62 protein-coding genes, 1 tRNA gene and 2 pseudogenes (1 of these 65 only partly in view) are annotated in these 54,375 nt (G+C 56.6%); 25 read left to right on the top strand and 40 right to left on the bottom strand.

From position 1 onward, the window contains the following. A protein-coding gene (locus AC13DE_RS08425; RefSeq protein WP_446295901.1) for an ion channel crosses the window boundary here: on the top strand, nt 1-124 show its final stretch. 296 nt of this gene lie to the left of the window's left edge; 124 of the gene's 420 nt are visible here — the last part of the coding sequence; the start codon falls outside the window, past its left edge; it ends in the stop codon at nt 122-124. A 21-nt stretch (nt 125-145) separates the two neighbouring features. Here AC13DE_RS08425 and AC13DE_RS08420 read toward each other — a convergent pair whose 3' ends face one another. The 3 genes from AC13DE_RS08420 to AC13DE_RS08410 form a co-directional block, all read right to left on the bottom strand. Then, nucleotides 146-355, bottom strand: coding sequence for a hypothetical protein (locus AC13DE_RS08420; protein ID WP_446306065.1), 210 nt, complete (start codon nt 353-355; stop codon nt 146-148). A 129-nt stretch (nt 356-484) separates the two neighbouring features. Next, complete coding sequence (rlmN, locus tag AC13DE_RS08415; RefSeq protein ID WP_483047557.1) at nt 485-1,666, bottom strand: dual-specificity RNA methyltransferase RlmN; 1,182 nt, start codon at nt 1,664-1,666, stop codon at nt 485-487. Nucleotides 1,667-1,844: 178 nt separating this feature from the next. Then, entirely contained in the window at nt 1,845-2,375 is a 531-nt protein-coding gene (locus AC13DE_RS08410; RefSeq protein ID WP_483047556.1) for an invasion associated locus B family protein, read from the bottom strand. A gap of 177 nt (nt 2,376-2,552) precedes the next feature. Here AC13DE_RS08410 and AC13DE_RS08405 point away from each other — a divergent pair, with 177 nt between their 5' ends. After that, nucleotides 2,553-3,533, top strand: coding sequence for an asparaginase (locus AC13DE_RS08405; protein WP_483047555.1), 981 nt, complete (start codon nt 2,553-2,555; stop codon nt 3,531-3,533). Nucleotides 3,534-3,604: 71 nt separating this feature from the next. Here AC13DE_RS08405 and serB read toward each other — a convergent pair whose 3' ends face one another. Beyond that, nucleotides 3,605-4,480, bottom strand: coding sequence for a phosphoserine phosphatase SerB (gene serB / locus AC13DE_RS08400; RefSeq protein ID WP_446314406.1), 876 nt, complete (start codon nt 4,478-4,480; stop codon nt 3,605-3,607). 157 nt (nt 4,481-4,637) lie between these two features. On the opposite strand from serB, the gene AC13DE_RS08395 reads away from it, so the two are divergent. Continuing rightward, a complete protein-coding gene (locus AC13DE_RS08395; RefSeq protein ID WP_446314407.1) occupies nt 4,638-5,777 on the top strand; it encodes a phosphoserine transaminase in 1,140 nt (379 codons plus the stop codon). Nucleotides 5,778-5,859: 82 nt separating this feature from the next. Next, a complete protein-coding gene (gene serA / locus AC13DE_RS08390) occupies nt 5,860-7,455 on the top strand; it encodes a phosphoglycerate dehydrogenase (RefSeq protein WP_483047554.1) in 1,596 nt (531 codons plus the stop codon). A 109-nt stretch (nt 7,456-7,564) separates the two neighbouring features. Here serA and AC13DE_RS08385 read toward each other — a convergent pair whose 3' ends face one another. Further along, a complete protein-coding gene (locus AC13DE_RS08385) occupies nt 7,565-8,251 on the bottom strand; it encodes a rhomboid family intramembrane serine protease (RefSeq protein ID WP_483047553.1) in 687 nt (228 codons plus the stop codon). 75 nt (nt 8,252-8,326) lie between these two features. On the opposite strand from AC13DE_RS08385, the gene trpS reads away from it, so the two are divergent. The 5 genes from trpS (at nt 8,327) to AC13DE_RS08360 (ending at nt 12,428) form a co-directional block, all read left to right on the top strand. Beyond that, nucleotides 8,327-9,349, top strand: coding sequence for a tryptophan--tRNA ligase (gene trpS / locus AC13DE_RS08380; RefSeq protein WP_446295892.1), 1,023 nt, complete (start codon nt 8,327-8,329; stop codon nt 9,347-9,349). A 127-nt stretch (nt 9,350-9,476) separates the two neighbouring features. Then, nucleotides 9,477-9,947, top strand: a complete 471-nt coding sequence (locus AC13DE_RS08375; protein ID WP_483047552.1) for a VOC family protein — start codon at nt 9,477-9,479, stop codon at nt 9,945-9,947. A gap of 64 nt (nt 9,948-10,011) precedes the next feature. Then, a complete protein-coding gene (locus AC13DE_RS08370) occupies nt 10,012-11,118 on the top strand; it encodes a class II histone deacetylase (RefSeq protein ID WP_483047551.1) in 1,107 nt (368 codons plus the stop codon). A 12-nt stretch (nt 11,119-11,130) separates the two neighbouring features. Continuing rightward, entirely contained in the window at nt 11,131-11,703 is a 573-nt protein-coding gene (locus tag AC13DE_RS08365; protein ID WP_446314412.1) for a nitroreductase family protein, read from the top strand. After that, nucleotides 11,694-12,428, top strand: a complete 735-nt coding sequence (locus AC13DE_RS08360; RefSeq protein ID WP_483047550.1) for an EI24 domain-containing protein — start codon at nt 11,694-11,696, stop codon at nt 12,426-12,428. Before AC13DE_RS08365 ends, AC13DE_RS08360 begins: the two co-directional genes overlap by 10 nt. On the opposite strand, the gene AC13DE_RS08355 is transcribed toward AC13DE_RS08360, so the two are convergent. Together AC13DE_RS08355 and mce are read right to left on the bottom strand one after the other, a co-directional pair. Continuing rightward, nucleotides 12,361-12,654, bottom strand: a complete 294-nt coding sequence (locus AC13DE_RS08355; RefSeq protein WP_446295887.1) for a DUF1467 family protein — start codon at nt 12,652-12,654, stop codon at nt 12,361-12,363. The two genes, AC13DE_RS08360 and AC13DE_RS08355, sit on opposite strands and share 68 nt — an antisense overlap. Nucleotides 12,655-12,656: 2 nt before the next feature. Then, nucleotides 12,657-13,061: a methylmalonyl-CoA epimerase gene (mce, locus tag AC13DE_RS08350; RefSeq protein WP_276150991.1), complete on the bottom strand. Its 405-nt coding sequence runs from the start codon at nt 13,059-13,061 to the stop codon at nt 12,657-12,659. 134 nt (nt 13,062-13,195) lie between these two features. Here mce and AC13DE_RS08345 point away from each other — a divergent pair, with 134 nt between their 5' ends. After that, nucleotides 13,196-13,915: a response regulator gene (locus tag AC13DE_RS08345; protein WP_483047549.1), complete on the top strand. Its 720-nt coding sequence runs from the start codon at nt 13,196-13,198 to the stop codon at nt 13,913-13,915. Nucleotides 13,916-13,920: 5 nt separating this feature from the next. Here the strand turns inward: AC13DE_RS08345 and AC13DE_RS08340 are convergent, their stop codons facing one another. Further along, nucleotides 13,921-14,646 (bottom strand): GNAT family N-acetyltransferase, encoded by a 726-nt coding sequence (locus AC13DE_RS08340; RefSeq protein ID WP_483047548.1) that lies wholly within the window; start codon nt 14,644-14,646, stop codon nt 13,921-13,923. A 144-nt stretch (nt 14,647-14,790) separates the two neighbouring features. Between AC13DE_RS08340 and AC13DE_RS08335 the strand changes: the two genes are divergently transcribed. Then, nucleotides 14,791-14,967 carry a hypothetical protein gene (locus AC13DE_RS08335; RefSeq protein WP_483047547.1) on the top strand — a complete coding sequence of 59 codons (177 nt, stop codon included), beginning with the start codon at nt 14,791-14,793 and terminating at the stop codon, nt 14,965-14,967. Nucleotides 14,968-15,066: 99 nt separating this feature from the next. Then, nucleotides 15,067-15,543 carry a hemerythrin domain-containing protein gene (locus AC13DE_RS08330; protein WP_446295883.1) on the top strand — a complete coding sequence of 159 codons (477 nt, stop codon included), beginning with the start codon at nt 15,067-15,069 and terminating at the stop codon, nt 15,541-15,543. 73 nt (nt 15,544-15,616) lie between these two features. On the opposite strand, the gene aspS is transcribed toward AC13DE_RS08330, so the two are convergent. From aspS to AC13DE_RS08310, 4 genes are all read right to left on the bottom strand, one after another. Further along, on the bottom strand, nt 15,617-17,467 hold the full coding sequence (aspS, locus tag AC13DE_RS08325; RefSeq protein ID WP_483047546.1) for an aspartate--tRNA ligase: 1,851 nt from the start codon (nt 17,465-17,467) through the stop codon (nt 15,617-15,619). Nucleotides 17,468-17,636: 169 nt separating this feature from the next. Next, entirely contained in the window at nt 17,637-18,815 is a 1,179-nt protein-coding gene (locus AC13DE_RS08320; protein ID WP_483047545.1) for a type III PLP-dependent enzyme, read from the bottom strand. A gap of 240 nt (nt 18,816-19,055) precedes the next feature. Further along, a complete protein-coding gene (locus AC13DE_RS08315; RefSeq protein WP_446314419.1) occupies nt 19,056-20,159 on the bottom strand; it encodes an endonuclease/exonuclease/phosphatase family protein in 1,104 nt (367 codons plus the stop codon). A gap of 109 nt (nt 20,160-20,268) precedes the next feature. Next, nucleotides 20,269-21,045 carry a DUF1013 domain-containing protein gene (locus tag AC13DE_RS08310; protein WP_446295879.1) on the bottom strand — a complete coding sequence of 259 codons (777 nt, stop codon included), beginning with the start codon at nt 21,043-21,045 and terminating at the stop codon, nt 20,269-20,271. 128 nt (nt 21,046-21,173) lie between these two features. Here AC13DE_RS08310 and AC13DE_RS08305 point away from each other — a divergent pair, with 128 nt between their 5' ends. Next, nucleotides 21,174-21,818, top strand: a complete 645-nt coding sequence (locus AC13DE_RS08305; RefSeq protein ID WP_483047544.1) for a ribonuclease T2 family protein — start codon at nt 21,174-21,176, stop codon at nt 21,816-21,818. Nucleotides 21,819-21,924: 106 nt separating this feature from the next. On the opposite strand, the gene AC13DE_RS08300 is transcribed toward AC13DE_RS08305, so the two are convergent. From AC13DE_RS08300 to AC13DE_RS08280, 5 genes are all read right to left on the bottom strand, one after another. Then, the gene (locus AC13DE_RS08300) at nt 21,925-22,902 is read right to left on the bottom strand and encodes a quinone oxidoreductase family protein (protein WP_446295878.1); all 978 of its coding nucleotides are present in this window, start codon (nt 22,900-22,902) and stop codon (nt 21,925-21,927) included. Then, complete coding sequence (locus AC13DE_RS08295) at nt 22,902-23,888, bottom strand: NAD(P)H-quinone oxidoreductase (protein ID WP_483047543.1); 987 nt, start codon at nt 23,886-23,888, stop codon at nt 22,902-22,904. The genes AC13DE_RS08300 and AC13DE_RS08295 overlap by 1 nt, the downstream gene beginning before the upstream one ends. Nucleotides 23,889-23,992: 104 nt before the next feature. Next, nucleotides 23,993-24,589 carry an energy-coupling factor transporter transmembrane component T family protein gene (locus AC13DE_RS08290; RefSeq protein ID WP_446295876.1) on the bottom strand — a complete coding sequence of 199 codons (597 nt, stop codon included), beginning with the start codon at nt 24,587-24,589 and terminating at the stop codon, nt 23,993-23,995. Beyond that, nucleotides 24,564-25,289: an energy-coupling factor ABC transporter ATP-binding protein gene (locus AC13DE_RS08285; protein ID WP_446313799.1), complete on the bottom strand. Its 726-nt coding sequence runs from the start codon at nt 25,287-25,289 to the stop codon at nt 24,564-24,566. Before AC13DE_RS08285 ends, AC13DE_RS08290 begins: the two co-directional genes overlap by 26 nt. Nucleotides 25,290-25,375: 86 nt before the next feature. Further along, nucleotides 25,376-26,074, bottom strand: coding sequence for a COQ9 family protein (locus tag AC13DE_RS08280; protein WP_483047542.1), 699 nt, complete (start codon nt 26,072-26,074; stop codon nt 25,376-25,378). 114 nt (nt 26,075-26,188) lie between these two features. On the opposite strand from AC13DE_RS08280, the gene rpsU reads away from it, so the two are divergent. Further along, the gene (gene rpsU, locus AC13DE_RS08275; protein WP_005851231.1) at nt 26,189-26,395 is read left to right on the top strand and encodes a 30S ribosomal protein S21; all 207 of its coding nucleotides are present in this window, start codon (nt 26,189-26,191) and stop codon (nt 26,393-26,395) included. A 189-nt stretch (nt 26,396-26,584) separates the two neighbouring features. After that, nucleotides 26,585-27,235 carry a PAQR family membrane homeostasis protein TrhA gene (trhA, locus tag AC13DE_RS08270; protein ID WP_483047541.1) on the top strand — a complete coding sequence of 217 codons (651 nt, stop codon included), beginning with the start codon at nt 26,585-26,587 and terminating at the stop codon, nt 27,233-27,235. Here trhA and AC13DE_RS08265 read toward each other — a convergent pair. Next, nucleotides 27,232-27,693, bottom strand: coding sequence for an Lrp/AsnC family transcriptional regulator (locus AC13DE_RS08265; protein WP_446313796.1), 462 nt, complete (start codon nt 27,691-27,693; stop codon nt 27,232-27,234). The two genes, trhA and AC13DE_RS08265, sit on opposite strands and share 4 nt — an antisense overlap. A gap of 141 nt (nt 27,694-27,834) precedes the next feature. Between AC13DE_RS08265 and ald the strand changes: the two genes are divergently transcribed. After that, entirely contained in the window at nt 27,835-28,953 is a 1,119-nt protein-coding gene (gene ald, locus AC13DE_RS08260; protein WP_483047540.1) for an alanine dehydrogenase, read from the top strand. 68 nt (nt 28,954-29,021) lie between these two features. Here ald and mscL read toward each other — a convergent pair whose 3' ends face one another. The 10 genes from mscL to pyk form a co-directional block, all read right to left on the bottom strand. Beyond that, nucleotides 29,022-29,453 (bottom strand): large conductance mechanosensitive channel protein MscL, encoded by a 432-nt coding sequence (gene mscL, locus AC13DE_RS08255; RefSeq protein ID WP_446295867.1) that lies wholly within the window; start codon nt 29,451-29,453, stop codon nt 29,022-29,024. 128 nt (nt 29,454-29,581) lie between these two features. After that, entirely contained in the window at nt 29,582-30,031 is a 450-nt protein-coding gene (locus tag AC13DE_RS08250; RefSeq protein ID WP_446295866.1) for a YtoQ family protein, read from the bottom strand. 18 nt (nt 30,032-30,049) lie between these two features. Beyond that, a complete protein-coding gene (pheT, locus tag AC13DE_RS08245) occupies nt 30,050-32,449 on the bottom strand; it encodes a phenylalanine--tRNA ligase subunit beta (protein WP_483047539.1) in 2,400 nt (799 codons plus the stop codon). Nucleotides 32,450-32,532: 83 nt separating this feature from the next. After that, nucleotides 32,533-33,342, bottom strand: coding sequence for a CE1 family esterase (locus AC13DE_RS08240; protein ID WP_483047538.1), 810 nt, complete (start codon nt 33,340-33,342; stop codon nt 32,533-32,535). Nucleotides 33,343-33,393: 51 nt separating this feature from the next. Beyond that, on the bottom strand, nt 33,394-33,675 hold the full coding sequence (locus AC13DE_RS08235) for a YrhK family protein (protein ID WP_483047537.1): 282 nt from the start codon (nt 33,673-33,675) through the stop codon (nt 33,394-33,396). 73 nt (nt 33,676-33,748) lie between these two features. Continuing rightward, a complete protein-coding gene (pheS, locus tag AC13DE_RS08230) occupies nt 33,749-34,822 on the bottom strand; it encodes a phenylalanine--tRNA ligase subunit alpha (protein WP_446297989.1) in 1,074 nt (357 codons plus the stop codon). A 257-nt stretch (nt 34,823-35,079) separates the two neighbouring features. After that, nucleotides 35,080-35,445, bottom strand: coding sequence for a 50S ribosomal protein L20 (gene rplT, locus AC13DE_RS08225; RefSeq protein WP_093731492.1), 366 nt, complete (start codon nt 35,443-35,445; stop codon nt 35,080-35,082). A 15-nt stretch (nt 35,446-35,460) separates the two neighbouring features. Beyond that, a complete protein-coding gene (gene rpmI, locus AC13DE_RS08220; protein ID WP_005851209.1) occupies nt 35,461-35,661 on the bottom strand; it encodes a 50S ribosomal protein L35 in 201 nt (66 codons plus the stop codon). Between the two features lie 128 nt (nt 35,662-35,789). Beyond that, nucleotides 35,790-36,017, bottom strand: coding sequence for a hypothetical protein (locus tag AC13DE_RS08215; protein WP_483047536.1), 228 nt, complete (start codon nt 36,015-36,017; stop codon nt 35,790-35,792). A gap of 43 nt (nt 36,018-36,060) precedes the next feature. Next, entirely contained in the window at nt 36,061-37,506 is a 1,446-nt protein-coding gene (gene pyk, locus AC13DE_RS08210; RefSeq protein WP_483047535.1) for a pyruvate kinase, read from the bottom strand. Nucleotides 37,507-37,848: 342 nt separating this feature from the next. On the opposite strand from pyk, the gene AC13DE_RS08205 reads away from it, so the two are divergent. Further along, nucleotides 37,849-38,163 (top strand): DUF1244 domain-containing protein, encoded by a 315-nt coding sequence (locus tag AC13DE_RS08205; protein WP_446297985.1) that lies wholly within the window; start codon nt 37,849-37,851, stop codon nt 38,161-38,163. Between the two features lie 31 nt (nt 38,164-38,194). On the opposite strand, the gene AC13DE_RS08200 is transcribed toward AC13DE_RS08205, so the two are convergent. From AC13DE_RS08200 to dgcN, 3 genes are read right to left on the bottom strand one after another with little or no spacing between them, the layout of a single operon-like run. Next, entirely contained in the window at nt 38,195-39,055 is an 861-nt protein-coding gene (locus AC13DE_RS08200; protein WP_446297984.1) for a D-amino-acid transaminase, read from the bottom strand. Nucleotides 39,056-39,058: 3 nt separating this feature from the next. After that, nucleotides 39,059-40,024, bottom strand: coding sequence for an N-acetyl-D-Glu racemase DgcA (dgcA, locus tag AC13DE_RS08195; protein ID WP_483047534.1), 966 nt, complete (start codon nt 40,022-40,024; stop codon nt 39,059-39,061). Between the two features lie 45 nt (nt 40,025-40,069). Then, the gene (gene dgcN, locus AC13DE_RS08190) at nt 40,070-41,071 is read right to left on the bottom strand and encodes an N-acetyltransferase DgcN (protein ID WP_483047533.1); all 1,002 of its coding nucleotides are present in this window, start codon (nt 41,069-41,071) and stop codon (nt 40,070-40,072) included. Between the two features lie 249 nt (nt 41,072-41,320). Here dgcN and AC13DE_RS08185 point away from each other — a divergent pair, with 249 nt between their 5' ends. Continuing rightward, the gene (locus AC13DE_RS08185) at nt 41,321-42,280 is read left to right on the top strand and encodes an L-malyl-CoA/beta-methylmalyl-CoA lyase (protein ID WP_483047532.1); all 960 of its coding nucleotides are present in this window, start codon (nt 41,321-41,323) and stop codon (nt 42,278-42,280) included. A 268-nt stretch (nt 42,281-42,548) separates the two neighbouring features. Then, entirely contained in the window at nt 42,549-43,511 is a 963-nt protein-coding gene (locus tag AC13DE_RS08180; protein WP_483047531.1) for an acetyl-CoA carboxylase carboxyltransferase subunit alpha, read from the top strand. Nucleotides 43,512-43,542: 31 nt separating this feature from the next. Here AC13DE_RS08180 and AC13DE_RS08175 read toward each other — a convergent pair whose 3' ends face one another. Together AC13DE_RS08175 and AC13DE_RS08170 are read right to left on the bottom strand one after the other, a co-directional pair. Beyond that, complete coding sequence (locus AC13DE_RS08175; protein ID WP_413851613.1) at nt 43,543-44,193, bottom strand: GntR family transcriptional regulator; 651 nt, start codon at nt 44,191-44,193, stop codon at nt 43,543-43,545. Nucleotides 44,194-44,265: 72 nt separating this feature from the next. After that, nucleotides 44,266-44,955 carry a M48 family metallopeptidase gene (locus AC13DE_RS08170; RefSeq protein ID WP_413851611.1) on the bottom strand — a complete coding sequence of 230 codons (690 nt, stop codon included), beginning with the start codon at nt 44,953-44,955 and terminating at the stop codon, nt 44,266-44,268. A gap of 112 nt (nt 44,956-45,067) precedes the next feature. On the opposite strand from AC13DE_RS08170, the gene AC13DE_RS08165 reads away from it, so the two are divergent. Continuing rightward, a complete protein-coding gene (locus tag AC13DE_RS08165) occupies nt 45,068-45,394 on the top strand; it encodes a TIGR02300 family protein (protein WP_446296842.1) in 327 nt (108 codons plus the stop codon). Nucleotides 45,395-45,511: 117 nt separating this feature from the next. Continuing rightward, a tRNA-Ala gene (locus tag AC13DE_RS08160) sits at nt 45,512-45,587 on the top strand. 511 nt (nt 45,588-46,098) lie between these two features. Here AC13DE_RS08160 and AC13DE_RS08155 read toward each other — a convergent pair. The 6 genes and pseudogenes from AC13DE_RS08155 to AC13DE_RS08130 all read right to left on the bottom strand — a co-directional run. Further along, a pseudogene (locus AC13DE_RS08155) lies at nt 46,099-47,121 on the bottom strand (recombinase family protein); the annotation flags it as partial. Beyond that, entirely contained in the window at nt 47,118-47,480 is a 363-nt protein-coding gene (locus tag AC13DE_RS08150) for a hypothetical protein (protein WP_483047530.1), read from the bottom strand. The pseudogene AC13DE_RS08155 and the gene AC13DE_RS08150, both read right to left, overlap by 4 nt. A 189-nt stretch (nt 47,481-47,669) precedes the next feature. After that, entirely contained in the window at nt 47,670-48,194 is a 525-nt protein-coding gene (locus tag AC13DE_RS08145) for a hypothetical protein (RefSeq protein ID WP_483047529.1), read from the bottom strand. Nucleotides 48,195-48,345: 151 nt separating this feature from the next. Continuing rightward, nucleotides 48,346-48,732 (bottom strand): hypothetical protein, encoded by a 387-nt coding sequence (locus AC13DE_RS08140; RefSeq protein ID WP_483047528.1) that lies wholly within the window; start codon nt 48,730-48,732, stop codon nt 48,346-48,348. Next, nucleotides 48,725-50,404, bottom strand: coding sequence for a type IV secretory system conjugative DNA transfer family protein (locus tag AC13DE_RS08135; protein ID WP_483047527.1), 1,680 nt, complete (start codon nt 50,402-50,404; stop codon nt 48,725-48,727). Before AC13DE_RS08135 ends, AC13DE_RS08140 begins: the two co-directional genes overlap by 8 nt. A gap of 82 nt (nt 50,405-50,486) precedes the next feature. Continuing rightward, the gene (locus AC13DE_RS08130; RefSeq protein WP_483047526.1) at nt 50,487-50,615 is read right to left on the bottom strand and encodes a hypothetical protein; all 129 of its coding nucleotides are present in this window, start codon (nt 50,613-50,615) and stop codon (nt 50,487-50,489) included. Nucleotides 50,616-50,780: 165 nt separating this feature from the next. Between AC13DE_RS08130 and AC13DE_RS08125 the strand changes: the two genes are divergently transcribed. The 4 genes from AC13DE_RS08125 to AC13DE_RS08110 all read left to right on the top strand — a co-directional run bounded on the left by AC13DE_RS08125 (nt 50,781) and on the right by AC13DE_RS08110 (nt 54,163). Beyond that, nucleotides 50,781-51,632 (top strand): hypothetical protein, encoded by an 852-nt coding sequence (locus tag AC13DE_RS08125; RefSeq protein ID WP_483047525.1) that lies wholly within the window; start codon nt 50,781-50,783, stop codon nt 51,630-51,632. A gap of 108 nt (nt 51,633-51,740) precedes the next feature. Further along, a complete protein-coding gene (locus tag AC13DE_RS08120; RefSeq protein WP_483047524.1) occupies nt 51,741-52,127 on the top strand; it encodes a YkvA family protein in 387 nt (128 codons plus the stop codon). A 63-nt stretch (nt 52,128-52,190) separates the two neighbouring features. Continuing rightward, entirely contained in the window at nt 52,191-52,529 is a 339-nt protein-coding gene (locus AC13DE_RS08115) for a low molecular weight protein tyrosine phosphatase family protein (RefSeq protein ID WP_483047523.1), read from the top strand. Between the two features lie 764 nt (nt 52,530-53,293). Then, nucleotides 53,294-54,163 carry a DNA cytosine methyltransferase gene (locus tag AC13DE_RS08110; protein ID WP_483047522.1) on the top strand — a complete coding sequence of 290 codons (870 nt, stop codon included), beginning with the start codon at nt 53,294-53,296 and terminating at the stop codon, nt 54,161-54,163. A gap of 30 nt (nt 54,164-54,193) precedes the next feature. On the opposite strand, the pseudogene AC13DE_RS08105 reads toward AC13DE_RS08110, so the two are convergent. Then, nucleotides 54,194-54,375, bottom strand: a pseudogene (locus tag AC13DE_RS08105) (IS3 family transposase); the annotation flags it as partial.

The following is a 54,375-nucleotide window of genomic DNA, read 5'->3' as shown; positions in this document are numbered from 1 at the left end:
TGACATCTACCCCTCCGGCCACCTGCGGTTCCTCGCGGGCATTGAATCGCTGGAAGGCTTTCTCTTGCTCAGTTGCTCTGCGTCCTATCTGTTTGCCTTCGCCAAACAACGGATCAAGGATTGAAAAGCAAAAGCTCTGCGGGGGTCATTGGGCGAACGCTGGAAGCACGCAGATCTCGACGTGGTGCGGCAGGGTTTCCAGTATCTGTCCGTGATCGGTATCGCGAATGCCATAGCCGTAGCCTGCCAACCGGTGCTTCCACTCGCGGTTTGACAGGGAGATTGTGCGCTCTTTCATGACAAGGGCAATAACATTCGATGTGGCGAACGGATCTGATTCATGAATGATAGACATCTGGTTTCCTTCAGCATTGATTGCTTTACAGAAACAGTCTGTTCGTCGACCATGGCGTTATTTGTTCGAGTCTAGGTCATCTACAGGGTCATTTTAAGGCGATTTTGCCACAATTTGACGGCGTCTAGGTCAATCCGGGATACCCGCTTCTGATTGAATTTGTTTACGCGATTTACGCGCGCGCTCGGTCGCGGACTTCAACTGGCCGCACGCCGCCATGATATCTTCGCCTCTGGGCTTGCGCACGGGCGACGCATAACCAGCCTTATATACAATCTCGGAAAAAGCGCGGATACGATTGTTCGAGGACCGTTTATACGGGGCCCCCGGCCATTCATTGAACGGGATCAGGTTGATTTTTGCGGGGATGCCACGGATCAATTCAATCAAACGGTGCGCATCTGCGTCTGAATCGTTCACCCCGTCCAGCATGACATACTCAAAGGTAATGCGTTCGGAATTACTGACCTTGGGATAGCTCCGCAATGCCTCGATCAGTTCGGCGATATTCCAGCGTTTATTGATCGGCACCAGCTTGTTGCGCACCTCGTCCGTGGTGGCGTGAAAGGATACAGCCAGCTGGCAGCCAATTTCTTCGGCCGTGCGCGCGATCTCCGGCACAACGCCAGAGGTCGACAGGGTGATCCGGCGGCGCGACAGCTGGATCCCCTCGGGGTCCATCGCGATCTTCATCGCGTCGCGCACGTTCTCAAAGTTGTACAACGGCTCGCCCATGCCCATCAGCACGATGTTGGACAACAGCCGAGGTGCCTCAGTAATGGTCCCCGGCACCGGCCATTCGCCCAGATCATCCCGCGCCACCATCACCTGCCCGATAATCTCGGCCGCGGTCAGATTTCGCACCAGCTTTTGCGTGCCGGTATGACAAAAGGAACATGTCAGCGTGCACCCGACCTGAGAGCTGACGCACAAAGTGCCACGGTCTTCTTCAGGGATATACACGACTTCCACTTCGTGACCGCCGGCAATCCGCACCAGATATTTACGGGTCCCGTCCTCTGACACCTGCTTGGTCACGACCTCGGGCACCTCGATCACGAAACGTTCCGCCAACTCGGCACGAAATGCTTTGGACAGGTTGGTCATATCGGCGAAATCACGTTTTCCCCACTGATAGATCCACTGCCATATCTGGCCCACGCGCATCTTGGCCTGTTTTTCCGGCGTACCATGCGCGATCAAGGCGTCGCGAATCGCATCACGGGTCATGCCGACCAGATTCGCCAGCCCCTCCGGCAGTTTACGTGGAAGGGTCATGACGTCTTGGGTAATCGGCGCGGTCGCAGACATGGGATTCTCCGGATGCAGGGGTTGAGGCGCTCTATATAGGCATTTTCCCTCGAATCAAAAGAAAACACTTCCTCGCCGCTGTGTTCGGTCTCGCCAACCAGCAAGGTCCTGTGAATTGAACACCAAATACAGAAAGGCCCCGCTGGTGGCAGGACCCTTCAATGTCAATGGGCCAGTCTTACCCGCCGCAGCGCTTCGCTGCGTCTTCGACGGCGGCAGTGAAGCCAAGCAACGAAAATGTATCTTTCGTCTGGGTACCGCGACCCGAACGCCCTGTTAACACGGCATCAGACCCACGCTTCATGGCGGTGATAATTTTGTTGTCATCCTCGGGTGTCGCGGGCCATGCCCATTCGCCTTCGGTAAACAGCTCAAAGCTGGTCCCACCGATGTTCATGTTCACCGTCGATCCAGATGCAAACGGATAGCCGCCGGTGAAGGCAACCTGTCCCTTGGCTCCAGCACTTGGCCGATAGAAAACCATCAGCAATGTCTGCCCGCGGTTCACCGCGACGACCCGCCCATCACGCGAATTCACCGCTTCCTTCGGTGTCGACACCCCCCAGCATTCCGTGGGATTGTCTTCGACAAAAACACTCCAGTCGGTCTCAGCTGCAACGCGGTTTGTGCTTTGCTCCTGCGCCCAAACGCTGCCCGCGCCCAGACCCGCCAGCACCGCCGCGAAACCGATCGTCTTAAAGTTCATCATCTACTTGGGCCTCCAGCCGCCGTTAACCTCAACATCTCATACAATCCTTCAGGCAGCCATTCGGGTGACGCTCTTTTCAAAGGACCTGTATTTCTCTCGACAACAAGCATAATAACGACAAACAGGCGACCGGCGAAACCCTGATTGGCAGGAATTCGCCCACGAAAAGGACGAAACATGACCCAAGCTGCCCCCTTTGCCGAAATCTGGCGCGGACCTTTCCTTGAAAGCGTTCACTACGGCCATGCTGTGGTGTGCGACCAAAATGGTGACATCCTTCATGCCTGGGGCAACCCCGACCAGGTAATTTTGCCGCGTTCCTCCGCCAAGATGATTCAGGCGCTGCCTCTCGTTCAATCGGGTGCTGCCGACAGATACAGCCTCACCGCCCGGCACCTCGCCCTTGCCTGTGCCTCGCACCAGGCCGCCGACCTGCATGTCGGCCTGATCAGGAACTGGCTCGAAACGCTTGATCTCACCGACAGCGATTTTCGCTGCGGTGCCGCTGAACCCGGCGATGCCGCTGCGCGAAATGCTCTTGTCTGCTCCGGTACCGCGCCTTGCCAGATCCATCACGAATGTTCTGGCAAACACGCGGGTTTTCTGACCGTGAATGCACATCTGGCCGGCCACCCTGATTACGAAAAACCTGATCATCCGGTGCAAAAAGCCTGCCTCGAAGCCTTCGAGACTGTGACCGGCACGACCTCCCCCGGCTTCGGAATCGATGGCTGTTCCGTTCCGAACTTTGCAACAACACTGCATGGCATGGGCCGGGCAATGGCCCACTTTGCCGCTGCCCCGGACGGGTCTGCGGAAGCAAGGCTGCATCAGGCGATGCGCCTGCACCCTGATCTGGTCGCCGGAGAAACCCGTGCCTGTACCAACCTCATGCGCGCGACCAATGGCAAGGTGGCTCTGAAAACCGGTGCCGAAGGCTTCTTTATCGCTATCCTGCCCGACCAGAAAATCGGTGTCGCCCTCAAGGCAGCCTGCGGAACCAAACGTGCGGCCGAATGCGCGATCACCTCCATTCTGGTGAAATTGGGCGCACTCGACGCAAACCACCCGGAGGCTGTGAAGTACCGCAACGCTCCGATTGAAAATCGGCGTGGTATCATTACCGGAATGCTTAAACCCGCCGCCGCCTTTGCCTAGCTCGACACCGACATTCCAAATGGCATAAAATCCCGGGGTATGGGGCAGCGCCCCATGTTTCTCGTTTCCGGCTAGCTTACGAAATCGTCTATCCCGTACCCCTGAATGAATAATAGCGCTGTCAGATCTCCAAAATTGACGCGCAGATCACACTCGGCGGCGACCGCCGGCTTGGCATGAAGCGCCACCCCCATTCCTGCGCGATGCAACATTCCCAAATCATTTGCGCCATCGCCAACCGCGATCACATCGGCCTCTGATATCCCCAGCGTCGCGGTGATACTCTCCAGTGCATCTACCTTGGCTTGTTTGCCCAAAATCGGATGGCCGACACCTCCCGTAAGCTTGCCCTGCTCGACCAGCAGGGTATTCGCCCGATTCTCGTCAAAGCCAAGCGCCGCAGCGACGGCGGTTGTGAATGCAGTAAACCCCCCCGAGACCAGCGCGCTGTAGGCACCGTTCGCTTTCATCGTCGCCAACAGCACCTTGCTTCCGGGCATATGGCTAATCCGGGACGACAAAACCCGCCCGATCACGGCCTCGTCCAACCCCTTCAGCAACGCGACCCGCTCTCGCAACGCGGCCTCAAAGTCCAGTTCGCCGTTCATCGCCCGCGCCGTGATGTCTTTCACCCGCCCCCCGACACCCGCCTCGTCCGCCAGCTCGTCAATGCATTCCTGTTGAATAATGGTGCTGTCCATATCCGCCAACAACATCTTCTTGCGTCGCCCTTCGGCCGGGGTAATCACCAAATCAACCCCCATGCCCTGACATTCTGCCCAGACATCCCAACGGTTGCCCGGCATCCGCTTCATTTCAAACGTGGCCGCCTCGTCCGGTGCCAGCCAAACCGCATCACCACCGCCCCAGGCATTACGCAGACTATCCACCAAGACCGGTTCAAGATGAGGTCGTTCCGGAGAGGTTAAAAGAGTCACGCTATGCATAGGTCAAGTTTCCGATCCGCGTCAAAGTTGTCGTAAAAAGCATTTCAAGAGGCGTTCTATCGCTGTTTTCTGGCTTGTGCCAGAGCGCGCACCACTCTAGATGCAGCGGTGGGACACCCTTCCCCAACGAAGGGCGCTTATCTGAAAGGGTAGCTAAATGGCTATTACAGTACCGACCTCGCGGCCTCAAAATCCGCGTTTTTCCTCTGGCCCGTGCGCCAAACCCCCCGTCTATGATCTGACCAAACTTGCAAGCGCGCCCTTGGGCCGCAGCCATCGCGCTGCCCCTGGCAAAGCCAAGCTGCTTGAAGCGATCGAGACCACTCGTGAAATACTGGGCGTTCCGGCTGATTACAGAATCGGCATCGTTCCCGCGTCGGACACAGGTGCCTATGAAATGGCTATGTGGACCATGTTGGGAGAACGCCCCGCTGAAATGGTAGCCTGGGAATCCTTTGGAGCAGGCTGGGTTACCGACGCGGTCAAACAGTTGAAAATAGAGCACACTGTTCACACGGCCGATTATGGTCAGATCGTGGATATGGCGTCGCTTAACTATGACAACGATGTCTGCTTTACCTGGAACGGCACTACTTCCGGTGTGCGTGTACCTACCGGCGACGTCATTCCCGCTGATCGCAAGGGCCTTACCCTGTGCGACGCCACGTCAGCCGCCTTTGCGATGGACCTGCCGTGGGATAAGCTCGACGTTACGACCTTCAGCTGGCAAAAAGTTCTCGGGGGTGAAGCCGCCCATGGTATGCTGATCCTTAGCCCTCGTGCGGTTGAACGCCTTGAAAGCTACACACCCGCATGGCCCCTGCCCAAAATCTTTCGTCTGACGAAAGGTGGCAAGCTGATCGACGGCATTTTCAAGGGTGAAACAATCAACACCCCTTCGATGCTTTGCGTCGAAGACTATCTGCTGGCGCTCGACTGGGCGAAATCCGTTGGCGGCCTGTCAGGCTTGATTGATCGCGCAGATGCGAACACCGCTGCAATCACGCGGTTCGTCGAAGCCCATGACTGGATCGAGTTTCTTGCGGTGGATCCGGCGACCCGGTCCAACACGTCTGTCTGTCTGAAGTTCAATGATGCCCGTATCACCGACGGCGCGGCCTTTGCCAAGGCAGTCGCCAAGCGTCTGGCCGACGAAGATGTGGCCCTGGACGTCGGGGCCTATCGTGATGCGCCCGCAGGTTTGCGCATCTGGTGCGGCGGCACGGTTGAAACCTCGGATATCGAGGCGATGCTGCCGTGGCTTGAATGGGCCTTTGAGTCCGAAATAAACGCATAATTCCGGGTCCCCCACCCTGCGCCGGCCGCAGGGCGGGTGTCCACCCACGCCCCCCTTTCGTTTTATAAAAGGAGCGCCAATCATGGCCCCCAAAGTTCTCATTTCCGACAGCCTTTCCGAAGCCGCTGTACAAATCTTCAAAGACCGCGGCATTGACGTGGATTTCCAACCCAACTTGGGCAAGGACAAAGACAAGCTGGCCGCAATCATCGGTGACTATGATGGGCTTGCGATTCGCTCGGCGACCAAAGTCACCGAAAAGATTTTGGAAAACGCGACCAACCTCAAGGTGATCGCGCGTGCTGGCATCGGCACCGATAACATTGACAAGGACGCTGCCTCCAAAAAGGGTGTGATTGTCATGAACACGCCATTCGGCAATATGATCACCACGGCAGAACACGCCATTGCAATGATGTTCGCTGTCGCGCGTCAGATTCCCGAAGCATCGGCATCGACCCATGCCGGCAAATGGGAAAAGTCCAAATTCATGGGTGTTGAGCTGACCGGCAAGACGCTTGGCGTCATTGGCGCAGGCAACATCGGTGGTATTGTTTGCGACCGTGCGCGTGGATTGAAGATGAAAGTCATCGCCTATGATCCCTTCCTGAGCGAAGAAAAAGCGCAAAAGATGGGCGTCGAAAAAGTCGAGTTGGACGATCTGCTGTCCCGCGCCGATTTCATCACGCTGCACGTTCCCTATACCGAGCAAACCGCGAATATCCTGTCGCGCGAAGCCTTGGCGAAAACCAAGAAAGGCGTACGTATCATCAACTGCGCCCGTGGTGGCCTGGTTGACGAAGAAGCATTGGCCGATGCGCTGAAATCCGGTCACGTCGCCGGCGCGGCTTTCGACGTGTTTCAGGTGGAACCTGCAACCGAGAATCCGCTGTTCGGCCTGCCCAACGTCGTTGTCACGCCACACTTGGGTGCTGCCACCACCGAAGCTCAGGAAAACGTCGCACTACAGGTCGCCGAGCAGATGTCCGACTATCTGCTTACCGGTGCCGTTTCAAACGCGCTCAACATGCCATCCGTGACCGCCGAAGAGGCCAAAGTCATGGGGCCGTGGCTCACATTGGCGGGTCATCTGGGGGCGTTTATCGGGCAAATGACGGACGAACCGATCAAAGCGATCAATATTCTGTACGACGGTCAAGTGTCGCAGATGAACCTCAATGCCCTGAATTGTTCGGTAGTTGCGGGCATCATGAAGCGCGCCAACCCCGATGTGAACATGGTCAGCGCCCCGGTCGTTGCTCGTGAAAAGGGTATTCAAATCAGCACGACCAACCAGGACAAATCCGGCGTTTTCGACGGCTATATCAAGGTGACTGTCGTGACTGCAAAGCGCGAACGTTCTATCGCCGGGACCGTGTTCTCGGATGGCAAGCCGCGGTTCATTCAGATCAAAGGCATCAACATTGATGCCGAAATCGGTTCGCATATGCTTTACACCACCAACGAAGATGTCCCCGGCATCATCGGTGCCTTGGGCCAGACCATGGGCGCGAACGGTGTAAACATCGCGAATTTCACACTGGGGCGCTCCGCGGCCAAGGGTGAAGCGATCGCGTTGCTATATATCGACGGTCCCGCACCGGAAACCGCTCTGAAGCAACTTCGCGACACTGGCCTTTTTACTCAGGTCAAAGAGCTTGAATTCGACGTCGCTTGATTTCTCGGCTTGAATCTATTTCAAAGCGTCCCCGCATGTGGGGGCGCTTTAGTTGGCGACGGACAGCAGCATTCACAGGGTCAGATCATCCAGTCGATGTCCTGAAACCTTAGCGGTGCCGCACACGATTCCTCAGTTTTGTCCATTCGCCCGGTGCAAGAACAAAGCTTAGGCCGAAACCACAGGCAAACCCGAACAGTTCAGCCAGCCACTGGGTGCCTGTGTCAAAGAATACGCCCCACAAAAGCTGCAGTCCCATGAGCATCGCAATCAGCGAAAACGCGCGATATTGCTGTTCGCCCAAACTAGACAACCTGCGCCACATCACAAACGAATACCCCCCGATCAGGCCATATACATTGGGATATGCGCCAACCAGCCAAGCCGGGTCATTCAACACCAGCGCATAGGCTATCGCCCCCAGAATGCCGGACAGGAAAAAGATCGCCAAAAAGGCGACCTGGCCCATTGCCTCGGCAACCATCTTGCCCAGGGCCAAAAGCAATACGCCGGCAAAGATTGAGTGGGTGAACCCGAGATGAATGAATGAATAGGTAACCGTCCGCAAAAGTTGCGACAGGGGAAATTGCCCATTCGCGAGCATCCAGTCAAAGATATCGCCCGAAAAACCATAGTCTCGAATAAGGGCCAAGCGCCAACCCACCGCACCGGGGCCACCGATAATCCCGGCTTCGGCAAGGGACAAGCCAGCTTCGACACCGGCAATGGCCAGAAACAGAAGCGTCACGGACGCGGGCAGTGGATTTACGGGCGGGTGAAAGTCTGGGTCTGCCATAGGGCCTCCTTGACGGGCTAGGTGTGCATGGGTAAGCCGATCAGGCCGCAGTTTCCAGCCTTATCGGAGCATTCAATGACCGACACCACCTTCACTCCACGCGTATTTTCGGGCATCCAGCCGTCCGGCGGTCTGACCTTGGGTAACTACCTCGGCGCGATGAAACGTTTCGTGGATATGCAGGACGAAGGTTCGTACCAAACCGTTTACTGTATGGTGGATCTGCACGCGATTACCGCCAAATTCCAAGACCCGGCAACCTTGCGCCATAACACCCGCGAACTGGCGGCAGGTTTCATCGCGGCCGGCATCGACCCGGCCAAATCCATTCTGATCAATCAAAGCCAGGTGCCAGAGCACGCGCAGCTTGCGTGGATATTCAATTGTGTGGCCCGCATGGGCTGGATGGGGCGCATGACCCAATGGAAGGACAAGGCCGGCAAAAACGCCGAAGCCGCGTCGTTGGGCCTGTTCGCATACCCTGCCCTGATGGCGGCAGATATCCTGATTTATCATGCAACGCACGTGCCTGTCGGAGAAGACCAGAAACAGCACCTGGAATTGACACGCGACATCGCGGCAAAATTCAACCATGACTATGGCGTTGATTTCTTTCCCCTGACGGAACCGGTGATCGAAGGTGCGGCGACCCGCGTCATGTCGCTGCGCGATGGCTCCAAGAAGATGTCAAAGTCTGATCCCTCAGATGCCAGCCGCATAAACCTGACAGATGACGCCGATGCCATCGCCAAAAAGATCCGCAAAGCCAAAACCGACCCAGATGCCTTGCCGTCCGAAATCGACGGGCTGAAAGACCGCCCCGAAGCGCGTAACCTGGTGAACATCTATGCCGCCTTGAACGACCAGACTGTTGAGCAGGTGCTGGCCGATGTCGGTGGCCAACAGTTCGGCAGTTTCAAACCCTTGTTGGCAGATCTGGCAGTCGCCAAGATGGCACCTATCAGCATCCGTATGGCAGAACTGATGGCCGACACAGCCGAGATTGACCGCATCTTGGCCCACGGCGCGACCCAGGCGCGGGAAATTACCGCGCCGATCTTGAAAAAGACGTACGAAATTATCGGTATGGTCGGCTAAGCGTTCTTGTGCGGCATAATGTCGAAACGCTTGCGCATTCGTGCACAGCAGCCGCGCGGGCGACACACTGGTGTTTCGCCTTTGTGCACACCATCTTGTGAGGCATATCCAAAGAAAGGTGCGCATCATGGCACATGCCTCGGTCGGTCACGTTCATCTCAAGGTCGCGGATCTTGAACGTGCAATCACTTTTTACCGCGACATTCTTGGTTTTGACCTAAACCAGAAGTTCGGGACCCAAGCCGCATTTCTTGGCGCAGGTGGTTATCACCACCATATCGGTCTGAACACATGGGAAAGCGCCGGTGCTACCCCGCCACCCCGGGGCCATACGGGGCTGTACCATTCGGCGTTCCTGTATCCTGACCGCCCGGCTTTGGCGGCGGTACTGAAGCGCATCGTCGAGGCGGGGATTCCGCTGGACGGGGCTGCCGATCACGGTGTGAGCGAGGCGATCTATCTGCGCGACCCCGACGGCAACGGCGTCGAAATCTATCGCGATCGCCCCGAAAAGGATTGGCCCCGCGATAACCATGGCGAGCTGAAAATGGGGAATGCCCCGCTGGATCTGAATGCGTTGCTGGCAGAAAGCCCCTAAGACCCCGATGGACAATCCGATTTGGTTGCGCCAGCCTTGGCCTGACACGAAACAAGGATAGATCATGACGACCGGATTTTTCATGGACGAACGCTGCTTCTGGCACGCGGGCGGCAACTATGCGTTCACCATGCCGATTGGCGGGTTGGTACAACCTCTTGCGGCGGGCGGTTTACCCGAAAACCCGGAGACAAAGCGCCGTCTACGCAATTTGATGGAGGTTACCGGCCTGATGGCCGAACTTGATGTGCGTGGTGCAGCGCTTGCCTCCCGCAGCGATTTGCTGCGAGTTCACCCCGCAACCTATTTGGATGAGTTCAAACGCCTGTCCGATGCAGGCGGCGGTGAACTGGGCCTGCGCACACCCTTTGCCCCCGGTGGATACGAAATCGCATCGCTTTCCGCAGGCTTATCCATCGCCGCCGTCGACGCCGTGGCCAAGGGCGATCTGCAAAACGCCTATGCGCTCAGCCGCCCCCCCGGCCACCATGCCCTGCCAGATTTCCCCAACGGGTTTTGCCTGCTTGGCAACATTGCCATCGCCATCGAAGCCGCCAAGGCAAGCGGGCTGGTGGACCGCGTGGCCGTATTGGACTGGGACGTACACCATGGAAACGGAACCGAAGCGATCTTCTATGATCGCGATGACGTATTAACGATTTCGTTGCACCAAGAAGGTAACTACCCCCTGGACACCGGCGCACTGGCCGACCGTGGCACTGGGGCGGGCGAGGGTTATAACATCAACCTGCCACTCCACGCCGGTTCAGGTCACACAGCCTATTTGCATGCGCTTGATCGCGTGGCGATCCCCGCGATCGAGGCTTTCAAGCCGGACATGATCATCGTAGCCTGTGGCTTTGACGCCGCCATTGTGGACCCGCTGGCGCGGATGCAGGCCACCGCCGCAACCTTTGCTGCGATGACTCTCCGCATCAAGCAGACTGCCGAGAAACTGTGTGACGGCAAGCTGGTGCTGGTACACGAGGGTGGCTATTCAGAGGCGTACGTACCCTTTTGTGGTCATGCCACCATCGCGACCCTCGCAGATAGCGATATCACCGCGCCGGACCCGCACGCCGAAAATTACCACATCCGTCAGCCCAGCCCCAGATTCGACGCTTTCCTGCGGGATGCGATTGATGCAATGGCAGATGAGCTGAACCTGTAGGAGAGACACCAGATGCCAACACCCAATCCAGACGCGTTGCATTTCCTGCAAACGCGGCGCTCGCGCCCCGCCAAAACGCTGACCACCCCTGTGCCAGACCAGGATACGCTGTTGCCATTGTTGACCGCTGCGTCCCGGTCTCCCGATCATGGCAAGCTGGAACCGTGGCGATTTATCGTTATCGACAAGCCTGCGATGGGCCGTCTAGCCGATATCGCCGAGGTCCGTGGTCGGGCCTTGGGCATGGCCGACGATCAGGTACAAAAGGGCCGCGATCAGTTTGATAAGGGGCACTTGGCAGTCGCCGTGATCGAGGTGCACAAGGAATCGACCAAAGTTCCGGCCCTGGAACAAACCTATGCCGTCGGCGGGGTCTGTCTGGGGCTGGTCAACGCGGCTTTAGCCGCTGGGTGGGGTGCCAATTGGTTGACCGGTTGGGTCAGCCATGACCGGGAGTTCATGCAAGAAGCCTTCGGATTGCTCGACAATGAACGTATCGCAGGGATCATCCATATCGGTACCGAGACCACCCCCCCACCAGATCGGCCCCGGCCAGACGTCGCAGCGATAACCACATGGCTATAACACTGATCCTGCGCGCTTTCTGGCTGGCCGTCGGTCAGGTCGCCGATCCGCGTTTTCGGCGCGTTCTGATCATCGGGGTCGGACTGGCGCTTGTGTTGCTTGTTGGGGTCTCGGCAGGGTTCGTCTGGTTTATCGACTGGCTGACCGGTGAAGATAACTGGCTGCCGATCCTGGGCGAAGTCACATGGCTTGACGACTTGTTCAGTTGGGGTGCCGCCTTCTTGCTGATGTTCCTGTCGATATTTCTGATGATACCGGTCGCGTCAGCGATAACGTCAATGTTTCTTGATAACGTAGCCGACGCGGTCGAGGCCGAGCACTATCCCCACCTGCCACCTGCATCGCACGTGCCCTTCGGTGATGCGCTGCGCGACACGGTGAACTTCATGGGTGTCCTGATCGGGGTGAATATACTGGCCTTGGCCCTGTATGTTTTCTTTGCCCCCCTTGCCCCACTGATTTTCTGGACGGTAAACGGCTTTCTGTTGGGACGAGAATATTTTACCCTCGCGGCGATCCGCAGGGTGGGTCGTGCCCAGGCCAAGCGCTTGCGCAGACGTCACATGGTCACGATCTGGGCCGCTGGCGTGCTGATGGCGATACCGCTATCGGTACCAGTGTTGAACCTGATAGTACCGATAATGGGGGCGGCCACATTTACCCATCTATTCCACCAATTGGTGTCGGATCCCCATGCAGGAGGTCTTCAACATCCGCAACGGTAAACCAGCCCGACAGTATGATCCCGGCAAAGATTGCCCACAAAACCATGGAAATGAGCGTTGTCCATAACGCTTTCTTTTTAAGGTGGTGATGTTCGGGTGCCCCCGCGTGCGTACCTTCGACCACTTGCCCCAAGTCACCTTGGGTCTGCACCCGGATCGGCAGCGCGATCATAAAGACCATCGCCCAGATGACGCAGAACAATACGATACCAGACATGACTGCCATGATCAGACCTGCTCTAACTCGACAAGGGCCCCGTTGAAATCCTTGGGATGCAGAAACAACACCGGTTTGCCATGGGCGCCAATCTTGGGTTCGCCGGTCCCCAGAACGCGCGCACCGGTTGATTTCAGATGGTCCCGTGCCGCGATTATGTCATCGACTTCGTAACAGATATGATGGATGCCCCCCGACGGATTCTTTTCCAGAAACCCGTTGATGGGGCTGTCGTCACCCAAGGGGTAAAGCAGTTCAATCTTGGTGTTTGGCAGTTCGATAAAGATCACCGTCACGCCGTGGTCGGGTTCGTCCTGGGCAGGTCCGACATTGGCTCCCAGAGCGTTGCGATACTGGTCCGCCGCTGCTTCTAGATCCGGTACGGCGATTGCGACATGGTTAAGGCGACCAATCATTGTGGTTCTCCTGAAAGCAAAAAAGTTGACCCGTTTATGAGCCGTAGAGCCGCCGAGGGCAATGCGTCACGTTAACGCCGTGTTAGCCAAGCGACCGTAACTATTGAAGGCTCAAAAGGGTTTTTGGAGGAATCATGGATAAGCTTGAAGAACAGCCCCGCTACATACCTGCACCCACAGCACAACGCCCCCTTTTGGGATTGACGGTGCTGGTTATCGAAGACAGCCGGTTCGCCTGCGAGGCGATACGGCTGCTGTGTTTGCGATCCGGCGCAAGGATACGGCGTGCTGACTGTCTACGTGCGGCGCGGCGACATCTTCAGGTATATCGACCGTCAGTGGTTATTGCAGACCTCGGCCTGCCTGACGGCAACGGGATTGATCTGATCGCCGACCTTGCAAAAGCGCAACCTCGCGTGGACGTGCTATTGGCGATTTCCGGCGAAAGCTTTCGCGCCGCCGATGCCATAGCGGCGGGTGCTGACGGTTTCCTAGCAAAGCCGATCAAATCGCTGGTCCAATTTCAGCAATCCGTTCTTGAATTTCTTCCCGCAGATCGCCAGCCCCCGGGCCCGCGAGAAATCGGCGACGAGGTCGTCGAGCCGGATCATATGGCGTTCCAGGATGATATGGCACATATCGCGGATGTTTTGGGCGATAAGACAGATAACAAAACCCTGGATTACGTGGCGCAGTTTCTATGCGGCGTTGCACGGATCGCACATGACAAGGCTCTCGAAACGGCGGCATCTGCGCTAGCGCGCAAAAGGGCACTTGGACATCCGGCCGATCAGGAAAAGGCGGCAGTCGCCGGATTGGTGCAGGCGCGTTTGGCGTTACGCATGGCGATTTGACCCTGCTACAAAAGCGGGTCGCTTGCCACACGCACCAGCCCGGTCAGGTCCCCCAACCGTTCACGCTGCATTCCCGCGTCGTCAAAGTTACTGGGTGAAAGCCACGCTTCGAAAGCTTCTTTCAGTCCGGGCCATTCCGAATCGATCATGGCAAACCATGCGGTGTCACGGTTGCGGCCTTTCACGACCGCCGCTTGACGAAAAACACCTTCATAGCTGAAGCCCAATCGCTGCGCAGCGCGGCGCGAAGGAAGATTCAGCGCATTGCACTTCCACTCATAACGTCGATAGCCCGCCTCAAACGCCCATGACATCATCAAAAACATCGCCTCGGTTGCACCACGGGTACGCTGCAGCGCCGGCCCATAGGTGATTGATCCGACTTCGATAGACCCGGCCTCCGGTGCGATGCGCAAATAACTTGCCACACCTTCAATATTCCCGGTGTCCAAGTTCTTGATTGCGTAGAAAATCGGATCTTCTTTGGCTGCGACATCCCTGACCCAGCGATGAAATTGAGCCGAGGATGAAAAAGGGCCGTCATACATATAGTGCCACAGATAATCCTGATCTTCGAATGCACGAAACAACAAAGCTGCGTGAGCTTGTGCATCCAATGGTTCGATCTGCACATATTGGCCGCGCATTACCTCGCGCGTCGGCCGTGGCGGCACGGTGAAATTTGGCACAGGTGCCCCAAGTGGCGCTCGTTTTGGATCGTTGTGTTTCATCCGGTCACGTTATGGCCAACCTGCACGCACGCCAAGCCCCGAATGCATGCCCTACGTCGCCCCTCAAATCACCAAACTTTAGACACAAAACTTTAGCACAATTTTATCATGAAATGTTTGCATCTTTGTCCGGGGGCTAGAATCGTGATTGCGAGATTACGCGTGGCGCTCCGCATCTATCGCAGGGAAACCAGGATCGACTGGGTCATTCTCGGGGCAAATGCGGTTGGGGCCATCACGGTTGCCCTGGCATTTTTCCATGCCCGTATGGCCGAAACCGTGATCGATATCCCCATAAAAGTCGCAAGCACCGGCTTTTAGTGCCCGATTTTACAAGCGATTGTCCCCGTTAGCCTGCCCGCACTGGAACCATCCGAATGCCGTTGCGTTGGAAAGGATAACAAGCCAGGGAAAAATCACATGACGTCCATCTACGATGCAATAAAAGCCGACCACGAAACGCACCGGACCCTTTTAAATGCAATCGCTGAAACATCCGGCGACAGTACCGACCGCCAGCGCTCCTGGCAGGAATTTTACACTGACGTAAAATCACATGCCGCCGCCGAGGAAGAAACTTTCTATTCCAAGCTCATGCATGAAACCTGGGGGCAGGATGCCGCCCGTCATTCTGTCTCGGAGCATAAGGAACTGGATGATCTGATGGAGGAACTGAACGAAGCCGACATGTCATCTTCGGGATGGCTGGTGAAGTTCAAGAAGCTCAAACACGACTATGAGCATCACATGGACGAAGAAGAAGCAGATGTATTCAAGCGCGCCAAGGAAGTGATTGGCGCAGAGCACAACGACACCTTTGGCAAAAACTTTCAAAAGCGAAAGCAGGAAGAACTGGGGCTGATCGACCAGAAGCGCCAAGATAGTATGGAAGATTGACTTCGGTTTACTGAATCAAAAACGCCCGCCTTCAAAAGTCGAAAGCGGGCGTTTTTAATTTGTGCGCGGGCGATTAATCCTGCGGAATCACGCGCAGGCCCAGCTCCATTAACTGGTCAGGCTGCGGCTCGCTTGGCGCGTTCATCATCAGGTCTTCGGCACGCTGGTTCATCGGGAACAGGATCACCTCGCGGATGTTCGCCTCTTCCGCCAACAGCATCACAATCCGGTCAATTCCGGCCGCACATCCCCCGTGAGGCGGCGCGCCGTATTGAAATGCGTTAACCATGCCGCCAAAGCGCTTTTCAACCTCATCCTTGCCATACCCCGCGATCTCGAACGCCTTGAACATGATCTCGGGCTTGTGATTACGGATCGCACCGGACACCAGCTCGTAACCGTTGCACGCAAGGTCATATTGATAGCCAAGCACCTCAAGCGGGTCGCCCATCAGCGCGTCCATCCCGCCTTGCGGCATCGAGAACGGGTTGTGTTCAAAGTCGATCTTGCCGGTTTCTTCGTCTTTCTCGTAAATCGGAAAATCAACAATCCAGGCAAAGGCAAAGCGGTTTTCATCGGTAAGCCCCAGCTCGGTACCGATCACATTGCGGGCCCGACCTGCGACGCCTTCAAATGCCTTTGGTTTTCCACCAAGAAAGAACGCTGCATCTCCGACGCTCAGACCAAGCTGCTGGCGGATCGCCTCGGTTCGCTCCGGGCCGATGTTCTTGGCCAGCGGGCCAGCCGCTTCCATGCCGCCTTCGACCTCACCGGCTTTCAGCTTGGCTTGGGCTTCTTTCACCGTGATGCCAAGTTCTTGGGCGACACTGTCCGCAGTCTTTTCGCGCCAGAAGATATAACCCATTCCGGGCAAACCCTCTTTTTGCGCGAAGGCGTTCATCCGATCACAGAACTTGCGCGACCCGCCTGTCGGTGCCGGGATCGCACGAATTTGCGTGCCTTCCTGCTCAAGCAGCTTGGCGAAAATCGCAAAGCCCGAACCTTCGAAATGCTCGGATACGACCTGCATCTTGATCGGGTTGCGCAGGTCGGGCTTGTCCGAACCATACCACAGCGCCGCGTCCTTATAGGAAATCTGCGGCCATTCCTGATCAACGGATTTGCCGCCGCCGAATTCTTCGAAAATGCCGGTCAGCACGGGCTGGATGGTGTCGAACACGTCTTGCTGTTCGACAAAGGACATCTCGAGGTCGAGTTGGTAGAAATCGGTGGGCGAGCGGTCAGCGCGCGGGTCTTCGTCACGGAAACACGGCGCGATCTGGAAATACTTGTCGAAGCCCGATACCATCAGAAGTTGCTTGAACTGCTGCGGGGCCTGCGGCAACGCATAGAATTTTCCGGGGTGCAAACGTGACGGCACCAGAAAGTCACGCGCCCCTTCGGGGGAAGACGCGGTGATGATCGGCGTCTGGAATTCCTTGAAGTTCTGGTCCCACATGCGCTTGCGGATCGACGACACAACGTCGGACCGCAGCACCATGTTGGCCTGCATTTTCTCGCGACGCAAATCCAGATAACGATACCGCAGGCGCGTTTCCTCGGGGTATTCCTGATCGCCGAATACCTGCAACGGCAGTTCTTTCGACGGGCCAAGCACTTCGATGTCGCGCACGAAAACTTCGATTTCGCCGGTTGGTATCTTGGGATTCACCAGATCATCGGCGCGGGCTTTTACCTCCCCGTCGATGCGGATGCACCATTCAGAACGCAATTTTTCCGCATCTGCAAAAGCTGCCGAATCCGGGTCGCATAGCACTTGCGTGATGCCATAATGGTCGCGCAAATCGATAAACAGGATGCCGCCGTGGTCGCGCACACGGTGTACCCAGCCGGACAGCCTTACCTTTTCTCCGACGTTTTCTTTGCTAAGGTCGGCGCATGTATGACTGCGATATGGGTGCATGACGGGTCCCTTCCTAGGGCTGGAATTGTTCGGGGCAGGTACACCTTTTGAGACCACAGAAGTCAAGAGTTTCCCGCACCTACAACCGCTCCAACAAGAGCTAAAAGTAAAACGGACCGCCTGCTCCTCCCAAAGCAGACGGCCCTTCCCGCGCGACGCTTATGATTCTCTATAGAACCAGAACATCAAGCGGCGGAAACCCGTTGAAGCCGACCGAGCTATAGGAGCTGGTATAGGCACCACAGTTCTTGATCATAATCTTGTCACCGTCCCTGAGGGCAAGTGGCAAGTCTACTGTATTCTTTTCATAAAGGATATCTGCGGAATCGCAAGACGGGCCCGCCAGCACGCAAGGGCCGACCGGTTTTCCATCATGGGCCGTCACGAACTCATAGCGAATCGCCTCGCCTTCGGTTTCGGCCAGACCCGAGAAACGGCCAATATCCAGATAGACCCACCGTCGCGCTGCATCGGCTGATTTCTTTGACACCAGCATGACCTCAGCGGCGATGTGGCCACCCTCGGCGACCATGCCGCGACCGGGTTCGGCCATAATGAACGGAACATCGCCAAACCGCTCATGCACTGCGGCCATGACCGCCGCTGCATAGCCGCGTGGGGCATCAACCGGGTCACCGTGATATGCAGGGAAACCGCCGCCGACGTTAAGAAGTTGCAGGTCGTGACCAGCGGCTTTGGCCGCATGCCACAGAGGCGCGACCTGATCAAGCACAGGGTGCCAGTATTCAGCTTTGCGAGTCTGCGACCCTACATGGAAGGACAGCCCATAAGGGATAAGACCCACAGATTTGGTGTAATCCAAAAGCGACGGCAACAATGTGTCGGCACATCCGAATTTTCGCGTCAGGGGCCAGTCCGCCAGCGAATTTTCAACGATCAAGCGGATATAGACCCGCGCACCGGGCGCATGCGCCGCTATCTTGTCAAGTTCGGCTTCGCAATCAGCGGCAAACAGCGTCACCCCGATGGAGTGAGCAAAGGCAATGTCCACACCACGCTTGATGGTGTTGCCGAATGAAATCGTTGCAGGGTCCGCACCCTGTGACAGGCAAAGCTCGATCTCTTGGCGCGACGCAGCGTCAAAGCCTGAGCCGCGCTCCACCAGAAGACGAATGATTTCCGGCGCAGGGTTTGCTTTTACCGCATAGTGAATATGCGCATCACCCAGCCCAGCTTTCAGCGCGTCATATTGCACGCCGACGCGTTCACGACTGACGACCAAGGTAGGTTTGTCGAAATGGTTGTTCCAGATGTACTCTGCCGCTTCATCACTATTCGATGCGGGGGCAGGATTAACGGCGGCGGTGGCTGTTGCGTTCATGGTCATCTCCAAAGAGCAGGGAAGAGTGGGAGCACCCTAACATGTCGTTTCAAGAGACGTTACCGTCGCTGCATAAAGGCGGGTCAAACCTACATTCTGTCTGACCAGCCAAAGGCGCGTGCGTTGGCGTCTATGAAGGCGCATTTACGCTGTTTTTAGATTCGCGCAAGTGGCAAACTTCTCTTGATGAAATTTAATTTTCGGACTGGTAAAACCGCTATAACTGCATCGGCGAGTGCAGTGATTTCAGCCTTTTTCCCAATCAGTTCCAATCGCTTCCCGGTCTACTGCACGTTCATCCTCCACAATCTCCCTCACGTCTTCACGCTCTTCTTCGGTGCTGGGTTCAGGCAGATAATGCGCAGCTGCCGTATCCCTTAGGGCAAACGAAAACAGGATCGGAAAATGGTCGGACCCGACATTTGGCATCCGGGCCAGCCGTATAAGGCGAAATTCCGGGTCGTGAAATAAATGGTCAAGCGGCCAGCGCGCCAAGACGACGCCGGCATGGAACGTGTTGTAAAATCCGCGCCCAATGCGAGGGTCAAGCAGACCGGAGAGCGCCTGAAAACGGCGTGTGGTGGTTGACCATGCTACGTCATTCAGATCGCCGGTCACGATCGAGGGGAGCGGATCCTTTTTGGCTTCCATGCCAATCAGCGCGATTTCACCGTCGCGTCCCTTGGTGTCGTGGTTGGGGACGGGTGGTTCAGGATGAACAATATATAGACGCCACGCCTGACCTGAATCCATTCGGACCCGTGTTTTGATTGAAGGAACGCCTTCCACCAAAAGCTCGCGCACTTCGGTCTCATCCAAAGGCAACCGTGACATAAGCACCATGCCATAAGAATTCTCTTGGTCGACTTTCACCCAATGCTCAAAATCGTCTTTAAGTGCCGAGTAAAGCGCGTCTACCCAAGCGGCGTCGACCTCCAGTGCAGTGGCGATATCGGGTTGCTCTGACTTGATCAGATCGATGAGCTTTGCGTAATCGCGGTTGGATTGCTTCACATTGGACGCGATAAGCGTGACCCGACGGCTATCGTCTTCGCGTTCTTCAGGCGTCGCATCTACCGATTGCGTACGCCAGATCGGGGTGAACTTCGCGATATAAATCGCGTTGATCACAATCACGATCCCGGTTGCGATCAACCCAACAAGCCTTTGCTGACCCCCGAGGAAAAACAGGCCGACGGCGAACATAGCAAGCGCTAGGACGAAAAACTGTTCGCGGGGAAACGCAAACGACCTTATCGCACCATGGGGAATTTTACTGAATGGAACCAACGTTGCAACGACAAGAAACCCGACGGTGAACCAGTAAAGCGATATCAAAAAAAGCGTCATGGCGGTTCCTTATCACAGCAAAAGGGGCGCGGGGTAATTCCCCACGCCCCCTTACCAACGAAACGCCGGTCAGTTTGGTTCCACATCGGCCCAGTTGGGTCAAAAGGTCTTACTTGGCGTCGTCTTCGTCTTCGTCGTCATCGTCGTTGTCAGAACCGCCTTCGGGCAGCTTGAAGAAACTGTCGGCATTCGAATAATCACCATGATCACGGTCGTCTTCATCGGCAGGGTTGCCAGACAGGGTGAAGGTCTCGAGGCTTTCGATTGCAGACGCCATGTTGGCATCAGGGTCCATACCAAGTGACTGTTCTGTGCTCACCAAACGACGACGTTCGTCATCGCTCATCAGGCCGCCTTCGGCTGCTTTTTTGGCGGCGGCCTTTTGGACGGCCGCATCCAGTTCAGACTGTTTGCACAGCCCCAAAGCGACGGGATCAATCGGTTGTATATTGGCAATGTTCCAGTGCGTCCGTTCGCGGATTGCCTGGATCGTCGGTTTGGTTGTGCCGACGAGCTTGCTGATCTGACCGTCGGACAGTTCGGGGTGGAATTTAACCAGCCAATAAATAGATGCGGGGCGATCCTGCCGCTTGGACAACGGCGTATAACGCGGGCCGCGACGCTTCTCTTCGCCTTGGGCGGAAGCGTTGAACTTGAGCTTGAGCTTGTGCAACGGGCTGGCCTGGCCCTTTTCGATCTCTTCCTCGGTCAACTGATTATTGGCAATCGGGTCAAAGCCTTTGACGCCTTGGGCCACATCGCCATCTGCAATACCTTGCACTTCGAGCTCGTGCATCCCAACGAAATCTGCAATCTGCTTGAAGCTGAGTGTAGTATTGTCCACCAGCCATACGGCAGTGGCACGAGCCATAATCGGTTTTGCCATGTCGGTCTCTCCTTTAAACGCACCTTCCCCGTCGCCTGAAATAGGCTGTCCTGCCGGGCAGAACTGTTTCCATTGTGGGGGAACTTGAACGCCTTATACTAAAGACCAGCATATAAGGAAAGACCCCAATGCGATTGCTGAGCCTATGCCTGTTGTTTTCCATGACGCTTACGCCTGTCGCCTTGTCAGCAAAGGGTGAGATAGCAGGTCAATTTGACTATTATGTGCTCGCGCTTAGCTGGTCACCGAACTGGTGTTCTCAGGAAGGTGAGGCGCGCCAATCGCCACAATGTGATGCCGATAAAGACCATGGCTGGATAATGCATGGTCTGTGGCCGCAATTTCACCGGGGCTATCCTTCATTTTGCCGCACGTTGGAACGCCCGCCGATGCGTAGCATGACAGCAAGTATGCAAGATATCATGGGGACGCCGGGCCTTGCCTGGTACCAGTGGAAAAAACACGGAAGCTGCACCGGCCTGTCTGCCTCGCGCTATTTCGACTTGGCGCGCAGGGCCTACGCGACCGTTGTGCGCCCTTCGGTTTTTCGCAAGGTCAAAGACCAGATACGTCTTCCGGCCTCGGTGGTCGAACAAGCGTTTCTAAAGGCGAACCCCGATCTGGAGCCCGACGGTGTCACCGTCACATGCAAGGCCGGGTACATCCAGGAGGTGCGCGTGTGCATGTCCAAGGATTTGCAACCTATCCCCTGTGGGCGCGACGTGGTAAAAGACTGCTCTCTTTCCGACGCCCTGTTCGACCCCATCAAATAACGGCCAAAGCCGCCTTATCTCTGATGAAACACCGCCCGTCGATAAAGCATCGAACGGGGACAGGTCGCCCCTGCCCCGCCTTGGCTGTCACTGTGGCCGCCTTGGATCAATCGACTTCAAGTACCGTACTGCCGGTGGTTTGCCGTGCTTCCAGCGCCTCATGTGCTTTGGCCACATCCGCCAGAGCAAAACGCTGACCGATATTTATCTTCACATCGCCGGAGATGACTTTTCCTGCAAGGTGACGGGCCATCTCCTGGCAAGCTGCATGGTCGCTGATATGCGTAAAAATCGTAGGGCGGGTAATCTTGAGCGACCCTTTAGCACCCAGAATACTGACGCTGAAAGGCGGCACCGGCCCTGACGCGGCACCGAACGATATCATCATGCCCAGTGGTTTCAAACTATCCAGAGATCCCTCGAAAGTATCGGCCCCTACCGCATCCATCACCGCATCTACGCCCTTGCCGTCAGTCAGCTCGCGCACCCGCGCAACCCAGTCGTCACTGCGGTAATTAATGCAATGTGCTGCGCCATGATCCAGCGCCAGCTTGCACTTTTCGTCAGTCCCGGCGGTACCGATCAAGATGATTCCTTCTGACTTTGCCCACTGGCAGGCGATCAGACCCACCCCGCCGGCTGCGGCATGAAACAGAACGGTGTCACCGCGTTTAAGAGGCGTGGTTCGATGGAACAAATATTCCACGGTCAGCCCCTTCAGCATCATCGCGGCCCCTTCCTCAAAGGAAATTTCGTCGGGCAAGGGGCAAACCTGCGCGGCCTGCATCACCCGCGCCTCGGCATATGCGCCGGGGGGTTGCGAAGCATAGGCGGCGCGATCGCCCACCTTCAGATGGGTCACCCCATCGCCCACAGCTTCAACGATGCCCGATGCTTCCATCCCCAATGCGTGTGGCAACTGCATCGGGTACATTCCTGAGCGTTGATAAACGTCGATGAAGTTCAGGCCGATCGCCTTATGGGCAATACGAATTTCGCCTGGTCCGGGATTGCCCACCTCACGATCAACCAACTTGAATTCCTCGGGTCCGCCGTGGCTTTCTATGATAGCTGTCTTTGCCATTATCCGTGCACCTTCAAAACGATCTTGCCGATATGTCCGCTGGTTTCCATCCGTGCGTGTGCTTCGCTCGCATTCTCAAAATCATACTCGCTGTCCATCACCGGTGCGATTTTTCCAGCGTTCAGCAGTGGCCAGACCTGCTCTCGCAGTTGTTCCGCGATGCGTGCCTTGGCCAGATCGCTTTGCGGGCGCAGCGTGCTACCGGTCATGGTCAGGCGACGGGTCATCAACGTGGTAAAGTTTACTTCTACCTTGGCACCGCCAAGAAATGCGATCTGCACCAATCTGCCATCTTCGGCCAACGCTTGCAGGTTACGCGGGATATATTCTCCGCCAACCATGTCCAGGATCAGGTCAGCGCCGCCTTCGGCCTTCAACACATCGACAAAATCGGAATCGCGATAGTTTATCGCAGCCTCGGCCCCCAGTTTGACGCAAGCACCGCATTTGGTGTCTGTGCCGGCAGTGGCAAAGACGCGCGCACCGAATTCGCGGCCAAGCTGGATCGCCGTTGTCCCGATCCCCGATGACCCTCCGTGAACCAGAAACAGCTCTCCGGCCTTCAGGCCACCGCGCATGAACACGTTGGACCACACCGTGAAAAACGTTTCGGGCAGACAGGCCGCGTCTTTCATGCTCATGCCGTCCGGCACCGGCAAGCAATGCGCCGCCGCAGTCGCCACATACTCGGCATAGCCGCCGCCGGGCAGCAAGGCACAGACCTTGTCGCCGACTTTCAACCCGTTCACACCGTCGCCGATCGCCGTGATTTCACCCGAAGCTTCCAGCCCCGGCAAATCACTGGCCGTAGGGGGTGGGGCATACATGCCAGCGCGTTGCAACGCGTCCGGCCGGTTGACCCCCGCATAAGCAACCCTGATCACCACCTGACCATGCTTTGGCTCCGGCATCGGTCTCTCGACGAGCTGAAGCACCTCGGGCCCTCCGGGCTTGGTAATCTCGATGGCGCGCATAGTCTCTGTCATGATGTGAAATTCCTCCGGCTTGGGTTTCTGGCTTGTTTTATTTTGACACAGCATAGGCTTGGCATCTGCCTCTTACAATCCGAACCGGCGGCTGTCAGGCCGGTTCACATCCCGCCCCTGGCCCGCAGTGCTTCCGCGACGTGTTCAGCATCGTCTATCGCCAACACAGTGAAAGGAATGACCACACGCCAGCCGACCCGTTTTGCCGAACGGGCCCGCCACGCTTGGGCAAGTGTCTGCCCCTTGATGGTTAAAACCGGAGTGAATCTGACAACCAGTGCAATACCCAGTTCGATCCCGCGCGTCTTGATCCCGATACGACGCAACGGTGTGGTAAGCCACGTCACCACAGATATCATCTGACTTAGCTTAGTGGTCATGGTCACCAGATTTGCCATCCCGACCGCCGTGATCATCCGCAATGCAATAATGACACCGTTTTCAAGATCTGCCGTTGCACCGTGCCACACCAGAATAAGCACCAGAAACGGCAACAGGATTCGCAATTGTGACATACCGGTGCTGAAGAACCGACGACCCGGAATGGCATAAGCAAGCAATGTCATCCCCAGTGCCGCTGCTTGAAACCAAAGCGCCTCTATACTGAACAGAACCACGGTAGCGATGCACAGCGCTGCCAGCTTTGCGCCCGCAGGCCAGCCATGGGCGCGTGTTTCAACCGGAGAGCTGAGTGAAATCATCGCTGTTTCCCAAACGCTTCATCCTGGCTTCAAATGCCGGTGTTACCTGCTCAGCGGCACCATCGTTGATGATGCGGCCTTCGTCGACCCACAAAACTCGATCATACCCGGCCAGATGCGCGGGATCATGGGTGATTTGCACCAGATGGGCGTCCAGCCCCTCAAGCAACTGCGAAAGGTGCATCGTAGTTGGAATATCAAGTCCGGCAAAGGGCTCATCCAGGATAATCAAGCGCGGCTTCATCGCCAGAATTGACATCAGGCACACCAATTGGCGCTGACCTTGTGACAACTGATGGATTGCCGCCTTTGCCCAATGCAGCCGGTCGAACTGTTCCAGGATAAGACCGGTGGCCTCAGCAGCTTGATCCGCGCCTTGCCCCTGTTGTTTCAGGCCAAAGCTGATTTCCTCTTCGACAGAGGGAAAGATAATCTGGTGATCCGGATTCTGAAACAGTATCCCCACCTGGGACAACGCCGCTTTGCGGTCTTTCGCAACATCGACACCTGCAATCGCAGCCGTGCCCGACGTCGGGGTGACCAACCCGGCCAACAGCCTCGCTAGCGAGGTTTTTCCCGATCCGTTCCGCCCAACGATCCCAATCCGTCGCTCTGACGCCTGTATCGTTATGTCGTGCAGCACTCCGGCCCCGTCTGGCGTATAGAATACACGGTCTAGATCAATCAACGGCACAGACATTTACGCGACTACCAGCTTTGCAGACACCGCCTTGGGTTGCGGTTCGCCCCGTCGCTATCAGGTCGCGTCGAGCATGAAAAGACACCCTATCGCCGCGGGGTTGTCCAGCTTCCCGGCATCCTGGCCCTAAGCCCCCGGTTTGGCGCCTTCACTTGCGAGAGAACCCACTTGGGACCGATCAGAAGCTTACTTAGCGTCGGGCTATCATTGACCTGCGCCTTGAGTTTTTCGATCTGCATTACGTTTTCAATGCGCCGATCCAGGAACCCCCAGGTGGCGCTGTTGCCCTCACTGGTGTCGCCCAACCAGTACAATACGGTGGATGAATACACAGCACAGAGCGTGGCGCGTTTGGTGTACCAGTTCACGTCATTTGACGTATCCCCCAGCGCGTTCCAGATGGCATCTGACGTACCCCACACCAATTTGGCCCCATCCGGGGCATATTGCGGCAGTGCAAACAGCGTTGCACCGCGACGCACCAGTTCCTTGTCCGTGACCGCTTCCAGCCGCAGCCGCACCATCGCCGAAATCTTTTCGCGGAACTTTAATCCGGACATATTCTGCGCTTTCGCCTGGTCAATCATTATGCGGTCGCCGCGAAGGTGGAACGCCACGGCCAAATCAACCGCACCTCTGGGGCAAATTGCCCGCGCCACGGTACGGTCTATACCCGTATCGGCGATTGCGGCCTGAAACGTGGTTCCCGTCCAACCATCGAATGGCACATGATTCACAGCTGCTGAAAGCAATTGCTCTTTCGGGCTCGGGGCAGTGTCGGTCAAGGCGGCCTCCTCGGGAGTTATTGGCTTTGCTATGGACAATGTAGGGCTTGTTTGCTATATGCCCAGTTCCTGCAAATCCTTGCAACTTCAAACTAGAAAGGTGGTGAAAACCACATGCAGGTTAGTGTTCGCGACAACAACGTCGATCAGGCCCTTCGGGCTCTGAAGAAAAAGCTACAGCGCGAAGGTGTGTTTCGTGAAATGAAGCTCAAGCAACATTTCGAGAAACCATCCGAGAAAAAAGCGCGCGAGAAAGCTGAAGCGATCCGCCGTTCCCGGAAACTGGCACGGAAAAAATTGCAACGCGAAGGCATGATGTAAATCATCCTGAGTAAGGCATAGAAATACGAACCCCCGATACCCACAGGTGCCGGGGGTTTTATTTTGGCTTGGTTAAGTTCATGTCGCGGTTCCAGGCAGAGCACGTGTTGCCGCCTTTCTGACGCACCGGAAGAATAGACTTTGGCGATCAGGCTGCATATCTGGCACCGATAACTCCGGGGAGTCCATATGATAACGCCAACGTTCCCCAGCATCGCATCCTCGCATCGGCGGGCCGATCTGATAACGCATGTCGTAGGGTTGATCCTGATTGTTGTCGCGGGTGGATTGCTGATTACCAAATCGGCTCAGCTGCTCGATTTCCGCTTGGTCATCGCGGTGAGCGTGTATGTGGCCTGCGCCATGGCGTCCAACCTTGCCTCATATGCCTACCATTTCTCCCCGTGGCACGACCATCGCATACTTTTACGGCGCATCGACCACGCGGCTATCTACCCCAGCATCACAGGGACATTCACACCATTTTTCGTTTTGGCGTCCACCCCGTGGACGATAGCGCTGCTTTGGGTGTCCTGGGCATTGGCCGTATTGGCGATCTGGAAGAAAATCTCAGGCAATGTGGTGCAAGGGCGTTGGTCGACGGCCTCTTACCTGGCGCTTGGCGCGATTGGGCTTAGCGCTTTGCCCGATCTTCGCGATGTGCCGGCGGGCTCTCTTTGGCTAATCGTTGCGGGGGCAGCCAGCTTTGTGATCGGCACAGTGTTCTACACGCGTAGATCAATGCGCTTTCGTTATGCGGTTTGGCATGTTTGGGTGAATATTGGTGGCATTCTAATGTTTGCGAGCATCTGGATCGCGTTGTTTCCACCCGTTCGCTAGGTGACCGGCAGCGCGGTCGTATTGCATACGGTTCGCAGGGCAAAGCTTGACTGCATCTGTCCCACGCCAGGCAGACGCGCCAGATGTTGCCGGTGGATGCGTGCAAAATCTTCGGTGTCTTCCGCTACCACCTTCAACAGGTAATCGGCGGCACCAGCCATGAGGTGACACTCCAACACGTCGGGGATCCGCGCGACGGCTTTTTCAAACGCGTCAAGCACCTCGTCTGCTTGACCTTGCAACGTAATCTCGACGAACACCGTAGTCGGGACACCAAGCTTGCGTGCATTCAAAAGCGCTACGTAATCGCGGATATAGCCCTCAGCCTCGAGCCGCTGAACCCGGCGATGGCAAGCAGACGGAGACAGATGCACCTTTTCCGACAGATCCGAATTCGACATCCGTCCTTTGTTCTGCAAAGCTACCAAGATACGGCGGTCAATGTCGTCGAGACTCATTTCAAGCAATTCTTTTGCGTATATTCCAGCATGCTTCGAATTCTATTCGAAGATGGTGGTGAAATGCGACCCGAAATCCGTGCCCCATTGCGTTTATTCAGCCATATGGTGGAACAAAGCACCTTTAACAGGACGGACAGTATGAAAATCGGATGCCCCAAAGAAATCAAGCCTCAGGAGTTTCGTGTTGGCATGACGCCCAACGCCGCCTTCGAAGCGGTGACCAACGGCCACCAGGTTTTCATCGAAACAGGGGCCGGTATCGGCGCAGGTTTTGACGACGCAGCTTATGCGGAGGCCGGAGCCACCATCGTCGCCACGCCGGCCGAGATTTTTTCAACAGCGGATATGGTCGTCAAGGTCAAGGAACCCCAGGCTGCCGAGCGTAAGATGCTGCGCGAAGGGCAGATATTGTTTACATACCTTCACCTTGCGCCCGACCCCGATCAGACCACGGACCTCGTGGCGTCAGGTGCCACCTGCATTGCATATGAAACCGTTACCGACCGCGCCGGTGGGCTGCCGCTGCTTGCACCGATGTCCGAGGTCGCAGGAAGGCTGGCACCGCAAGTGGGTGCCTGGACCTTGCAGAAGGCCAATGGCGGCCGCGGTGTGCTGATGGGTGGCGTGCCCGGGGTTGGCCCTGCGCGGGTCACGGTCATCGGGGGCGGCGTTGTCGGGACACACGCCGCGCGAATTGCCGCCGGCATGGGTGCCGATGTGACAGTGCTTGATCGGTCGCTTGCCCGCCTGCGTTATCTTGACGATGTTTTTGGCGGCGTGTTCAAAACGTCCTATGCTTCGGCCGGCAACACGATCGAACTGGCCCGCGAAGCGGATATGATCATCGGGGCGGTATTGATACCCGGTGCCGCAGCGCCCAAGCTGATCAGCCGCGCGCAACTCGGCGAACTCAAGCCGGGGGCAGCTTTGGTGGATGTCGCCATTGATCAGGGCGGTTGCTTTGAAACCTCCAAGGCCACCACGCACCAGGATCCGGTGTACGAAGTCGACGGCATCATGCATTACTGCGTGGCCAACATGCCCGGCGCTGTGGCGCGGACCTCTACCATCGCTCTGGGCAATGCCACGATGCCGTTCATGCTGGCACTAGCCAACAAAGGATGGAAGCAGGCCTGCGCCGACGATCCGCACCTGAGAGCCGGCCTGAATGTGCATGCTGGGCAAATCACTTATGCGGCTGTCGCCGAAGCCTTGGGCCTGACATCGATCACCGCCGATCAGGCTATCGCCAGCTAAAGACTGTCACCCTGCGAAAATTGACCGGCACAGACGGGGTCGGTCAATTTTCCGCGCCCGGATCCGCGTCACTTCTTGGCAAGCGAATCGCGAATTTGCAGCAACACGTCAAGCTGGCTCGGGCCAGTCTTGACCTCGGGGGCGATTTCGTCGGGTGCTTCCGCAATAGATTTCAGCCGGTTCACGGCCTTGACCAACATGAACACGACGAAAGCGATAATAAAAAAGTTGATGCATGCGGTGATGAAGGCACCGTATGCGAATATCGCGGCATCAGATGCACGCGCCACGTCAAGACCCGCATCGGCAGGTACCGTTCCCGACAACACCACGTACATGTTGGTAAAATCGACTCCGCCCAATACCAGACCAATGACCGGGTTGATCATATCGCTGACAAGTGAATTGACGATGGCCGTGAAAGCGGCACCGATGATGATACCGACCGCGAGATCCATGACATTGCCCTTGGCAATGAAATCCTTGAATTCTTGAAGCATGGGACGTCCTTATAGTTTCACTCTATTGGCTGGATGGTAGACACAGAACTACCATTCATGCTGTGAATAAAACACATGTTTAACTTTTGCCGCACGACAAACCTGTGCCGCAGACACGGCAGCCGGTGTTACCCTGGCAGTTCACCCTTCAGAACATAACGCAATATTTGCACGACTTGCGCCGGCTCCTGAGCTACCGCAAGCGCCGCGGCGTCGACCTCTTTCAGCGCATGTGCGTGATCTGGGCCATGCAAGATCACCAGTGACTTGCCCAATGCCGCAGCGTACCCGGCGTCAAATGCTGCATTCCACTGCTTGTACTGGTCACCAAACCGCACCACGACAATATCTGCTTGCTCGATTCCCCGACGCGTACGGATCGCGTTAAGCTGCGCGCCCTTCCGGTCATGCCAGAACTTGTCTGCCTCGGGGCCCATGATCGCGACACCGCAATCATCGCTGGCCGCATGGTCGGTTACCGGACTGGCAAAAACGACGTCCAGACCGCTTGCGCCGTCGATGATTTGGTCACGCCAGTCGGTATGAATCTCACCGGATAAATATACGTTCAAAGTCATATCGCACCTTTCGTCAGATCAGCCGCGCAGCACGCCGCCCGTCGCCTTTGTGACTTTTTCGATCACCTTGTTACTTACCGCTTCGATATCGGCATCTTTAAGTGTCTTGTCGCTGGGTTGCATGCGTACCGTCAGTGCCAACGATTTCTTGCCTTCGCCCAACGCACCACCGATGAATTCATCAAACACCCGAACATCATCAATCAGGGTCTTATCAGCCCCCATTGCGGCGTTCACAAGCATCAGGGCATCCACCCCGGCATCCACGACAAAGGCAAAATCGCGTTCGACCGCTTGCAGGGCACTGACGCTCAGGGCCGGTCGCGTAGACCCTGCCTTTCGTGGAAGCGGTACATTGGCGGGCCAAAGGGTGAAGCCCATTGCCGGGCCCTTCACGTCCAGGGCGTTTAACACACGCGGGTGAATTTCGCCGAACACAGCCAGCACCTTTTTCGGGCCCAGACAGATCTGCCCGTGACGGCCAGGGTGCCACCATTCATCGCCGTTGCGGTTGATCTGTACCTTGGCAGGCGCACCGATAGACGCGAGGATTGCTTCGATATCGGCTTTGACATCGAACAGATCAACGTTGCGCGAAGCCCCGTGCACGTCTTTTGGGCCGGTACGACCGACAAGCACGCCGCTTACTTGCAGGTGCTGTTCTCCCGGTTCGCCGCCAGTGAATACAGGGCCTACCTCGAACAGCGCCATATCGGCAAAGCCCCGGGCCTGATTGCGCGCCGCGGCCTGTAACAAGGCAGGCAGCAGCGACGGGCGCATATGGCTCATATCGGCGCTGATCGGGTTTTCCAGCCGCGTATCGTCGGTGCCACCACCAAACAACGCGGCGGAGGCCTGATCAATAAAACTGTAGGATACGCATTCATTGTACCCAAGCGCGGCACAGGTGCGCCGAGCGATCGCTTCGCGCCGCTGCATCGCAGACAGCACTGGCTTGGGTACACCCGGTGTCAAACGCGGCAAGGGGCGGCCCTGAAGCTTGGTCAGCGACGCGATGCGTGCAACTTCTTCGACCAGATCCGCTTCGCCTTGAACATCGGGGCGCCAGCTTGGGACCTGAGCCATGTCACCTTCCAGACGGAATCCCAATGATGTCAGCGTCTTGCGCTGCTCGCTTTCCGAGATCGTCATGCCGACCAAGGATTGCACACGCGCGGCATCCAGCTTGTATGCCCTTGAGAAGTCTGGAACCCGGCCGGCTACGACGACTTCAGATGCCTCACCCCCTGCGATATCCAGTATCATCTGGGTTGCATGTTCGATGGCGTACGGTGTCCACTCAGGATCAATCCCGCGTTCAAAGCGGTACCGCGCGTCCGAATTGATCTTGAGAGCGCGGCCGGTATATGCGGTGCGAACCGGGTCAAAATACGCCGCCTCAATGAACACATTTTCCGTTTCCATCGAACAGCCGGTTTCGGCACCGCCCATGACGCCGGCAATGCTTTCGACCTTTTCCGCATCCGAAATCAGCGTCATTCCTTCGCTGAAGGTATATTCTTTGTCATCCAGACCAACCAGTGTTTCACCACCTTCGGCACGGTGAACCCGCAGCATATTGCCGGCGACCTTATCGGCGTCAAAGACGTGCAAAGGCCGATTTCGATCATAGGTGAAGAAATTCGTCACGTCGACCAGGAACGAGATTGGGCGCAACCCGATGGCGCGCAGCTTGTCCTGTAACCATTCGGGCGAAGGGCCATTTTTGACGCCCCGAATAACACGCCCATAAAACACCGGGCACTGCGCCAATGTGTCCGCGTCAATTGTTACCATGATCGGGCAGGGAAATTGCCCCTCAACCGCCGGAATATCCCGTTGCTTGAGCGTGCCCAACCCGCGCGCCGCCAGATCGCGGGCGATACCGCGCACGCCAAGAGCGTCAGGACGGTTGGGGGTGATCGCTATCTCAATCACAGGATCAACTTTGGCAGGGTCATTTTCGGCCAACCAATCCGTGAAACGGTCTCCGACAGCGCCAGAAGGCAATTCGATAATGCCGTCATGCTCTTCGGACAGCTCAAGCTCGCGCTCGGACGCCATCATCCCGAAGCTTTCGACACCGCGGATTTTTCCGACCCCGATCGTGGTATCAATGCCCGGAACATAAACCCCCGGCTTGGCCACGACTACAGTAATACCTTGCCGGGCATTTGGCGCACCGCAGATAATCTGCTGAACGCCTTCGTCAGTCTCGACCTGGCAAATCTGCAAGCGATCGGCATCAGGGTGCTTTTCGGCCGATTTCACATAGCCAAGCGTAAAGTCCGCCAGCTTGGCCCCGCGGTCTTCGACGCTTTCGACCTCGAGGCCCAGGTCGGTCAACGCATAGGTGATTTCATCAATCGACGCGGTCGTATCGAGATGTTCCTTGAGCCAGGACAAGGTGAATTTCATGGTGATGGTCCTCATGCAGTCGCTTGCGCTAGGGGGTAGCGTTTAATCGGTGCAGTTTCAATCCGGTGTAGGTGCCATTTCTCTCAACCCGGCCTCTGGGGCATGAGACCATCCAACTGGCGGCCCAGCCAACCTGTCGGGATAAAATGACCGCCTGAATGGACATCGAGCGTCACGCTGCGACCCGGCATGCAATTATCCCAGACGAAATGGGTGACGTTTAGACCAGGGGCAAGTTCAATCACGCCCTCAAGCCGCCCTTTGCCACATCGGAAAGCCTTGCGCCACAAAGCCACCGCAGTAGTCACATTGTGCCCCGGCCCGCGCGGAAGATGCATCCATATATCGCCCAGACCATGCACATGGCGCACCTGTTTGGGTGGGTTGGGACAATCGCTGTCTTGCTTGATTGTACCGGACATAGTCATCAATCCCGCGATCCTGTCACCGCGCGCGCAGGCATATCGCCACGCCATCGCAGACCCGAACGAAAAACCCGACACATAGATCTGGCTTTGGTCCACAGGATAGCGCTTGGCCACATCTGCCAAAACCGCATCGGCAAAGTCGATATCCTCGGGGTTGTCCTGCCAAAACCGCCATGCCCGGTTGCGCGCGGAAGGTGCGACCAACATGACACCACGCGGCTGTGTCTCGCTTCCTATCCTTGGATGATGAATGACGGTTCGGCCGCGCCTCAAGAACGCATGAAAATGCATCAATACCGGCAAAGGCGTCACCCCATCCCAGTTGTCTGGCATCAGGATGTTATAGCTGCGATCCCCGATCTTACAGGCAACGTCGCCGCCGCACGGCTCTAAGGTTTGCGCGGCGCTCACCCCCGGTAAGAACAGAATGAAAGAAACCAAAAGCAGGCCGCGTATCAGGCGCATATTCTAACCTTTGTCGAAACTATCGCATGCCGCATAAACGCGGAGGGTTCTTTATTTTTCGGCCCTGGAAGCAAGGTCTTTTACGTCACCCAGACGATACAGCTTGATCTCGCGCACCAGACGCAGACTGGGCTTGGCCGCAAAAAGCAATGAGCCGATCACAAAGAACCACGTCGCGGGAGTCTGCCAATCCGGGCTGAAAAACATCACTGACCCGACCACAAAGCAGAAGGCGGCCAAGAAATCCACCACCGTGTAGGCCAGTTCGAATCGCGCATACAGACGACGGTGTGCTTCGGAGTTGTCCCGCCGTTCGTTTCGAAACATCTTCATCCGGGCAAACCACCAGTCAGCGTCGCCCCGTCCCGGCACATCCAAATGAACCCGGTGGCGACGACGCGCAGTTTCATCGGCTTAGACCCGCACGCAGCGTCGGCTGGTCAAGGCTTGCAAACCCGTAGTGGCGTAACCAGCGTAAATCCGACTCGAAGAAGGCGCGCAAATCGGGAATTCCGTATTTCAGCATCGCTATCCGGTCGATTCCCATGCCAAAGGCAAAACCCTGCCAATGGGCCGGGTCGATTCCGCCCGCTTGCAACACCTTGGGGTGAACCATCCCAGACCCAAGAACCTCCATCCAGCCATCACCTTCGCCGATGCGCAACTGTCCGTCGACCCAGGAACACTGGATATCGACCTCGGCAGAGGGTTCGGTGAACGGGAAATGCGAAGCGCGAAAGCGCGTCTTGATCCCTTCGACTTCGAAGAACGCGCTGAAGAATTCCTCAAGTACCCATTTGAGGTTCGCCATCGAAATGTCTTTATCGATCGCAAGGCCCTCGACTTGATGAAACATCGGCGTGTGGGTCTGGTCATAATCGGCACGGTAGACGCCACCGGGGCAGATGATACGCAACGGCGCGCCTTCCGCCTCCATCGTGCGGATCTGCACGGGCGAGGTGTGGGTGCGCAGCACATGCGGTGGCCGATCGTCGCCTTCGGCACGGGCCATGTAAAACGTGTCCATTTCGGCACGGGCAGGGTGGTGGCCGGGGATGTTCAGCGCGTCGAAATTATACCAATCGGTATCAATGCGCGGCCCTTCGGCGACCGAAAACCCAAGTTCGGCAAAAATGGCTGTAACCTCTTCGGTCACCTGACTGACCGGGTGGATCGTGCCTTGGCGTGTGGGCCGTGTCGGCAGTGTCACGTCGAGCCATTCCGACCGCAAACGTTCATCAAGTGCGGCGTCACTCAACGCGGCCTTCTTGGCGGCGATGGCTGAATTGATCTCGTCCTTGAGAGCATTCAAGGCAGGGCCTACGGTCTGACGCTCTTCGGGGGTCATCTTGCCCAATTCACGCATTTTAAGCGCAACTTCGCCTTTTTTACCCACGGCTGTCAGACGGATATCTTCCAACGCAGCTTCGTCGGAGGCATCAGCGATCTGGCCTAAATATTTCGCTTTCAGGTCGTCCATGTCGGCCTCATATCATATCTTGAACTTGCGCTGGTGCTAGCAGAATTGCGCCCGAATACAAGCAGCACCGCCAATTTGACGCATCTCATGCAGGAGTGCCCCCGCTTCGTCGGCGTGGCAGATGCCGCCAAACGACCGACCGGCATCGCATATGGTGCCGACGGAACGATGCAGCGCCCTGATCTGACCCCACCCTGAACGCGAAACGCCGCCCCGATAGCGGGACGGCGTTCTTAACGTTCAACAACGAAAGGCGCTTACGCGGCCAGCGCGTCTTGTGCCTGCTTCACGATGGCACCGAATGCTTCGGGCTCGTTCACCGCCAAATCGGACAGAACCTTGCGGTCCACTTCGATACCAGCCAGGGACAGGCCGTTGATGAAGCGGCTGTATGTCAGTGCTTCGTCGTGGCTGCGCACTGCGGCATTGATCCGCTGGATCCACAATGCGCGGAAGTTCCGCTTGCGGTTCTTACGGTCGCGCGTGGCGTATTGGTTGGCTTTGTCGACCGCCTGACGGGCGACCTTGAAAGTATTCTTGCGACGGCCATAGTAACCTTTAGCGGCTTTGATGACCTTTTTGTGACGGGCGTGAGTGACCACACCACCTTTTGTACGGGACATATCGGCTCTCCTATCTTAGCGGTCGTAGGGCATGAAGCCCTTGATGATCTTGGCGTCGGGGGCAGACAAAGCTGTTGTCCCACGCGCGTCACGGATGAATTTCTTAGTCCGTTTGATCATACCATGCTGTTTGCCAGCCTGACCGCCGATGACCTTGCCGGTCGCCGAGATCTTAAAGCGCTTCTTGGCGCTCGATTTCGTCTTCATCTTGGGCATTTCCGTCTCCTTAACTTGAGTTCGGTAAGTGCGCGACTCGGCATGCCACGAAGGCCGGACGCGCGGAACGAAGCTGGCGTATAGGAGGGAGAAGCGGTCAAGGCAAGCGCAAAAACGCGCCCGTCATGCTACCAAAACCTGTACCCCGCAATCACATGCGTGATCGCCATGGGAATATCCTGCAACGTATACCCCTCGGGGTGGCTGCGAAATGCATAAATGATCATCGCCCCCGCGATGACGATGGTCAGCGCGGAAACGCGCGGCACCCGCCCATCTGAAAACGCAGACAACGCCGATGGAATGGAAAGAAACGCAAGAGCAAGACCTATCACCAAGATCAAATCAGAATCCATAAAGCACGCCCTTGAAAATCCGGTTTCACGTTTTCCGGCAACGCTACTCTGGATCGGTGTTGAAAATCAAACGCTCGTCACATGGGGCGACACGCAGGATATTCGTACTACCTTCGACGTTGAATGGCACACCGGCGACAACGACGATCAGATCGTCGGGGCCGGCATATCCTTCTTCACGCGCGGCACGGGCCGCGCTGACGACAGCCATCTTGAACCGGTCAAGCCGCCCGGTCAGGACGCAGTTTGTCCCCCAGCTCAGCGCCAATCGTCTTGCGGTCTTAACCAGCGGCGTCAGTGCAATGATTGGCACCCGAGGGCGCTCTCTCGCGGTCAGAACCGCAGTGGTTCCGCTGTGCGTGAAGCAGCAAATTGCCTTGATATTCGCAGTTTCGGCAATTTCCCGGGCGGCGGCAACGATACCATCCGCTACGGTCACCCTGTCTGCCTTACGCGAAGATTCAATAATTTGTGTATACGTCGGGTCCTTCTCGACCTCGGTGGCAACGTTGTCCATCGTGCGTACCGCATCGATCGGATAAGACCCTGCCGCAGATTCAGCCGACAACATTACAGCATCCGCGCCTTCATAGATCGCGGTCGCTACGTCGGACACTTCAGCCCGGGTCGGCATCGGGCTTTCAATCATTGATTCAAGCATTTGCGTCGCAACGATCACCGGCTTGGCCGCCGCACGGCATTTGCGAACCAGTCGCTTTTGGATGGGCGGTACATTCTGTACAGGCAATTCTACGCCCAGATCCCCCCGGGCGACCATGATACCGTCACTAACGGCCAAAATATCGTCAAATCGTTGTACAGCAGAGGGCTTTTCGATCTTCGACAACAACGCCGCCCGTCCCTTGGCCAAAGCGCGGGCTTCGATCACGTCTTCCGGGCGTTGCACGAAGCTCAATGCAAGCCAGTCCACGCCCAATTCGCACACGAACTCCAGATCGGCACGATCCTTATTCGACAGCGCTGCCAGCGGCAAAACCACGTCAGGTACATTGACGCCCTTGCGGTTTGATATGACGCCCCCGGTCACCACGACGCAATCCGCAAAGTCGGAGCCACATTCCTTGACCTTGAGCCGTATTTTGCCGTCATTCACCAACAGACTCGCACCCGGCTCCAGGGCCTGAAAGATCTCAGGATGTGGCAGGCAAACACGTTCCGCATCGCCGGCAGTATCGTTCAGATCCAGCCTGAAATCCGCCCCTTCCACCAACTGTTCGTTTTCATTGGCAAAGACGCCGACCCGAAGCTTGGGGCCCTGCAAATCCGCCAAGATGCCGATCGTCGAACCGGTTTCCTCTTCGATCTGACGGATGATCTGGTGTTTGGCCCGAATTTCATCGTGGCTGCCGTGGCTCATGTTCAGTCGAAAAACGTCCGCCCCCGCATTGTACAACGCCGAAATCACTTCATGTGTATCCGACGCTGGCCCAAGAGTAGCGACTATCTTAACATTGCGCGTGCGTTTCATGCTTAGACTTTCCTTTTGTCTCCGAAACAGGCCTCGGCCCTTATTTAGCGAACTTTATAGCCGCTTTAACATGCTCAGCCCCAGGAAGGGATAGCAAAAATGTTAGCGATAACTGTTATTGCGTGAATATCTGGCCTATCGCACTCGCCGTGCCTCTGCATGATCAAACGTCCCAGGCTCGGTTGCACAATAATACTGACACGGGTGGCGAAGTGGTTCAGAGCTTCATTCCAACACGGACATAGGTTACGGACTCCGCGACCGTCCGGCCTGTGGCAGTTTGACAAGGGCGTGTGGAACCCCAGATTTAGAACTCAACGAATACCCCAAGGAGACATCAGCATGACCAGCCAACAAGAAATCGAACTTCAGGCCGCAGCTTTCCGTCGTTTGCAACACCACCTGATGAAAGACCGCACGGACGTGCAGAACATCGACATGATGAACCTGGCCGGATTCTGCCGCAACTGCCTGTCGCGCTGGTACCAAGAAGCCGCGAACGAACGCGGGATCGAGATGGGCAAGGAAGAGGCGCGCGAGCTGTTCTACGGGATGACCATGGAAGAATGGAAAGACAACTATCAGACCGACGCGAAGGACTCGCAAAAGGAAGCGTTCAAGGTCGCCTTCGAACAGAACGTCGGCGAAAAGGGCTGACCGCGCGCAGCCAACCCCGTGGCAAGGCGGGTTAGATCGCCGCCTTGCGCATCTCATCCAGATAGATTTCGCGCAGACGCGGCGCGACCTTGCCCGGTGTCCCGTCGCCCAAGGGCACGCCGTCGATCTCGACCACGGGCATGACAAAGGCGCTGGCAGAGGTGGTAAACGCCTCATCCGCCTGCTGCGCTTCCTCGATGGTGAAATTGCGCTCTTCCACAACCATCTGCGCCTCTTTGGCAAACCGCAGAACCGCAGCGCGGGTGATGCCGTGCAAGATATCATTGCTCAGCGCGCGGGTGATGATCTTGTTGCCCATCACGATATAAGCGTTGTTGCTGGTACCTTCGGTGACAAACCCGTCCTCGACCATCCAGGCATCGTCGCAGCCCGCTTTCTTGGCCATCATCTTGCCCATCGACGGATACAGCAGCTGCACCGTTTTGATGTCGCGACGGCCCCAGCGGATGTCTTCGATGCTGATGATCTTGGCACCTTTTTTGGCAGCAGGGCTGTCGGCCAAACCGGGCTTGGACTGGGTGAACAAGACAATCGTCGGCTCTGTCGTCTCGGGATCGGGGAAGGCAAAGTCGCGGTCCCCGTCCGATCCGCGGGTGATCTGCAAATAGATCAGCCCCTCGTCGATCTCGTTCACGCGCACCAGTTCGCGGTGGACCTCCAGCAGGTCCTCCTTCGAGATCGGGTTGCGCATCTGTAGCTCGTTCAACGACCGGCTGAGCCGGATGGCATGGCCGTCAAAGTCAATCAGCTTGCCGTCCAGCACGCTGGTGACCTCATAGACCCCGTCCGCCATCAGAAACCCGCGATCAAAGATCGAAACCTTGGCTTCGGTCTCGGGCAGGTATTCGCCGTTCACATATACAGTCCGCATGTCTTATCCCCAAAGCTTGGCCGCAGGCGGATGCACCCCGGCGGCGTCAAATGTCAAAGCGTTCTCGCGGTCTTCGGCCAGAAGCAGCGGGCCGTCAAGGTCCACGACCTTTGCCCCCTGTGCCACCAGCACCGCCGGAGCCATCGCGAGCGACGACCCGACCATGCACCCCACCATGACCTCATAGCCCTGCGCGACAGCCGCATCGCGCAGCGCCAGCGCCTCTGTCAGACCACCGGTTTTGTCCAGCTTGATGTTGACCACATCGTATTTGCCCTTCAGCGCAGCAAGGCTCGCACGGTCATGACAGCTTTCATCGGCACAGACCGGCACGGGCCGCTCCATCCCGACGAGCGCATCGTCATCCCCTGCGGGCAAAGGCTGTTCAACCAATGACACACCCAACCGCACCAGATGCGGGGCAAGATCGGCGTAAACCGCGGCCGACCAGCCTTCGTTCGCATCGATGATGATCTGCGCGTCAGGGGCACCGGCGCGCACAGCTTCAAGGCGGGGCATATCATCCGGCGTGCCCAGCTTGATCTTCAACAGCGGGCGATGCGCATGCAAGGCCGCCTGTTCGCGCATCTTTTCGGGGCTATCCAACGACAGGGTAAAGGCCGTGATCTCGGGTCCCGGTCGCGCCAGCCCCGCCAGTTCCCACACCCGTTTACCCGCCTGCTTGGCTTGCAAATCCCACAGGGCACAATCCACTGCATTGCGCGCGGCCCCGGCCGGCAGCAGATCATACAGCGCATCACGCGTCAGCGGCCCGCTCAGCGCTTCGATCTCTGCCGCGACCGACTCCAGCGTCTCGCCATACCGGGCATAGGGCACACATTCGCCCCACCCCGTCACGCCGCCATCGGTGATCCGCACCGTGAGCACCTGCGCCTCCGTCCGCGACCCACGCGAAATGGTAAAGACCTGCGCCAGCCGAAAGACATCCCGGCTGATATCTATATGCATATCCACCCTTTCATTTTGCCGAAAAAACTCTCCCCGAAGGGTCGATCAAAGGCAAGCCAAAGCCTCGGCCAATCTTGCGGCCCCCTGACGGAACGGATCGACCGCGGGCAGCCCGAACCGTTCCTCAATCTCGGCCAGATACGCCTCTGCTTCATTCTCGGTCATATGCTGGGTGTTGATGGATACCCCCACCACCCGACAGGTCGGGTTGCTGACCCTGGCCAAAGTCAACGCCACGTCGCGCACGGCTTCCAGCGTGGGCAGTTCATAATCCGGCAAGCCACGCATCGTATTGCGGGTCGGTTCGTGACACAGGATCAGCGCGTCGGGCTGTCCACCATGGATCAGGGCCAGGGTCACACCCGAATATGAAACGTGAAACAGACTGCCTTGCCCTTCGATCACATCCCAATGATCGTCGTCATTATCGGGGGTCAGATACTCTATCGATCCGGCCATAAAATCGGCGACCACGGCATCCAGGGGCACACCCTCGCCGGTGATCAGGATACCGGTCTGCCCGGTCGCCCTGAAACTGCTTTTCATCCCTCTTTCCTGCATGGCCGCGTCCAGCGCCAGGGCCGTGTACATCTTGCCGACAGAACAATCCGTGCCCACCGCCAGAACGCGCTTTCCGCTACGTTTCACGCCATTGGCAATAGGATATTCAACAGAAGGGACACGCACATCATGCAGCTTGCGTCCGGCACGTTGCGCTGCCGCAACCAGCTCTGGCTCGTTGCGCAGCAGGTTATGCAAGCCGGATGCCAGATCGAAGCCGGCCTCCAGCGCGTCGACCAGCACGGCGCGCCATGTGGCGCTGATGGTGCCCCCGCGGTTGGCGACGCCAATCACCAGGGTCTGCGCGCCTGCCTCTTTCGCTTGCGCAAGCGTCATATCGGTCAGACCCAGATCCGCCTTGCACCCGTCCAGCCGCAGCTGACCGACGGCATTTTCAGGACGCCAGTCCTTGATGCCCTGCGCCACTTTAACCGCAAGGTGATCCGGCGCGTCGCCCAGAAAAAGAAGATAAGGTGTTTTGATCATGATCACATGCTCCTGCAATTTGGCTTTGGCTCAGTTTCGCAGCCTTTCGGCGCGATAAGGTTGCAAATGAGTGGTAGGGGCAAGAGATGGCGCAGAAATTTTGCGGGTATTCGGCCATCCAAGCAAGAACTGTGCACAGAAATTCAGCCGCCGATGCTGCAGGTGCGAGATCACCCTTGCAGGGCGCAGCGCAATTTAATACCACCCAAGGCAAGCAAGTCGTAACTTTATTACTCAAGGATTCCGCATATGAGCTTTCGCATCCAGCCTACAGCACCTGCACGTCCCAACCGCTGCCAATTGTTCGGCCCCGGTTCGCGCCCGGCGATCTTCGAAAAAATGGCAAGTTCCGACGCCGATGTGATCAACCTTGATCTGGAAGACAGCGTGGCCCCCACGGACAAGGACAGCGCCCGCGCCAATATCATCAAGGCGATCAGCGATGTGGACTGGGGCGACAAAACACTGTCCGTGCGGATCAACGGGCTGGATACACCCTATTGGTACCGGGACGTGGTTGATCTGCTTGAACAAGCCGGCGAACGGTTGGACCAGATCATGATCCCCAAGGTCGGCTGTGCGGCTGACGTCTATGCCGTGGACGCGTTGGTCACCGCTATCGAAACCGCGAAAGGTCGCAGCAAAAAGATCTCGTTCGAGGTGATCATCGAATCGGCTGCCGGTATAGCTTACGTAGAGGAAATCGCCGCTTCCAGCCCTCGCTTACAGGCGATGAGCTTGGGCGCCGCGGATTTCGCCGCATCTATGGGGATGCAGACCACAGGTATCGGCGGCACGCAGGAAAACTATTACATGTTGCGCGAAGGTGCCAAGCATTGGTCAGATCCCTGGCATTGGGCGCAGGCTGCGATCGTCGCCGCATGCCGGACCCACGGTGTGCTGCCGGTTGACGGTCCGTTCGGCGATTTTTCGGATGACGACGGATTCCGGGCCCAGGCACGACGGTCGGCGACCCTTGGCATGGTGGGAAAGTGGGCGATCCATCCCAAGCAAATCGCTGTCGCGAACGAGGTCTTCACCCCTTCGGAAGAAGCCGTCGCCGAAGCCCGCGAAATTCTGGCCGCGATGGAAACTGCTAAGGCCAATGGCGAAGGTGCCACCGTTTACAAGGGCCGCCTTGTGGATATCGCCAGTATCAAGCAGGCCGAAGTCATCGTGCGTCAATCCGAAATGATCGGGTCCCGGTAACCTGCCAACGCGCGGCGAATTCATCTGTTTGTTGCGCGTTCACGCCGTTTACGGTGCGACCTCCCCAAGGTTATCCGCCTGTGTGCCGCGGTGACCTTCGAGGCAGTTTGTGGGCGGACCTTTGTCAAAGTCTCCCCGTTCCGCCCTTGCGACTGACCTTCAGCTTCTCGCGGGCTGATCACGGGTTCTTTAGCCTCACCCCTGACGGTCACATTGCAATAGCATCCAATCAGCGCCATATAGCGATAAACTGAGAGCGGAGCAGGTGATGACACAGTATCTGGATTTCGAAAAATCTTTGGCTGAAATCGAAGGCAAGGCAGAAGAGCTGCGTGCCCTGGCGCGGTCGTCTGAAGGTATGGACGTCAGTGCAGAGGCAAAAGCTCTTGACCACAAAGCCCACCAGATGCTGGATGATTTGTATAAGTCCTTGACGCCATGGCGAAAATGTCAGGTTGCCCGCCACGCCGAACGGCCTCATTGCAAAGATTATATCGAAGCGCTGTTTACGGAATACACCCCCCTTGCCGGTGACAGGAATTTTGCCGATGATCATGCGGTGATGGGGGGGCTTGCGCGATTTAATGACACGCCCGTGGTCGTGATCGGTCATGAAAAGGGCAATGACACCAAATCGCGTATTGAGCGCAATTTCGGCATGGCCCGGCCGGAGGGTTATCGCAAAGCCGTACGTTTGATGGAACTGGCCGATAAATTCGGGCTGCCGGTCATCACACTGGTCGACACTCCCGGCGCATATCCCGGCAAAGGCGCTGAAGAGCGTGGACAATCAGAGGCGATTGCCCGGGCAACGGAGACATGCTTGCAGATCGGTGTGCCTTTGGTGTCGGTCATCATCGGCGAAGGCGGGTCAGGCGGTGCGGTAGCCTTTGCCACGGCCAACCGTGTAGCGATGCTCGAGCATTCTGTCTATTCGGTGATCTCGCCCGAAGGCTGTGCTTCGATCCTGTGGAAAGATGCAGAGAAGATGCGCGAAGCTGCCGAAGCCCTGCGCCTGACGGCGCAGGATCTCAAGCAACTTGGGGTAAATGATCACGTCATCCCCGAACCACGCGGCGGCGCGCATCGTGACCCGAAAGCCGCGATTGCCGCTGTCGGTGAAACCATCGCGGCATTGCTCAAGGACCTGAGCGGCATTGATCGCAAGGCGTTGATCGCTGATCGCCGCAAAAAGTTTATGGATCTGGGCGGTAAGGGACTGGCGGCCTGAGCCTGTTTCACAGCCATTGACAGCCACGCCGTTAAGTCGCCAGCATACGCAGGCCCTGTGTGACGTCTGTTCTCACCGCCAGACGCAAACCGGGTTCATCGCCCGCCCTTAGCGCAGCAATGATAAGCTTATGGAAATGCGGAGGTTCGGTCCGGCGAAGCCGCCCGTAAAGCGCGCGCATCGTAGGCCCCAGTTGCAGCCAAACCGTTTCGGCCATCGCCAGCATGGCCGGCGCTTGGGCACGTAAGTATAAAGTCCGGTGAAACTCCAGATTAGACCGGATGTAACTGACAGCATCCCGATGGGCCACGGCTTCGGAAACGGCATTGTTTATGGTTTGCAGCCGGTCAATCAATGCATAATGCGCTCTTGGCATCGCCCGGCTGGCCAACTCCACCTCGATCAGGGCCCGCAGGGCCGCAAGCTCTTCGATTCTTTCGTTGCTTAAAGCTGGGGTGGAAACGCGCCCGGAGGCAGACATTGTCAACGCGCCTTCGGCCGCCAGTCGTCGCACGGCTTCGCGTGCTGGTGTCATCGATACGCCAAATTCCTTGCCGATGCCCCGCAGGGTAAGGGACTGACCGGGTGCCAGATCGCCATACATGATGCGGCTGCGCAGATGGCGATACACGCGATCATGCGCAAGAAGATGAGTATCAAGGGGGCGCGGAGTCTGTGTCATACAGTCTTTGTGATCACATGCCAGCCTGCCGTCAATCCCACCTTGCCAGTTGGCCACCAAACTCTGGAAAACCTAAGCAAACCGGTACCGGTGCAAATCGCTGCCATGGGTCCGTAGCCATGCCCGCGCATCCTTGTAAGGCCCATAAATCCGTTCGACCTCGGCCCAGAATGCAGGTGAATGGTTCATCTGCGCCAAATGCGCGACCTCGTGCGCCGCTACGTAATCCAGCACTTCAGGCGGGGTGAGGATAAGCCGCCACGAAAACATCAGTCCGCCGTCGGCGGTACACGATCCCCACCGCGACCGCGTATCGCGCAAGGTCAGCTTGGTGTAGGGCTTGCCCAGTATCGCCGCATAATCGTCACACGCGCCCGAAAGTCGATCGCGAGCGAGCTCTTTCAAATGGGCCGCCAGCCGCGCCGGGACCCTATCTTCGCGGCCCGGTACCCGCACTGTTTCCGTGCCCAGCTGTATGCGCCTGCCCTGCCCGGCCTCTACACGCACCATTTTCCCCCCCAGCGGGAACTGCGCGCCGATTCCAATCGCCACATCGGCACCTCGGGCCTCAAGATGCTTGCGAATCCAGCTTTCCTTTTCTCGGGCGAACGCCAGCCCTTCTGCCTCCTTCAGCCTTTTCGGCATGGTGAGGGTCACGCGTCCATCAAGCTGAGATATGCGCAACGAAATCCGCCGTGCCTGGGCTGAACGCCGCAAAATCAGCGGTATGGGGGGATCGCCGGGCAGGAAGGGATCAGGCATTTAGGCTTCCGGATAACGTTGTAGTGGCAATAGCCTTTGACAGTGCCTATCTCATATGGCACTTGGCCTGAATCATCTATACGTAACAACATTTTCAAAAAAGGGGACTTCGATGCCCAATGAAGAATGGGGAACCAAGCGCCTGTGCCCCACAACGGGCAAACGGTTCTACGACCTGAACAAAAACCCGATCATCAGCCCCTATTCCGGCGAAGTGGTCGAAATCGACAATTCCAAATCGCGCATGATTGCCGCCGATGCCGAAGACGCCGTCACAGCCAAGTCCAAGAAGGGCGATGTCGATGACGACGATACATTGGTAGATGACGATGATGTAGACGTGGATCTGGACGACGACATTCTGGATGACGACGACGACGAAGATGATACAGTCCCACTGGACGAAATCGCCGACGTTGCGTCCGACGACGACGACTGATTGAACTTTGCGTAGGCGGGAATGGATTTTCCTCTTGATCCCGCCTTCGCTTGCGCCTATTCAGCGGCGCACCGGCCTTGATTGGTCGGTACACGACCCGGATCTCTGATCCACGATGGGGCCTTAGCTCAGCTGGGAGAGCGCCTGCATGGCATGCAGGAGGTCAGCGGTTCGATCCCGCTAGGCTCCACCATCCCGCATTTGTGGGTTGAAATATCCGCTAACACCTTGAACGGAAAGGTGATTTTAGCGGTTTGATAACCTTCAGAACGGCTATACCGAAGTGGCTCAGTAAAGGCCAATTTCAGCACTGTTCTCTTTAAGGTAAACTCTCCTTTTTCGTAAAGATTCCAAGGATTTGCCAGAAATCTTAGTGCGTGTTCGATAAACTCCTCCAGGCGTCCGCGCGGCGGCACAATTCTTTCGGCTTGCTCACGCAGCCTGATCTTCTGACGCTCAAGCTTATCGATCCGCGTTTCGTATGCCGTAATGACTGTAGGGCTTGATGCATCAACAATCCGATCCAAAAGAGCATCGGTTTGTTCCTCGACATCCTTTATCTGGGCATTCAACGTCTTTTTCGCGCTGTGCGCCTCTGCGAGCTTCATTTCCCAAACATCGATGAACATCACTCTGACCAGCTCGTAGAGCTGCTTGGCGGGTTGCAAGGCCCGAAGGATGGCTTCCGCGCCTTCTTCGATGTCTGCGCGAGGAATCGATTTGCGCGTGGAGGCGCAACCCCGCGTGTCACAGAGGTAGTAGGGATAGAGCTTCTTGCGCCCCTTGGACCAACATGACGTCATCGGCTCGCCGCAATCATCGCAGAGCACGAACCCGCGCAGCGGGAAGTCTTCATTGATATCCTTGCGTGTCGGAGCGTTCGAATTGCCATGAAGTCGTTCCTGAATGCGCTCGTGTGTTGCAAAGCTGATCAACGGCTCGTGGTGACCCTTTCGCAGGGACACACCCCAGTCCGGCGCTTCAACGAAACCCGCGTATGTCCGGCGTTCGAGGATTTCCCTAACCTTTGTGATACGAACATTGCCGCTTGCGGAAGATTTCGGGAAATCGGGTTTGGACTCGAAGAAGCGCATAACCTCGCTTTGGCACGCGAACCGCCCGTCAGCATATCCTTCCAGAGCTTCGGCAATGATTGACGCCATAGGCTCGTCACGGAAAAGCAGTTTGCCATGCACACGATCCTTGGCGTAGCAGTAACCCACAGGCGGGTGAAAAACGTAATAGCCTTTCTCAACACGCGCCTGCATTTTCTGGATCACCTGACGGCGGTTCTGTTCGCGTTCAAGTTCACCTTGTGCCGCAAAAATCGTCTCGACGAACTTACTTTCGGGCGAGTCATCGATTTTGAAATTCAGGCACTCGATCCGCGCGCCGCGCGTCTGAAACTCGCGCCGCAGCTTTATATGAAATTCCGTGTCACGGGCAAAGCGCTTTAGATCATCGAAGATAACTATGTAGTGTTTGTCTGGTTGTGCGTCGAGGTAACTCAGGAGCGCGACCATGCCAGGCCGCTTGATAAAGTCGCCGCCGCCCGAGACATCGTCAGGGAATACGGCTTCCACTTCATAACCTTGCGCCGCCGCAAACTGGCGGCAGCGGTGCTCCTGACTCTCAAGGCCGTTGCCTTCGGTCTTCTGACGCGTGCTGGACACGCGGCAGTAAATGACCGCGCGCGTGTCCTCTTGTTTGTTGCTTCCGTTCGTCATTCTAACTCCTGCCGACCTTTGGGGCCGGTTCTGCTCTTGGGTTCTATCTTGGGTTTCGCTTTTGATGTTACCCCATCGAAGGCGTCCTTGGGACGCTGATTTTCGCACTTTTCGTCTTTTCCACAGGGTTTGCGCCCTTCCACCTGCTGAATCGGGTGAACACCAAACCCAAGCTCAACGAACGTCATGACAATGGAAAGCATGGCGCGCAGAAACTCTTCCTTGCGTTCGTCGCTCACGTTCATCCCATCGAGATAGGACTGATATCGCTCGACATCGACCGTTAAGACGCGCTGCGCGGACGCAGCAAAGGTCTTGGAGATCGTAGGTGTCTTGTTGGCACTATTCATGTCTTTCATCGGTTCACTCCCGAGTAAAATCCGCTAAACGATGCCTCTTTCCTTATTTTACCGCGTTATTCGGCGCGAATGCAAAAAGAGGCGCGTGTGTGATTCGCTTGAAACCCCTTGTGAGCTTGGCCAAAACCATTCCGATCCGAATGAGTTGTCCCTTGTTTGATTTGAACCCGACATGTGTTCGTCTCCCGTTTAAGAAATTGTTTCCATGAGACGCAGCCGCAGCAGCGTCGGTCTGGTCAGATCGCCGTAGATGCTCGCAACGCGAAGCAAATCGCCATTATGCTGCACCATCACGTCATGGCCTGTGCGGTGGTTGGGGAGGATCAGGACATCCTGAATCTCGCCCCGCGCAATTTGCTTTGGGAAGCGGAACATCCCGCGCCCCAAGTTCAAATGGTCTTTGTCGATAGTGAGCCTGACATGCTCGCGATTGGTCAGCCATGTGTAGAGATCAAACAGGCCGGAATGCCGAAACACGAATGTTCCGCCCAAGAAGGCCAGTGCAACAGCCCACCCGCGTAGGCTTTCAAGCGGAACATCAAGCGTTTGCTGTTCTACTACATCGCGGAGCTTTCCGAATGCGTTCGCAAGGCCGACAATGACAATATTGGCTTGTTCCAACAGAACATTGCTATCCGCAACAAACGCCGTTTCGGGGCGATAATGCGCAACCAGAATGCCAGCGGTTCCGATAACACTGACAATGCGCAGCAAAGTCAGCTCTTCATTGCCGCTGGATGGCAGGCGGTGCTAGGCGGTAAGAATAACCCGCCCATCGTTTCGCGTAACGCGCGGCTTGCCAGTTATCTTATGTTTGATCGTTTCAAAGATGTTCATTTCTCTTTTCCTCAATTCTAAATGGCGTTCACCGAATTCCGATTTGCTTTGCCAAGACGCCCCAATTCACGGGGATCATGGCGACCACGGGACAATTCCAATTTGGTCCCATGTGGCTCCACACACCTTGGAAACCGAGATAGCGGCACTCGTAGCAGCGCGACCCTGTGCCTGTGCCTGTGCAGTTGTGCCAAGCGAGCAGATGCGGCGTGCCGAAGGCGACAACCACGAACGCCAGCGCACCGAGCGCCCATGTCGGGCGGCGTGGTTTTACAACGAACCAGATGCAGCCCGCGATTTTGCGCGTGAGACTTCTCTCGCTTTGCGCCGTTGCGATGCGTTCGCTGACCTTCGGCCCGTGCTTGTTCGGGCGCGGGGCTTTTTTGCCCAGAACGTCGATTTTGAACTTAGTCATTCTTGCCCCCTTTGCGGGAATACCGAAGACGCAGTTGCGGCTTGCCGCCACGCGGATGATCGCCTTCCATCGGATTTGGTTCAGCCCAGTCTCCCCACGGGGCGACATCCCAGTAGCGAACTTTCTCGCCGATGATCGGCGGGGCGGCCTTCACGAACAGGAGTTGCCGATCTTCGGGCAGCCCCATGACTTCTTGCGGCAGCATGAGCGGCACGCCGCGCTCGGACACGCTGACGCCGAGTTCGTCATCATCGGTTTGCCCGAGATTATAGTTTCGGGTGATGATCGAATTCTCGCCCATCAGCCGCGACAGGCGCACCGCCAGCTCCATGTCCTGCACCGCGAAGAACTGCTTCATTTCGGATTGGCTTAAGATGATGTTCGTTGTCTCGCGCCCATAGACTTGGACGAGATGCGACAGGTCTTGAACAATCGCCCACACACGAACACCGTAGCCAGGCAACAGCGTCAGCGCTTCGGCCAGACCGGCAATGCGTCCCATGTTCGCAAACTCGTCGAGCAGGAACAGAACACGCTCACCGCCTTGATGCGTAGCAACGGCGCTGATCGCATGGCGCGTGACGAGCGCCAGCCGGACGCCATAATCGGCGATCCTCTCGGCAGGGATCATCACGTAGACAGTCGTGCCTTCTGCCTTGAGGTCTTGCAGGCTGACATCCGAACCCGACACGGCATCGGCTAACAGCCCACCAGGGCGGAAAATCTGGAGAGCGTTTGAAACACCCGTGCGGAAATCGGCAAACTGACGCGCGCCTTCTTCGAACTGGGTCAGGAATTCCTGCCCGTAAGCGGCGACCACACCATCCATCGCGTTCGACTTCGCCATATCAACGAACGTCATTTCCAGAAGGTCAGTGCTCTTCACGATCCGCCACAGCTCGGGCAAAGTGCATTTCTGCGGTCTGCCGCGCGTGGCAATATACAGGATCAGCCCTTCAAGTAGGTTCCGCGCCGCGTCCCTGAAATACTGGTTCTTGTCACCGCCCGCAGGTTCGGGGATCAGTTGCGAGGCAAGTGACCTCGCAGCATCGCCAAGCTCGTGATGACGGCGCAGATCGGCGGCCATCTCGATCAGAGGCTGCAGCGGGTTGTAGCGATTGCGCGGCAGGCCGTGCAGCCCCCACGGATTGAGATAGATGATCTTGTGGCCGAACCGCTCGCGACGATGTGCCGATGTAACGGCGGCAAGTTCGCCCTTTGGATCGGTGACAAACACTGAACCTGGATAATGCAGCAGGTTCGTAATCACGACGCAGGTTCCCTTGCCTTGCCGTGCAGGTGCAACCGTCAACAGATGCGCCTTGCCATTGAAGAACAGCGGAACACCTTTCAGCGCACCGAGGAACAACCCGTGCGGATCGGTCAGACCCGCATCGGCACAATTCTGAAGATTGGCGAAGGACGCTGTGCCGAAAACCCCCGTGGGGCGCTCTGCCTTCATCCGCGCAACTCGCACCGAGAGTTTGCGCAAAAGATCATAGAGACCTGTTGCAACAAGCCAAACGCCGCACAACATAAGAAAGCCCGAGGCAACCGCGCCGACAGGATCGTGCGGGTCAGCAAGCGCACGCCCCATAGCGACTGACATCGCAATAATTGACCCGCCGCCTAGCAACTTGCCAAGCGGGTTCGGTTGCCGCTGCATACGCATGGCATTGCCTCTCTAGCTTCTTTGCTTAGGTTAAGGGGGGCGGGGCAGATTGCGCCACCCCCGCCCAGTTTAGGGGAAAAGTTTACTTGCCGTTCTTTCCGGCATTCACAGCGGCATCGATGCGCTGCTTTTCTTGGTAGGTCATACCGTTGGTATTCACGGTGCCTCCAGACTGACCGATTTTGATCGCCAGTTGGGTACTTACAGTCATAACAATCTCCTTTGTCTGACTTCGATGATTGTCATTTGTGTTCCGCCAACCTGCACAAAAATCGCTGCTAAAAATTAACTTGCGTGCACGAACTTCGCATATGAGAGTGTGGATGCGCGCTAATGCGAAGAACACATCTTTGGCTGAATCGGGGGGCGAGAGGCCATGCCGTGGCAAGGAACGGGTGCTCAGGATAAGCAGCTCTGGCAAGCGCTCGACGAAGCGCTGAACCGGCAGGGCTGGCCTAAACAGCGCCTTGCCGCAGCGATCAACAATGATAAGCGGGCACTTGAAGCCATCAAGACCTGGGGCGACGGAAGCAAGAGCGTTATCGATGACGGCACGCTCGCCCGTTGGCACGCAAATGGCGTTACCAAGGCGCGCTCTCACAAAAAGCAGGTCATCTATGAGTTCTTTGAGCGGACAGCCACCCCGCGCACTTCGCTCTATCGGCCCGCTGACGGCCTGCCCGCAGGATTGGCTGCCTTTGCTGCGCAATTCAGCGACAGGATTAAAGAGCCCTTCGCAGATGACCTTTCGAGTCTGGACGGGGTTTATCGCGTGTTTCGACCCGCTTGGACAATTCCAAAGTTAAGCCATGAGCGCATATTGATCTCGCGCCTGAAAATCGAGACCTCCGGCGGTTTCACGCGTTTTAGAGAGTACCAGAACTATCAAGACCCAGATTCCCCAAATATCAAAATCGATCAGACCGATGATGGTGCTGTTCTGACTATGGGCAGAAATTTTGTCTTCTTCGGAATTGGTCGCGACGGTCATGGCTGTAAAATCTATACGAGCTGGAAATACTATCCATTGCCCAAGGCAGGCGTAAAGGTGCAGCAACTGATAGGAAGTATGATGGGCATTAACGGAATGGGACCCCATCTGAGCTACCAGTTTGTTGCCAGTCGCACCTCTGACAAGTGGGAGAATATCGATATGGGGATTTTCAGACCTCCGCACGAACATATCACCGTAGATATTTTGGCTGAACTGGGCTTTGGCGAATTGTAAAACAAGATTGGATCAGTTTCTGCACTGAAATCTCTGGCACAGGAATACCTCCCCATTTTTATGGCACCAACAAGATGATAGGATTTCGACAAACGAGAAGATTCAAGAATGATCGCGAGACTAAAAATATGGGCGCAAAAACTGAAAAGGGACGTGTTACTGGTTTATGTTGCAGGGCGCGATCCACGCACGCCACTGCTCGTTAAGACAATCGCAATCGTCATCGCCGCATATGCCCTTAGTCCAATCGATCTTATTCCAGATTTTATCCCGATCATTGGATACATTGATGATCTGATCATCGTACCAATCGGAATCATGCTTGTAATCAAACTCATGCCAGTCGATCTACTGGAGGAATTTCGTCAAACAGCAACTCAACTCGGAAAACTGCCGACCAATCGAATTGTCGTCGGTGTTATCCTTTTTATTTGGGGCGCACTCCTTATCACGCTCTTGATGTGGGCGTACGGCTGGTTCGTTCTGGATGGTTGAGAGCCAAGCCCATCCGCGTTGTACCGTCTGCAACATAGGGTCAATTTCTGAATGGAAATTGTCATGAAAGTCCTGTTCGTCTGCACCGCCAACAAGCTGCGAAGCCCGACCGCCGAGGATGTCTTCCGCGACTATCCAGACATCGAAGTGGTTTCCGCTGGCACAGATGCTGGAGCCCCGCGACCGCTGACCAAGGAGCTTGTTGCCAGCGCCGATGTGATCTTCGCCATGGAAACCCACCACCGCGAGCGCATCCGCAAAAAGTACAAGCAGCGCCCGCCAGACAGCCGCATCATTACCCTGCACAATCCTGACGAGTACGAACGCGGCGATCCGGCTCTGATCGAGCTGCTGCGGGAAAAGGTTGAACCCCGTCTAGCGAGCATCCTTGCCGACAGGTGAGTGTGATGCGCTGCACCATTGGCGCAACTTGATGCGCTGCAACATAATTGTAGTACAAAGAGCTACAGGAGCCGTAAGGCGGTTACGCAAGATGTGTGTTGTACTACAACACATCTTGGCAAGGGGCTCGCTGCGCGCCCCCGTTGCATCCCCCAGGCCGCGGCTCTTTCAGGGTTTTGAACCCATTCCAGAGCCAACAGATCGTATCGCCGATCAACCACTCGCGGGAGACTTCGCTCTCCCTGCACCCATCGATCCTTTCAGGATGATCAGGGGCTATCGCGCCCCCTGAGCCCACTCGCAGACCTTGGAGAAGTGCCTCTCCATCCTGCACCTCAACCATGCACAAACGTCTGGACGTTCGATCACCAATCAGGGGAGCGTTCCTGCTCCCTCCGAAACCCCCTTGACCATTTCATGGAGACGACTTCATCGAGACCGAAGAAGGGAGCATTTCATAGCTGCCCTTACCTTGGAACCATCCCATTGAGCAAGAGCCTTCGCGCCCCTTGCAACCCTGACCAACCCTGCGCGGATTGGATGCCGCCAACGCGTCGGCGCTGAACCCGATCACTAGTCCCAGAATCTAGTTCGTGTTTTATGACGGCGCGGGCATTCTGTTGCACCGAGCTACACACTTGCAACACGATCTCGTGCCTGCACGATGCAATCCAACCATATTGTGTGGTTTGGCAACCTCATTTTCTTGCAACCACTCGTTGATGCGTGTACGCTGAAAAAAACTAACGAGCAGACGCAAGCACATGAAATTTATTGATTTATTCGCAGGACTCGGCGGATTCCACCAAGCGCTCAGCCAACGCGGCGGTGAGTGCGTGTTCGCCTCCGAACTCAATTCTGATCTTGCTGATCTGTATGAGAAGAATTTTGGTGTTCGTCCGGCGGGTGACATTCGGGCCGTTGATCTCGACACGATCCCAGAACACGACATTCTTTGCGCTGGCTTTCCTTGCCAGCCGTTTTCGAAAGCCGGTGACCAAAAAGGGCTTGAGTGTCCTCAGTGGGGCAATCTTTTTGACTACGTAGTCGCTATCTTGCAGAAGAAGAAACCGAGATACTTCATCGTCGAAAATGTGCCGAATCTTATGAGGCACCGAGGCGGTGAAACTTGGGATATCATCTGCGACCAACTCAGAGACCTTGGGTACGATATTTCATTTGAGCGGCTTTCTCCGCACATGTTTGGCATTCCGCAAAAGCGTGAGCGCGCGTTCATCGTAGGTGACCTGCAAGGTCTGGATGGCTTTGCTTGGCCCATCCCAGATGTAATCGAGGCGACGTCCATTCGGTCTGTTCTGGACGACGAACCTGATGATGCCCACGCCCTGAACAAAAATCATATTCGGTATATTGAAACGTGGCAGGACTTCATCGCCGCGCTCCCTAAAGAAGAGCACATTCCATCCTTCCCGATATGGGCAATGGAATTTGGAGCGACCTATCCACTCGAAGGATTGACGCCTCACGTTATGGGATACCGCGGACTCGGTAAATTCAAGGGGGCGTTTGGTGCGTCTTTATCACGCCTTAAGCCGGAAACGGTGAAGGAACGGCTTCCAACATATGCGCTGTCCGTCGTCAGGGTTTTTGGGACCAATGGCGGCCTAAACTAAGACAGGGTTCGGCTCATCTGGTTGGTTTGATTATGCGGCGTGCTGTGGGTGATGCAAGCGTCGGGTTTCGAGCGTCTTACGTTTGATCCTTTCCGTTTGTTTTAGAATGGCTTTGTCGCGCCCGAAATAGACGTCGGCGGGTGTGACGTTGCTTAGGGTCTCCTGGTAACGCTGATGATTGTACTGATCCACGAAGGCCGCAATCTGGGCTT

Source organism: Sulfitobacter sp. L-8 (assembly GCF_056859255.1).
Note: the sequence above shows the minus strand (reverse complement) of the source record. Positions and strands in the feature narration are given on the sequence as shown.

Excerpts from the sequence above, each read along its gene's own strand:
- AC13DE_RS08420 (WP_446306065.1), bottom strand. The coding sequence starts at position 355 with ATGTCTATCATTCATGAATCAGATCCGTTCGCCACATCGAATGTTATT.
- rlmN (WP_483047557.1), bottom strand. The coding sequence starts at position 1,666 with ATGTCTGCGACCGCGCCGATTACCCAAGACGTCATGACCCTTCCACGT.
- AC13DE_RS08410 (WP_483047556.1), bottom strand. The coding sequence starts at position 2,375 with ATGATGAACTTTAAGACGATCGGTTTCGCGGCGGTGCTGGCGGGTCTG.
- AC13DE_RS08405 (WP_483047555.1), top strand. The coding sequence starts at position 2,553 with ATGACCCAAGCTGCCCCCTTTGCCGAAATCTGGCGCGGACCTTTCCTT.
- serB (WP_446314406.1), bottom strand. The coding sequence starts at position 4,480 with ATGCATAGCGTGACTCTTTTAACCTCTCCGGAACGACCTCATCTTGAA.
- AC13DE_RS08395 (WP_446314407.1), top strand. The coding sequence starts at position 4,638 with ATGGCTATTACAGTACCGACCTCGCGGCCTCAAAATCCGCGTTTTTCC.
- serA (WP_483047554.1), top strand. The coding sequence starts at position 5,860 with ATGGCCCCCAAAGTTCTCATTTCCGACAGCCTTTCCGAAGCCGCTGTA.
- AC13DE_RS08385 (WP_483047553.1), bottom strand. The coding sequence starts at position 8,251 with ATGGCAGACCCAGACTTTCACCCGCCCGTAAATCCACTGCCCGCGTCC.
- trpS (WP_446295892.1), top strand. The coding sequence starts at position 8,327 with ATGACCGACACCACCTTCACTCCACGCGTATTTTCGGGCATCCAGCCG.
- AC13DE_RS08375 (WP_483047552.1), top strand. The coding sequence starts at position 9,477 with ATGGCACATGCCTCGGTCGGTCACGTTCATCTCAAGGTCGCGGATCTT.
- AC13DE_RS08370 (WP_483047551.1), top strand. The coding sequence starts at position 10,012 with ATGACGACCGGATTTTTCATGGACGAACGCTGCTTCTGGCACGCGGGC.
- AC13DE_RS08365 (WP_446314412.1), top strand. The coding sequence starts at position 11,131 with ATGCCAACACCCAATCCAGACGCGTTGCATTTCCTGCAAACGCGGCGC.
- AC13DE_RS08360 (WP_483047550.1), top strand. The coding sequence starts at position 11,694 with ATGGCTATAACACTGATCCTGCGCGCTTTCTGGCTGGCCGTCGGTCAG.
- AC13DE_RS08355 (WP_446295887.1), bottom strand. The coding sequence starts at position 12,654 with ATGGCAGTCATGTCTGGTATCGTATTGTTCTGCGTCATCTGGGCGATG.
- mce (WP_276150991.1), bottom strand. The coding sequence starts at position 13,061 with ATGATTGGTCGCCTTAACCATGTCGCAATCGCCGTACCGGATCTAGAA.
- AC13DE_RS08345 (WP_483047549.1), top strand. The coding sequence starts at position 13,196 with ATGGATAAGCTTGAAGAACAGCCCCGCTACATACCTGCACCCACAGCA.
- AC13DE_RS08340 (WP_483047548.1), bottom strand. The coding sequence starts at position 14,646 with ATGAAACACAACGATCCAAAACGAGCGCCACTTGGGGCACCTGTGCCA.
- AC13DE_RS08330 (WP_446295883.1), top strand. The coding sequence starts at position 15,067 with ATGACGTCCATCTACGATGCAATAAAAGCCGACCACGAAACGCACCGG.
- aspS (WP_483047546.1), bottom strand. The coding sequence starts at position 17,467 with ATGCACCCATATCGCAGTCATACATGCGCCGACCTTAGCAAAGAAAAC.
- AC13DE_RS08320 (WP_483047545.1), bottom strand. The coding sequence starts at position 18,815 with ATGACCATGAACGCAACAGCCACCGCCGCCGTTAATCCTGCCCCCGCA.
- AC13DE_RS08315 (WP_446314419.1), bottom strand. The coding sequence starts at position 20,159 with ATGACGCTTTTTTTGATATCGCTTTACTGGTTCACCGTCGGGTTTCTT.
- AC13DE_RS08310 (WP_446295879.1), bottom strand. The coding sequence starts at position 21,045 with ATGGCAAAACCGATTATGGCTCGTGCCACTGCCGTATGGCTGGTGGAC.
- AC13DE_RS08305 (WP_483047544.1), top strand. The coding sequence starts at position 21,174 with ATGCGATTGCTGAGCCTATGCCTGTTGTTTTCCATGACGCTTACGCCT.
- AC13DE_RS08300 (WP_446295878.1), bottom strand. The coding sequence starts at position 22,902 with ATGGCAAAGACAGCTATCATAGAAAGCCACGGCGGACCCGAGGAATTC.
- AC13DE_RS08295 (WP_483047543.1), bottom strand. The coding sequence starts at position 23,888 with ATGACAGAGACTATGCGCGCCATCGAGATTACCAAGCCCGGAGGGCCC.
- AC13DE_RS08290 (WP_446295876.1), bottom strand. The coding sequence starts at position 24,589 with ATGATTTCACTCAGCTCTCCGGTTGAAACACGCGCCCATGGCTGGCCT.
- AC13DE_RS08285 (WP_446313799.1), bottom strand. The coding sequence starts at position 25,289 with ATGTCTGTGCCGTTGATTGATCTAGACCGTGTATTCTATACGCCAGAC.
- rpsU (WP_005851231.1), top strand. The coding sequence starts at position 26,189 with ATGCAGGTTAGTGTTCGCGACAACAACGTCGATCAGGCCCTTCGGGCT.
- trhA (WP_483047541.1), top strand. The coding sequence starts at position 26,585 with ATGATAACGCCAACGTTCCCCAGCATCGCATCCTCGCATCGGCGGGCC.
- AC13DE_RS08265 (WP_446313796.1), bottom strand. The coding sequence starts at position 27,693 with ATGAGTCTCGACGACATTGACCGCCGTATCTTGGTAGCTTTGCAGAAC.
- ald (WP_483047540.1), top strand. The coding sequence starts at position 27,835 with ATGAAAATCGGATGCCCCAAAGAAATCAAGCCTCAGGAGTTTCGTGTT.
- mscL (WP_446295867.1), bottom strand. The coding sequence starts at position 29,453 with ATGCTTCAAGAATTCAAGGATTTCATTGCCAAGGGCAATGTCATGGAT.
- AC13DE_RS08250 (WP_446295866.1), bottom strand. The coding sequence starts at position 30,031 with ATGACTTTGAACGTATATTTATCCGGTGAGATTCATACCGACTGGCGT.
- pheT (WP_483047539.1), bottom strand. The coding sequence starts at position 32,449 with ATGAAATTCACCTTGTCCTGGCTCAAGGAACATCTCGATACGACCGCG.
- AC13DE_RS08240 (WP_483047538.1), bottom strand. The coding sequence starts at position 33,342 with ATGCGCCTGATACGCGGCCTGCTTTTGGTTTCTTTCATTCTGTTCTTA.
- AC13DE_RS08235 (WP_483047537.1), bottom strand. The coding sequence starts at position 33,675 with ATGAAGATGTTTCGAAACGAACGGCGGGACAACTCCGAAGCACACCGT.
- pheS (WP_446297989.1), bottom strand. The coding sequence starts at position 34,822 with ATGGACGACCTGAAAGCGAAATATTTAGGCCAGATCGCTGATGCCTCC.
- rplT (WP_093731492.1), bottom strand. The coding sequence starts at position 35,445 with ATGTCCCGTACAAAAGGTGGTGTGGTCACTCACGCCCGTCACAAAAAG.
- rpmI (WP_005851209.1), bottom strand. The coding sequence starts at position 35,661 with ATGCCCAAGATGAAGACGAAATCGAGCGCCAAGAAGCGCTTTAAGATC.
- AC13DE_RS08215 (WP_483047536.1), bottom strand. The coding sequence starts at position 36,017 with ATGGATTCTGATTTGATCTTGGTGATAGGTCTTGCTCTTGCGTTTCTT.
- pyk (WP_483047535.1), bottom strand. The coding sequence starts at position 37,506 with ATGAAACGCACGCGCAATGTTAAGATAGTCGCTACTCTTGGGCCAGCG.
- AC13DE_RS08205 (WP_446297985.1), top strand. The coding sequence starts at position 37,849 with ATGACCAGCCAACAAGAAATCGAACTTCAGGCCGCAGCTTTCCGTCGT.
- AC13DE_RS08200 (WP_446297984.1), bottom strand. The coding sequence starts at position 39,055 with ATGCGGACTGTATATGTGAACGGCGAATACCTGCCCGAGACCGAAGCC.
- dgcA (WP_483047534.1), bottom strand. The coding sequence starts at position 40,024 with ATGCATATAGATATCAGCCGGGATGTCTTTCGGCTGGCGCAGGTCTTT.
- dgcN (WP_483047533.1), bottom strand. The coding sequence starts at position 41,071 with ATGATCAAAACACCTTATCTTCTTTTTCTGGGCGACGCGCCGGATCAC.
- AC13DE_RS08185 (WP_483047532.1), top strand. The coding sequence starts at position 41,321 with ATGAGCTTTCGCATCCAGCCTACAGCACCTGCACGTCCCAACCGCTGC.
- AC13DE_RS08180 (WP_483047531.1), top strand. The coding sequence starts at position 42,549 with ATGACACAGTATCTGGATTTCGAAAAATCTTTGGCTGAAATCGAAGGC.
- AC13DE_RS08175 (WP_413851613.1), bottom strand. The coding sequence starts at position 44,193 with ATGACACAGACTCCGCGCCCCCTTGATACTCATCTTCTTGCGCATGAT.
- AC13DE_RS08170 (WP_413851611.1), bottom strand. The coding sequence starts at position 44,955 with ATGCCTGATCCCTTCCTGCCCGGCGATCCCCCCATACCGCTGATTTTG.
- AC13DE_RS08165 (WP_446296842.1), top strand. The coding sequence starts at position 45,068 with ATGCCCAATGAAGAATGGGGAACCAAGCGCCTGTGCCCCACAACGGGC.
- AC13DE_RS08150 (WP_483047530.1), bottom strand. The coding sequence starts at position 47,480 with ATGAAAGACATGAATAGTGCCAACAAGACACCTACGATCTCCAAGACC.
- AC13DE_RS08140 (WP_483047528.1), bottom strand. The coding sequence starts at position 48,732 with ATGACTAAGTTCAAAATCGACGTTCTGGGCAAAAAAGCCCCGCGCCCG.
- AC13DE_RS08135 (WP_483047527.1), bottom strand. The coding sequence starts at position 50,404 with ATGCGTATGCAGCGGCAACCGAACCCGCTTGGCAAGTTGCTAGGCGGC.
- AC13DE_RS08130 (WP_483047526.1), bottom strand. The coding sequence starts at position 50,615 with ATGACTGTAAGTACCCAACTGGCGATCAAAATCGGTCAGTCTGGAGGC.
- AC13DE_RS08125 (WP_483047525.1), top strand. The coding sequence starts at position 50,781 with ATGCCGTGGCAAGGAACGGGTGCTCAGGATAAGCAGCTCTGGCAAGCG.
- AC13DE_RS08120 (WP_483047524.1), top strand. The coding sequence starts at position 51,741 with ATGATCGCGAGACTAAAAATATGGGCGCAAAAACTGAAAAGGGACGTG.
- AC13DE_RS08115 (WP_483047523.1), top strand. The coding sequence starts at position 52,191 with ATGAAAGTCCTGTTCGTCTGCACCGCCAACAAGCTGCGAAGCCCGACC.
- AC13DE_RS08110 (WP_483047522.1), top strand. The coding sequence starts at position 53,294 with ATGAAATTTATTGATTTATTCGCAGGACTCGGCGGATTCCACCAAGCG.